The sequence below is a fragment of the Myxococcales bacterium genome (assembly GCA_022184915.1).
Classification (GTDB): Bacteria; Myxococcota_A; Polyangia; order Fen-1088; family Fen-1088; genus JAGTJU01.
The window spans coordinates 346,030-403,700 of record JAGTJU010000005.1; the positions used below are offsets into that span (position 1 = coordinate 346,030).

The 57,671-nt window shown below is 66.2% G+C and carries 48 protein-coding genes (1 of these 48 running past the window's edge); 15 read left to right on the forward strand and 33 right to left on the reverse strand.

Features of this window, described 5'->3' with window-relative positions:
• Positions 1–318, forward strand: partial view of a 5'-nucleotidase C-terminal domain-containing protein gene (locus KA712_19980; GenBank protein ID MCG5055248.1) — the 3' portion only. It extends 282 nt beyond the left edge of the window; only the last 318 of its 600 coding nucleotides appear in the window; its start codon lies beyond the left edge, outside the window; its stop codon occupies positions 316–318.
• 9 nt (positions 319–327) lie between these two features.
• On the opposite strand, the gene KA712_19985 is transcribed toward KA712_19980, so the two are convergent.
• Positions 328–2,412, reverse strand: a complete 2,085-nt coding sequence (locus KA712_19985) for a cation:proton antiporter (protein ID MCG5055249.1) — start codon at positions 2,410–2,412, stop codon at positions 328–330.
• Between the two features lie 177 nt (positions 2,413–2,589).
• On the opposite strand from KA712_19985, the gene pgi reads away from it, so the two are divergent.
• Positions 2,590–4,284 (forward strand): glucose-6-phosphate isomerase, encoded by a 1,695-nt coding sequence (gene pgi / locus KA712_19990; GenBank protein MCG5055250.1) that lies wholly within the window; start codon positions 2,590–2,592, stop codon positions 4,282–4,284.
• A gap of 62 nt (positions 4,285–4,346) precedes the next feature.
• On the opposite strand, the gene tal is transcribed toward pgi, so the two are convergent.
• Positions 4,347–5,309 carry a transaldolase gene (tal, locus tag KA712_19995; protein MCG5055251.1) on the reverse strand — a complete coding sequence of 321 codons (963 nt, stop codon included), beginning with the start codon at positions 5,307–5,309 and terminating at the stop codon, positions 4,347–4,349.
• A 119-nt stretch (positions 5,310–5,428) separates the two neighbouring features.
• Between tal and KA712_20000 the strand changes: the two genes are divergently transcribed.
• Both KA712_20000 and KA712_20005 read left to right on the forward strand, forming a co-directional pair.
• Positions 5,429–6,457 (forward strand): hypothetical protein, encoded by a 1,029-nt coding sequence (locus KA712_20000; protein ID MCG5055252.1) that lies wholly within the window; start codon positions 5,429–5,431, stop codon positions 6,455–6,457.
• Positions 6,457–7,437 carry an NAD(P)H-binding protein gene (locus KA712_20005; GenBank protein ID MCG5055253.1) on the forward strand — a complete coding sequence of 327 codons (981 nt, stop codon included), beginning with the start codon at positions 6,457–6,459 and terminating at the stop codon, positions 7,435–7,437. Before KA712_20000 ends, KA712_20005 begins: the two co-directional genes overlap by 1 nt.
• A gap of 42 nt (positions 7,438–7,479) precedes the next feature.
• On the opposite strand, the gene KA712_20010 is transcribed toward KA712_20005, so the two are convergent.
• From KA712_20010 to KA712_20040, 7 genes are all read right to left on the reverse strand, one after another.
• The gene (locus KA712_20010; protein ID MCG5055254.1) at positions 7,480–8,022 is read right to left on the reverse strand and encodes a hypothetical protein; all 543 of its coding nucleotides are present in this window, start codon (positions 8,020–8,022) and stop codon (positions 7,480–7,482) included.
• Between the two features lie 173 nt (positions 8,023–8,195).
• Positions 8,196–9,545: an argininosuccinate synthase gene (argG, locus tag KA712_20015; GenBank protein ID MCG5055255.1), complete on the reverse strand. Its 1,350-nt coding sequence runs from the start codon at positions 9,543–9,545 to the stop codon at positions 8,196–8,198.
• 137 nt (positions 9,546–9,682) lie between these two features.
• Positions 9,683–11,209, reverse strand: a complete 1,527-nt coding sequence (locus tag KA712_20020; protein ID MCG5055256.1) for a hypothetical protein — start codon at positions 11,207–11,209, stop codon at positions 9,683–9,685.
• 54 nt (positions 11,210–11,263) lie between these two features.
• Positions 11,264–11,623 (reverse strand): PilZ domain-containing protein, encoded by a 360-nt coding sequence (locus KA712_20025; protein ID MCG5055257.1) that lies wholly within the window; start codon positions 11,621–11,623, stop codon positions 11,264–11,266.
• Positions 11,624–11,705: 82 nt separating this feature from the next.
• Positions 11,706–12,710 carry a hypothetical protein gene (locus tag KA712_20030; protein MCG5055258.1) on the reverse strand — a complete coding sequence of 335 codons (1,005 nt, stop codon included), beginning with the start codon at positions 12,708–12,710 and terminating at the stop codon, positions 11,706–11,708.
• A gap of 18 nt (positions 12,711–12,728) precedes the next feature.
• Positions 12,729–14,558 carry a molecular chaperone DnaK gene (dnaK, locus tag KA712_20035; protein ID MCG5055259.1) on the reverse strand — a complete coding sequence of 610 codons (1,830 nt, stop codon included), beginning with the start codon at positions 14,556–14,558 and terminating at the stop codon, positions 12,729–12,731.
• A gap of 101 nt (positions 14,559–14,659) precedes the next feature.
• Positions 14,660–15,043 carry a DUF4388 domain-containing protein gene (locus KA712_20040; protein MCG5055260.1) on the reverse strand — a complete coding sequence of 128 codons (384 nt, stop codon included), beginning with the start codon at positions 15,041–15,043 and terminating at the stop codon, positions 14,660–14,662.
• Between the two features lie 145 nt (positions 15,044–15,188).
• Between KA712_20040 and KA712_20045 the strand changes: the two genes are divergently transcribed.
• Both KA712_20045 and KA712_20050 read left to right on the forward strand, forming a co-directional pair.
• A complete protein-coding gene (locus KA712_20045; GenBank protein MCG5055261.1) occupies positions 15,189–16,037 on the forward strand; it encodes an MBL fold metallo-hydrolase in 849 nt (282 codons plus the stop codon).
• Between the two features lie 129 nt (positions 16,038–16,166).
• The gene (locus tag KA712_20050) at positions 16,167–17,519 is read left to right on the forward strand and encodes a hypothetical protein (GenBank protein MCG5055262.1); all 1,353 of its coding nucleotides are present in this window, start codon (positions 16,167–16,169) and stop codon (positions 17,517–17,519) included.
• 5 nt (positions 17,520–17,524) lie between these two features.
• Here the strand turns inward: KA712_20050 and KA712_20055 are convergent, their stop codons facing one another.
• From KA712_20055 to KA712_20080, 6 genes are read right to left on the reverse strand one after another with little or no spacing between them, the layout of a single operon-like run.
• Positions 17,525–18,265 carry an SDR family NAD(P)-dependent oxidoreductase gene (locus tag KA712_20055; protein MCG5055263.1) on the reverse strand — a complete coding sequence of 247 codons (741 nt, stop codon included), beginning with the start codon at positions 18,263–18,265 and terminating at the stop codon, positions 17,525–17,527.
• 12 nt (positions 18,266–18,277) lie between these two features.
• On the reverse strand, positions 18,278–19,021 hold the full coding sequence (locus KA712_20060; protein MCG5055264.1) for an SDR family NAD(P)-dependent oxidoreductase: 744 nt from the start codon (positions 19,019–19,021) through the stop codon (positions 18,278–18,280).
• The gene (locus tag KA712_20065) at positions 19,018–20,352 is read right to left on the reverse strand and encodes an FAD-binding oxidoreductase (protein ID MCG5055265.1); all 1,335 of its coding nucleotides are present in this window, start codon (positions 20,350–20,352) and stop codon (positions 19,018–19,020) included. Before KA712_20065 ends, KA712_20060 begins: the two co-directional genes overlap by 4 nt.
• Positions 20,345–20,995 carry a J domain-containing protein gene (locus tag KA712_20070; GenBank protein ID MCG5055266.1) on the reverse strand — a complete coding sequence of 217 codons (651 nt, stop codon included), beginning with the start codon at positions 20,993–20,995 and terminating at the stop codon, positions 20,345–20,347. Before KA712_20070 ends, KA712_20065 begins: the two co-directional genes overlap by 8 nt.
• On the reverse strand, positions 20,992–21,957 hold the full coding sequence (argF, locus tag KA712_20075; GenBank protein MCG5055267.1) for an ornithine carbamoyltransferase: 966 nt from the start codon (positions 21,955–21,957) through the stop codon (positions 20,992–20,994). Before argF ends, KA712_20070 begins: the two co-directional genes overlap by 4 nt.
• A 10-nt stretch (positions 21,958–21,967) precedes the next feature.
• Positions 21,968–23,170 (reverse strand): acetylornithine transaminase, encoded by a 1,203-nt coding sequence (locus KA712_20080; protein ID MCG5055268.1) that lies wholly within the window; start codon positions 23,168–23,170, stop codon positions 21,968–21,970.
• A gap of 117 nt (positions 23,171–23,287) precedes the next feature.
• Here KA712_20080 and KA712_20085 point away from each other — a divergent pair, with 117 nt between their 5' ends.
• The 6 genes from KA712_20085 (at position 23,288) to KA712_20110 (ending at position 31,305) form a co-directional block, all read left to right on the forward strand.
• Entirely contained in the window at positions 23,288–23,881 is a 594-nt protein-coding gene (locus KA712_20085) for an RNA polymerase sigma factor (GenBank protein ID MCG5055269.1), read from the forward strand.
• 7 nt (positions 23,882–23,888) lie between these two features.
• Complete coding sequence (locus tag KA712_20090; protein ID MCG5055270.1) at positions 23,889–24,749, forward strand: DUF4384 domain-containing protein; 861 nt, start codon at positions 23,889–23,891, stop codon at positions 24,747–24,749.
• 91 nt (positions 24,750–24,840) lie between these two features.
• Entirely contained in the window at positions 24,841–26,448 is a 1,608-nt protein-coding gene (locus KA712_20095; protein MCG5055271.1) for a caspase family protein, read from the forward strand.
• 127 nt (positions 26,449–26,575) lie between these two features.
• Positions 26,576–28,420: an HDOD domain-containing protein gene (locus tag KA712_20100; GenBank protein ID MCG5055272.1), complete on the forward strand. Its 1,845-nt coding sequence runs from the start codon at positions 26,576–26,578 to the stop codon at positions 28,418–28,420.
• A gap of 214 nt (positions 28,421–28,634) precedes the next feature.
• Positions 28,635–29,306 carry a hypothetical protein gene (locus tag KA712_20105; protein MCG5055273.1) on the forward strand — a complete coding sequence of 224 codons (672 nt, stop codon included), beginning with the start codon at positions 28,635–28,637 and terminating at the stop codon, positions 29,304–29,306.
• 127 nt (positions 29,307–29,433) lie between these two features.
• Positions 29,434–31,305, forward strand: coding sequence for a hypothetical protein (locus KA712_20110; GenBank protein ID MCG5055274.1), 1,872 nt, complete (start codon positions 29,434–29,436; stop codon positions 31,303–31,305).
• Between the two features lie 15 nt (positions 31,306–31,320).
• Here KA712_20110 and KA712_20115 read toward each other — a convergent pair whose 3' ends face one another.
• Positions 31,321–32,388, reverse strand: coding sequence for a hypothetical protein (locus KA712_20115; GenBank protein MCG5055275.1), 1,068 nt, complete (start codon positions 32,386–32,388; stop codon positions 31,321–31,323).
• 486 nt (positions 32,389–32,874) lie between these two features.
• Here KA712_20115 and KA712_20120 point away from each other — a divergent pair, with 486 nt between their 5' ends.
• A complete protein-coding gene (locus KA712_20120; protein MCG5055276.1) occupies positions 32,875–36,537 on the forward strand; it encodes a CoA activase in 3,663 nt (1,220 codons plus the stop codon).
• A gap of 45 nt (positions 36,538–36,582) precedes the next feature.
• Complete coding sequence (locus KA712_20125; GenBank protein MCG5055277.1) at positions 36,583–38,523, forward strand: 2-hydroxyglutaryl-CoA dehydratase; 1,941 nt, start codon at positions 36,583–36,585, stop codon at positions 38,521–38,523.
• Positions 38,524–38,598: 75 nt separating this feature from the next.
• Here the strand turns inward: KA712_20125 and KA712_20130 are convergent, their stop codons facing one another.
• The 15 genes from KA712_20130 to KA712_20200 all read right to left on the reverse strand — a co-directional run bounded on the left by KA712_20130 (position 38,599) and on the right by KA712_20200 (position 54,371).
• Positions 38,599–39,768, reverse strand: coding sequence for a hypothetical protein (locus KA712_20130; protein ID MCG5055278.1), 1,170 nt, complete (start codon positions 39,766–39,768; stop codon positions 38,599–38,601).
• A gap of 196 nt (positions 39,769–39,964) precedes the next feature.
• A complete protein-coding gene (locus KA712_20135; GenBank protein ID MCG5055279.1) occupies positions 39,965–41,158 on the reverse strand; it encodes a hypothetical protein in 1,194 nt (397 codons plus the stop codon).
• A 64-nt stretch (positions 41,159–41,222) separates the two neighbouring features.
• Positions 41,223–41,768, reverse strand: a complete 546-nt coding sequence (locus KA712_20140; protein ID MCG5055280.1) for a DUF4142 domain-containing protein — start codon at positions 41,766–41,768, stop codon at positions 41,223–41,225.
• Complete coding sequence (locus tag KA712_20145; protein ID MCG5055281.1) at positions 41,765–43,042, reverse strand: hypothetical protein; 1,278 nt, start codon at positions 43,040–43,042, stop codon at positions 41,765–41,767. Before KA712_20145 ends, KA712_20140 begins: the two co-directional genes overlap by 4 nt.
• A gap of 88 nt (positions 43,043–43,130) precedes the next feature.
• Complete coding sequence (locus tag KA712_20150; GenBank protein ID MCG5055282.1) at positions 43,131–44,003, reverse strand: class I SAM-dependent methyltransferase; 873 nt, start codon at positions 44,001–44,003, stop codon at positions 43,131–43,133.
• Between the two features lie 319 nt (positions 44,004–44,322).
• The gene (locus KA712_20155) at positions 44,323–44,592 is read right to left on the reverse strand and encodes a DUF2277 domain-containing protein (protein ID MCG5055283.1); all 270 of its coding nucleotides are present in this window, start codon (positions 44,590–44,592) and stop codon (positions 44,323–44,325) included.
• Between the two features lie 79 nt (positions 44,593–44,671).
• Positions 44,672–45,583 carry a hypothetical protein gene (locus KA712_20160; protein ID MCG5055284.1) on the reverse strand — a complete coding sequence of 304 codons (912 nt, stop codon included), beginning with the start codon at positions 45,581–45,583 and terminating at the stop codon, positions 44,672–44,674.
• Positions 45,584–45,663: 80 nt separating this feature from the next.
• Entirely contained in the window at positions 45,664–46,776 is a 1,113-nt protein-coding gene (locus KA712_20165) for a hypothetical protein (protein ID MCG5055285.1), read from the reverse strand.
• 47 nt (positions 46,777–46,823) lie between these two features.
• The gene (locus KA712_20170; GenBank protein ID MCG5055286.1) at positions 46,824–47,849 is read right to left on the reverse strand and encodes a hypothetical protein; all 1,026 of its coding nucleotides are present in this window, start codon (positions 47,847–47,849) and stop codon (positions 46,824–46,826) included.
• A gap of 57 nt (positions 47,850–47,906) precedes the next feature.
• Positions 47,907–48,899, reverse strand: coding sequence for a PEP/pyruvate-binding domain-containing protein (locus KA712_20175; protein ID MCG5055287.1), 993 nt, complete (start codon positions 48,897–48,899; stop codon positions 47,907–47,909).
• 1,103 nt (positions 48,900–50,002) lie between these two features.
• Positions 50,003–50,677 (reverse strand): DUF2490 domain-containing protein, encoded by a 675-nt coding sequence (locus tag KA712_20180; protein MCG5055288.1) that lies wholly within the window; start codon positions 50,675–50,677, stop codon positions 50,003–50,005.
• Between the two features lie 7 nt (positions 50,678–50,684).
• A complete protein-coding gene (locus KA712_20185; protein MCG5055289.1) occupies positions 50,685–51,287 on the reverse strand; it encodes a DUF4956 domain-containing protein in 603 nt (200 codons plus the stop codon).
• Complete coding sequence (locus tag KA712_20190) at positions 51,280–52,062, reverse strand: polyphosphate polymerase domain-containing protein (GenBank protein MCG5055290.1); 783 nt, start codon at positions 52,060–52,062, stop codon at positions 51,280–51,282. Before KA712_20190 ends, KA712_20185 begins: the two co-directional genes overlap by 8 nt.
• Positions 52,063–52,194: 132 nt before the next feature.
• Positions 52,195–53,301 carry an alkaline phosphatase gene (locus tag KA712_20195; GenBank protein MCG5055291.1) on the reverse strand — a complete coding sequence of 369 codons (1,107 nt, stop codon included), beginning with the start codon at positions 53,299–53,301 and terminating at the stop codon, positions 52,195–52,197.
• A gap of 104 nt (positions 53,302–53,405) precedes the next feature.
• Complete coding sequence (locus KA712_20200; protein ID MCG5055292.1) at positions 53,406–54,371, reverse strand: VWA domain-containing protein; 966 nt, start codon at positions 54,369–54,371, stop codon at positions 53,406–53,408.
• Between the two features lie 248 nt (positions 54,372–54,619).
• Between KA712_20200 and KA712_20205 the strand changes: the two genes are divergently transcribed.
• The gene (locus KA712_20205) at positions 54,620–56,236 is read left to right on the forward strand and encodes a CotH kinase family protein (GenBank protein ID MCG5055293.1); all 1,617 of its coding nucleotides are present in this window, start codon (positions 54,620–54,622) and stop codon (positions 56,234–56,236) included.
• Between the two features lie 12 nt (positions 56,237–56,248).
• On the opposite strand, the gene KA712_20210 is transcribed toward KA712_20205, so the two are convergent.
• Together KA712_20210 and KA712_20215 are read right to left on the reverse strand one after the other, a co-directional pair.
• The gene (locus tag KA712_20210; GenBank protein ID MCG5055294.1) at positions 56,249–56,956 is read right to left on the reverse strand and encodes a hypothetical protein; all 708 of its coding nucleotides are present in this window, start codon (positions 56,954–56,956) and stop codon (positions 56,249–56,251) included.
• 147 nt (positions 56,957–57,103) lie between these two features.
• Positions 57,104–57,631, reverse strand: coding sequence for a hypothetical protein (locus KA712_20215; GenBank protein MCG5055295.1), 528 nt, complete (start codon positions 57,629–57,631; stop codon positions 57,104–57,106).
• Positions 57,632–57,671 lie beyond the last annotated feature (40 nt).

Sequence of the window (57,671 nt, forward strand, 5' to 3'; positions counted from 1 at the left end):
CGCGGCTTCTTGTCGGTCTCCGGCGTGAGCGTCGAGGCTCGCTGCGAGGGGAGGAAGGTGTCCGTGAAGCTTCTGCAGCAGGACGGCACACCCCTTCCGGACGAGCGCGAGCTCAGCGTCGTCACGAACGACTTCCTCGCGACCGGCGGTGATGGCTCGTTCGGAGGTACCCCCTTCGTCATCGAGCCAAGCCCCACCATTCGCGACGAGATGGCCCGCATCCTGCGCGGGCGGGCAGAGCCGCTTCATCCCGCCGATCTCTACGATCCCGCGCATCCCCGGACCCGCCTTCCTCGCACGACCGGGTGCCTCGATTGACGGCGCGACTCACGAAGCGGGCACGTGCAAGAGCATGCCGGCGGCTTCGAGCGCCGCCTTCGTGCCCGTGATCGCCAGAACATCGCCCTCCGCCAACGCCTCTTGACCCGTGGGGATCACGATGGCGCCTCCGGGGCGGGTGATGGCCAGCACCGTGGCGCCCGTGAGCCCGCGGAGATTGAGCTCGGTGAGGGTCTTGCCTACCGCCTGGCTGCCCGGCTCGATTCGTAGCGGGACGGGTGCGCCCAAGCCCGGTAGCGACTGCTCGACGATGCTGAGATCCTCGGTGTTGCGACGGGTCCGCTTGTCCTCTTTGTCGGCCCCCTGGGCGGCGAGCACCTCCACGATGACCTGGGCGCCTGCGCGCACGTGGCCCTGAAGATTCGTGGCGCTTCGCCAGAACGCCACGGTGAGGACGGCAAGGACGATGAGCAGCACGGCGGCCCCCTGAAACGCGGGTAAAAAAGGCTGTGTGATGGCGATCAGCGGTGCCCCAACGGCCAGCACCACGGCCAGCTGCAGCGTGACCACGAAGGCGCGGCGAGGCGCGGCGGCCAGGTCCAGTTGCCCCTGACCCGCGCGCGGCAAGGCCATCTCAGCCAGGTCCAACCCCAAGTTGCGGGCCTGCCTTACGAGGCCCAGGCAGAACGGAACCCCAAGGACGACGGCGCCCGCGATCACCACCACCCTTGGCATGAATGCGTGTCCCCCGAAGAGGCCCTTGAGCCTGAGGGCCAAGGGTTCGAGCGCCAACGAGGTGCCGATCACCAGCGCTCCCAAGGCGACGGCATCGATGATGAGAAAGCCCACGCGCCGCCGCAAGCGACGCCCCCGCGTTTGAGGACGCGAAGGCGAAGCCAGGCGCTCGAACCAGGTGCCGTAAAGCGAACAGAAGGTTTGCAACGGGGGCGGCAGCCGTTCGTAAAACCGGGCAGAGGCGGGCCCCGAGGCCCGAACGAGCATGGGCGTTAGCAATGTGGTGACCACCGAGACGGCCACGATGACGGGGAAGAGAAAGGGGCGCACCACACCCAGGGTGAGTCCAAGGCCCACGAGAATGAACGAGAACTCCCCGATCTGCGCCATGCTCATCCCCGACTGCACCGACGTCCGCACCCCGTTGCCGGCCAGGAACGCCGCAAGCGAAACGGCCACGAGCTTGCCCACGAGGACAACCCCGGTGAGCACCAATACCCCTCCCCAGTTGGTCACCACCAGCTTGGGATCGATGAGCATGCCCACCGAAACGAAGAAGATGGCCGCGAACATGTCCCGCACGGGTTTGACCAGCCGTTCGACCCGGTGGCCAGCGCCGCTCTCGGAGACCAGCGACCCGGCCAAAAACGCCCCCAGCGCCACCGAATACCCGAAGCTTTGCACGAGCAGCGCCATGGCGAAGCAAAGCCCCACGCTGGCCACGAGGGTGGTCTCGGCGCGGCCCAGGCGGACGACAAAACGCATGAAGCGGGGCACGACCAGCATGCCCACGATCAGCACGACGAGGAGGAAGCCCACGAGCCGACCGGTGGTGAACGCCAAAGTGCCCATGGTGTCGTCCATCGAGCGCGCCTGCCCGGAGACCACGGCGGGCAAGGTGGCAAGCAGCAGAATCGCGATGAGATCCTCGAAGATGAGCACGCCGAACACCACGTCGCGAATGCGCTCGTCCACCTTCTGCTCTTCGAAGGCTTTCGCGATGATGGTCGTGCTGGAGATGGAAACGGCGGCTGCTGTCAGCAAGGCTTCGGGCGCCGACCAGCCGAAGAGCCTGGCCGCGACGAAGCCAAGCCACATCATAACGCTCACCTCGATGCCCGCCACGGCCGCGATGCCCAGCCCCTTGCGGAGGAGCCGCCTGACACTGAACTCGAGGCCGAGAGAGAACATCACCAGGATCACCCCCAGCTCGGAGAGGGTCTCGATGATGCCTTTGTCGGCAAAGAGGGGCATGGGGAAATGCGGCCCCACGACCAGGCCCGCCATGATGTACCCGAGCACCACGGGCTGTCTGAGGCGCTGAAACACCACGGTGGTCACGGCGGCCACGCACAAAACGAGGGCCAAGTTGGTCAGAAAAACGTGGGGACCGTGCACGGGCCGAGTATCGGGTCACGCCCCGGGACCGTCCAGATCCCGACCACACGGCGTGTGTTCGGACAAACGGCGCGACGCGCCAACAAGAGCCTTCACGGAGGCGAAGGGGGTTTGCTAACGTGCGTCTGCCGGCAACGCCCCGACCGTGCCTTGACCCTGAACACCCGGAGGCCCTCCGTGTCCATTCGCCAAAACGCAATCTGGAAAGCGCTCGAAGCCCACAAGTCACAACTGGCCGATACCCACCTGCGGGGGCTCTTCGCCGCCGATCCAGATCGCTTCGCCCGCTTGAGCCTGCGTTGCCAGGACCTGCTGTTGGATGTTTCCAAGAACCTGGTCACCGACGAGACGCTTCGGCTCTTGCGCGTATTGGCCGAGGAGGCCGAGGTCACGTCCCTGCGCGACCAGATGTTCGCAGGGGAGAAGATCAACCTGACAGAGAACCGCGCCGTGCTGCACATCGCCCTGCGGAACCAGAGCGAGCGCCCGATCCTGGTCGATGGGGAAGACATCATGCCGGCCGTGCGTGCCGCCCGTGACAAGCTCTGTGCTTTCGCTGAAGAGGTGCGCGCGGGCGCCTGGCGCGGCTACACCGGAAAGCCGATTCGGCACGTGGTGAACATCGGCATCGGGGGCTCGGATCTTGGCCCTGTGATGGTGACCGAGGCGCTCAGGCCTTACGCCAAGCGGGACCTCGAGGTCAGCTTCGTCTCGAATGTCGACGGCGCCCACATCCTCGAGACGCTCACCCGCGTGGATCCCGAGACCACCTTGTTCATCGTGGCCTCGAAGACCTTCACCACCCAGGAGACCATGCGCAATGCGCACACGGCGCGTCGGTGGTTCTTGGAGCACGCGCGCGACGAAGCCCAGGTGGCCAAGCACTTCGTGGCGCTGTCGACCAACGCGAAGGAGGTCACGAAGTTCGGCATCGCCGAGGAGAACATGTTCGTGTTCTGGGACTGGGTGGGTGGGCGGTATTCGCTCTGGTCCTCGATTGGCCTCTCGATCGCGCTTGCCGTGGGGGCGGAGAACTTTCGGCGGCTGCTCGAGGGTGCCTTCGCCATGGACGAGCACTTCCGAACCACGCCCCTCGAGCGTAACCTCCCGGTGACCTTGGCGCTGCTCGGGGTTTGGTACAACAACTTCTACAGCGCCGAGAGCCATGCGGTCTTGCCTTACGACCAGTATCTGCACCGGCTGCCGGCCTACCTCCAGCAAGGTGACATGGAGAGCAACGGCAAGCGCGTCACCCGACAAGGCGAGGTGGTGGACTATGAAACCGGGCCGATCATCTGGGGCGAACCCGGAACCAATGGTCAGCACGCCTTCTACCAGCTGATTCATCAGGGCACGAAGCTCATCCCCTGCGACTTCCTCGCGTCCATCGAGCCGCCCCATACCCGCGGCGGCCTTCCCGAAAGCCTGGCAGCGCTCGCGCCCGACCTCACGGACCACCACGAGAAGCTTCTGGCCAACTGCCTCGCGCAGTCAGAAGCGCTCATGTGCGGAAAAACGGAAGCCGAGGCCAAAGCGGAGCTCGACGCCGAGGTGGCTGCCGGCAAGCTCAGCCCCGAGGAGCGGGACGCGCTGCTTCCCCACAAGGTCTTTCCGGGCAACCGCCCGAGCAACACCCTCATCTACCCGCGCCTCGATCCCCACACCCTGGGCATGATCATCGCTCTCTACGAGCACAAGATCTTCGTCCAGGGCGCGCTATGGAACGTCAACTCGTACGATCAGTGGGGCGTCGAGCTCGGCAAACAGCTCGCCAAGGGCATCCTGGCCGACCTCACCACGGCAGGTGCCACCACGAACCACGACGCCTCCACCAACGGACTCCTGGCGGAGATCAAGCGGGCCAAACACTGACGATCAAAAAAGGCCCGCGGCGACATGCGCCTGCGGGCCTTCGACGACAGGCGACGAGCGGCTTAGGTCGTCACCAGCTTTTCGGCGTACTGCTCGAGCTTGCGGGCATCGGCGTAAAAGCGGCGAATCCCATCGGACAGCTTGTCGACGGCCATCGGGTCCTCGTTGTGCATGAACCGATAGGTCTTCTCGTCGAGGTGAAGCTTCGGCACGTCCACCGCCTTCGCGGCGGCTGGGTCGAGGCGCCGCTCCAACTGGCCTTCTTTTTCGCTCAACGTGGCCAGGATGTCCGGGCTGATCGTGAGGAGGTCACAGCCGCAAAGACGCGTGACTTGCTCGACCTTACGGAAACTCGCCCCCATGACCTCGGTCTTGTAGCCGTACTTCTTGTAGTAGGTGTAGATGCGCTCGACGGACGCAACACCAGGATCCTCTTCGGGGGCGATGTCTTTGCCGCCGCGTTCCTTGACGAAGTAGTCGTAGATGCGTCCCACGAAGGGCGAGATCAACGTGACGCCCGCCTCGGCACAGGCCACCGCCTGGGCAAAGCTGAAGAGCAGCGTCAGGTTGCAGTGAATGCCTTCCTTCTCGAGGCGTTCAGCGGCGCGGATCCCTTCCCAGGTGCTGCCCACCTTGATGAGGATGCGCTTGCGATCGATTCCGGCCTTGTCGTAAAGGCCGATGAACTCGTGGGCCTTGGCCACGGTGCCCTCGACGTCGAAGCTGTAGGAAGCGTCCACCTCGGTGGACACACGGCCAGGGATGATCTTGAGGATTTCGCAGCCGAAGTTCACCGCCAGCTTGTCCATGAACGCGGCCGCGCGGACGGTTTTGTCGCCGTTTCGTGCGTCGGCGTGTTTGAGAGCCTCCTCGACCAGCGCGCGGTACTGCGGCATCTGCGCTGCCTTGAGCAACAGCGACGGATTGGTGGTGGCGTCCTGCGGCTTGAGACGAGCGATGGCTTCGATGTCGCCCGTGTCGGCGACGACGACCGTGTGTTGTTTCAACGATTCGAGCAGCGTCATGGGTGATCTCCTGGCGGCAGGCACGCCGCGGGGTGTGGAACGATGAGAAACCGCGATTTTCGGCCAACTTTAGCGGACCCGGCTTGGCTTCGGTAGCATGGAGACGGATTTTGCCCCGGATGACCGCCCCCCTTGCACCCTACCCAACGCCCGAGGCCCGCGACGCGCTCGTGCGGACGCATGCCGACACGTTACGCGCTGACGTGCTCGTCTACGGGCAGAGCGCCGAGGGCAGGCCTTTACTGGCAGTGCGGGTTCCCGCCAAGGCTGAACATGCGCGGCGGGTGCTCGTGACCGGCAACATTCACGGGCTCGAGTTCGTCTCCTGTCTCGTGGCTTTGGGCGTTCTCGAGGCCCTACCTCACGACCCGGCCCTCGAGCGGCTGCGCACGCGCGCTGAACTGTGGGTGGTGCCGTGCGCGAACCCTGATGGCTACGCGCGGACGTTCGCGGCGGGTGGCACAGGGCGGCTGGCAGAGCTGCGCCCGAACGCACGCGGGGTGGACCTCAACCGCAACTTTCCCCTGCCGGCCGGGCACGAGCGGCGCCGTTACCCGGGCGCGGGCTCTCACCGGCCGGGGGCTGCCACATACGTGGGGCCAGCGCCGCTCTCCGAGCCCGAGACGTGGCATCTCGATGTCCTGATGCGCGACCACCCATTTTGCGCCGCCATCAATGGACACAGCTTCATGGGAAAGGTGATTCCCGCGCGGGTGCTCACGCGGACCGACTACCGCACCTACGCACGCTTGTGCGCCGCCGCGAGCGCCGCCCAGCCCCTCGTCCGCTACGGCCGGCTCGCCAGTCCCATTCTCGATGCCTTCACGGGCGAGATCGAAGACCATCAGCACCACGGCCACGGCATGTGGGCGGCCTGCCTCGAGACCTTCTCGCTTGGCGCGAGTCTGCGCCAGCACCTGCGCGCCCCGAACCTGTTTTGGCGGTTCAACCCGCGCGATCCGGGCCCGTGGGTTCAAAACGACGTGCCGGCACTCACCGCCTTTCTTGCCGCCGCCCTGGACCAGCCGCGCCCGAGTTCGGCCCCCCACGCGCGCGCAGCGCAAGGACGGTCAGCACGAAGCGCCCTGCCCTCGGTCACAGCTGCCACGGATCTTGCATCCAAACGGGTGCGAATGGCGACGGCGTGATGAAGATCGTGGTCACAGGTGCGACGGGCTTTCTTGGCCGCCACCTGGTGCCGGCCCTCGAACGTGCCGGCCATCAGGTCGTTTCGGCCACCCGGAGACCTCCGGCGCCTGGGGGACAGCCCGAGACCGGGTGCGCCCGCTGGGTCGAGTTCGACCTCGAGCGTCCCCACACGGTGCAAGCAGCGCTGGCGGGTGCCGATGCAGCGTACTACCTGGTCCACCACATGGACGGCCGCCCCGGGTATGCGGCCCGCGAGGCCGATTCGGCGCGCCTGTTCGCGCGGGAGGCCGAGGCGGCCGCGGTGAAACGAATCATCTACCTGGGTGGCATGCGTCCGAGACGTGGCACGCCCTCGGCTCACCTGGAGAGCCGCCTGCACACGGGTGTGCTGTTGCGCCAGGGCCGGGTGCCGGTGTTCGAGCTGCGCGCGGGGATGATTGTCGGAGCGGGCAGCCAAAGCTGGCAGATCGTACGCGATCTGAGTGCCCGCCTCCCGTTCATGGTTCTGCCCCGCTGGTTGCAAGCCAAGAGCGCGCCCGCGGCGCTGTCGGATGTGCTCGACGCCCTGGCCCACGCTGCGGGCCTTCCGGTGGCTTGCGCTGGCGTCTACGGGTTGCCGGGACCCGCGGCCCTCAGCGGCACCGAAATGCTGCGCCAAACGTCACGCCTCCTGGGGCTTGCGCCCGTGATGCTGAAAGTGCCCTTCCTCTCGCCGAAGCTGTCGAGCTTGTGGCTGCGGCTCGTGACCCGCGCGGACGTCTCCGTGGCGCGCGAGCTGGTGCGAGGTGTGGCGGGGGACCTGGAAGCAGGCGCCCCCGACTTTTGGTCTCAGATGCCCGGCGTCTTCTCGCCAAAGCCGTTTCGCACGGCGGCCGCGGAGGCCCTGGCGGCGGACCCACGTCCCTTCGGCACCACGGGAGACCTCTGGGAGGCCATGACCCTGCGTCTCGTGGGGCGCTCGGCCCGGGCCCCGGCGTAAACCGCAGCGACCCGGGCTCCGTGGGCCGTCCGCGGCCCCCCCTCAGGGCTCGGCCGCCTGGCAGAGGCCGTCTTTGCAGCTGCTGCTGCAGCACTCCCGCGCGCTCTTGCACACGATCCCCACCGCGCTGCACAGCGGCTCGTCGCCGAACTCGAAGCTGACGTCGAGGCGCCCGTTCCGCCGCATGGTGAAGCTGACCCGGGTCTTGGTCCCCTCGACCACCGAGACCTCGACGGGATCACTCACCCACGAGGCAACGGTGCGGGCTGTGACGGCCCCACACGCCTCTGCGAAGGCCTCGGCCACGAACTCGACTTTTCCGAGCGGAAAGCCCGCGAGACTTTGCGCCATCGGGGGGCCCGCCACGACGGGCAGCGCCACCTGTTTTTCGCGGTAGGGGCCACGGGCGGTGACCCGCAGACACGTCACGTCGGGAGGCACCGTTTCCAGCGCCAATTCGATGAGCCCCACGTCCTCCGTGTCGGCCTGGCTGACCTCTCCCGGCCCTCCGGCCTCGGGCGCCTCGGGCCCCTCGAGACCACACGCTGCACAGAGCACCAGCGCTCCCAGACCGACAAGCTTCACAACTTGCCTCGATACGAACTCATTCATGGTTTCCTCCGGTCATTTGGCCGCGAAGCGACTTCGCTCCGCCTCGGAGGTGCTTTTCGGGAACGAGCTGGGGAAGTTGCGAAAAAAAGGGGCGAGACCCGCGCGCCTCGACGGCGGGACTCGCCCTCTTCTCCGCGCCGGGAGCCTCAGTCGTTGGGCTCGTCGACGCCCAACAGCGCGGCCACCGCCCTGTCCTGCGAGCCCGCCAGCTGGCCCATCGTGGACAGCTGATGAATCAGCAGGTTGCGCCCATCGAAGACCGAAAGGTTCTGAAGCTCGAGCGCGCCCATGCGATCTTCAGGGGTAAACGCCGACTCGACCTTCTCCATCGAGAGTTTGTGGGGATCGTAGGCCATGTAGTCGGCCGAGGTGTCGACAATCGTGTAGTCGTCTCCCCGGCGCAGTTCCAACGTGACGGTGCCCGAGATCGGGTGTGCCACCCAGCGCGTGAGCGCGTCCTTGATCAGCATGGCCTCGGTGTCGTACCACTTGCCTTCGTAAAGGATCCGGCCGAGGCGGCGCCCCAGGGAGGCATAGAGATCGAGCGTGTTCTCGTTGTGCACGGCCGAGAGCAGACGCTCGTAAGCGATGTGCAGCAGCGCCATACCAGGAGCTTCGTAGATGCCGCGGCTTTTGGCTTCGATCACGCGGTTTTCGATCTGGTCGGACACGCCCAAGCCATGCCGGCCACCGATCCGGTTCGCCTCGAGCAAGAGGTCCATGTCTCCGCCGAAGGCCTTGCCGTTGAGCTTCGTGGGCCAGCCCTGCTCGAAGGTGATCGAGACCCGCTCAGCCTTGATCTCGGTCTCGGACTTCCAGTGCGCCACACCCATGATGGGGTTGACGATGTCGAGGCCTTTATCGAGGAATTCGAGATCTTTGGCCTCGTGCGTGGCGCCGAGCGCGTTGGCGTCGGTGCTGTACGCCTTCTCCACGCCCATGCGGTAGGGAAGGTCGAGACCGTTCAAGTACTCGCTCATCTCCTTGCGGCCGCCGAAGCGCTCCACGAAGACAGGATCCAGCCAGGGCTTATAGATCGTGAGCTCGGGGTTCGTGAGCAAGCCGTAGCGATAGAAGCGCTGAATGTCGTTGCCCTTGTGCGTGCTGCCATCGGACAAGATGTTCACGCCATCGGCCTGCATGGCGCGGATGATGGCCGTGGTGGTGACCGCGCGCCCAAGCGGCGTGGTGTTGTAATACTTGCGTCCCGCCGTGGCGAGGTGGAAGGCGCCACATTGGATGGCGATGAAGCCTTCGCGGGCAAGTGCTTCTTTGCAGTCGACGAGGCGGGCCGCCTTGGCGCCGTGAGAGAGGGCCACCGGGGGAATGTCGTCGCAGCTCTTTTCATCGGGCTGCGCCAGATCCGCGGTGTACGAGTAAACGTCGAGCCCCTCGCGCGCGAACCAGGCCACCGCGCAGCGGGTGTCCAGGCCTCCGGAGAAAGCCACTCCAATTTTCGTGCCTTGCGCAGGCAGCTTGCGATGAATGCGAGCCATGACGCGGCTTCGTTTATCACGGAAGGCCGAGGCCCGGTAGACCGTTGCCAGGGAAGTTGCAGCGCTGCCACTGCCGCACCCAGGCAATCTGACCGAGAGCGACAGCGCGGAAGCCGCCGGCAGGCGCTCTTCACCCTTCAGGGGGCCTCGGCGTCGACCGTCCGCCACTCACAATCCCGTGGAGGGGCGAGGCGCGGGGCGGGCACGACCCTCACGGGCACCCGCCAGGTCGCGACCGCCGCCGGGTCGCCCACGATCTGATGCGCGGGCAGCTCGGACCACAGCGCGGCGGGCAGCTCCATCTGGTAACGCCCGTGCACGAACCCGGGGTGCCACGGTAACGTGAACAGGCAGGCTTCGGGGTGGGCCCGCCGCAGCCGGCGCACGTAGACGAACCAGGGTTCGTGGCCCGGACCTGCGTAGCCAGCAGGCTGCGTTTCGGGAAGACGCGCCCGGTGTGTCCGTGCCTGGGCCACGGCCAGGAGCACCTCGGCGGCCACCATCGCCACGAGCCCGAGCGCGAACCTCCTGAGGGTCCGCGTTCCCTTGCACCGGGCGGTGAACGCAGCGCCCAGCAGCGCCCCGAACAACGGGACGAACTCGTAGCGTTTGTACTTGTCGAGGGGCAGATCGACGTAGAGCGCCGTGGCGCAGGCAATGGCGAAGCCCGTGACGCTCAGGAAGGCAAGCGGACGGGCCTCGGCGTCGGTCTTAGCGCGCAGACACATCCGCAGAGTCCCCGCGGCGGCCAGGACCACAGCGGCCCCGCCGAGCAGGGGCAGCCAGAGCGCCTCGGGAGAGGGGGCCTCGACCGCTCCGGGTCGGCCGGCCACCTCGAACCACAGCCCCAAGCCCACGTGAGCCAGCACGCGCCCGGGGGCGCCCAGGATGTCGCGCAAGGCCGCTCCGCTGGTGGGAAAAAAGCTGGGGGAGGGCGGCGAGAACAAGATCGCGAACAACGCGCCGAGCCGCGGCCCCGGCACGGTGAGCCCGTAGGCGACGACCCAGGCGCACAGGGTGCCGAAAAAACTGGCCAGCACGACCAGCATGTGGAGCGCCCGCACGCGGGGACGGGAGGGCTCGAAACCCACGATGGCCGCGAGAGGAACGAAGAGGTAAAGGCCCGCCTGCCAGGACATGAGCGCACCCGCGGCCGCGAGCCCACCGGCCACGAGGCCGTCACGCCCCCGCCACCGCCCGAGCCGCCCCAGGCTATACGCCAGGCTGCCCGTGGCCATCGGTAGGTACAGCACGTTGTCCTCGAGGGTCATCACGAGCTGCGCCACACCCCACGCGAAGACGTACAGCAACGCCCAGAGCGCCCCTACGCCTCCTGCGAGGCGTTGGGTGGCGCGCGCCAGGGCGTACCCCGCGGCCCCCAGAGCCAGCGCGTTGGCCAGCCTCACGCCATCGATGAACGTGCCCCCGAAAGCCCCCGCCAGCGCGTGGCCCGCCAGATAAACCTGCCCCACGGCGTAGTGAGCGCCCCAGGGCGGGCTCGACCATCCCTGCAGGCCACTTGCATAAAACGCGACGTAGCTGGCGGTGTCCCAGTTGATCCCCATCACGAGACGCGACGAGGTGGCCACCAGCGCCCAAGCGAACCCCACGAGGCCCACGCCCAAGGCGCTGCGCGCTTCGTGGCAAGGCCACCGGAACAGCATCCGGATGCTTTTATCGCGAACGGACGGCGCTGGCGACCCTGACGCTACCGCAGCTCACGCGGCGCGCGGGGCCCCGCCTTCGAGACTCTCGACGAACTGGGCAAAGGCTTCGTTGGCGCGGTCTAACCGCACCGCGAACCCTCCCGGATCCACCCGCACCACCCGCGCCGCCGCCACACAGGACACGGGGCCGGGCAGGACGAAACCAAACGCCACGGATTGCCCGACGGCCACCGCTGAAGGCGTGCCCACGAAGCGCCCCCCTCCGTGCGACACGTCCGCGAGCTCGATGTCGGCCGAGCGACGGCCACCCTCGAAGTGAACGCGAATCGGCAGTCCCAGGTAGTGCCGCGCATGCTGCCGGCGCTCGGCGCCCGACGTCAAAGATTGCGAGTTCGCTTCCACCCTATCCATGAGAGGCATCTCCTGCGGTTTTTCTTCACCGCAAAAACGCTTCGGCAGATTCAGAAGGGTCTTGACAGATCCAAGCACACGATCAGTCGATCTTGATGATCTTGCGCCGCAAAAGCCGGGAGAGCGTGCGAAGCGCCTCGAAGCGGCCCATGCCCGAGATGTCCATCAAGGTGTCGACCGGAAGCGTTCCGTCGATGCAAGAAAGGAGAAAGCCGGTTCGGTGGTCGAAGTTGCTCGCGTTCACCGTGGCATCGTCCACCGCCATCGTGGGCACGCTGCTTGGGCGACCCAGGTGGGCAACGAACGCTTGTTCGAGCAAAGCACGCGCAGGCTCAATCACCTCGGCGATCCCGGGGGCAGGCGCCTTTTCGGACTCCTCCAGGGCCTCTTCGGCTGCGGCTGCCGCGGCGGAGGCCTTTGCCGCCGTGAGCGCTTCGCGACACTGGCGCACGAGGCGCTGCCCTCGCTCACGGGCCTGAACCAGCGCGACGTCGAGAGGCGTTTGGGCCCGAGTGAGTACGTGCAGGTTCCGCGGCGTGGGCTGATCGCCGCCCACGGGCCGCGTGGCCACGTCGGCCGCGGGCCTTTCGGGTACGCCGCCTGAGGGCGTGCCGGGCCGAGGGATGTGTGCGGGCACCGCAGGAAGGCCTGCGGCCGTGCGGCGCAGATCCTCGGGCAAGGTGCTCGGCGCCAGCAGTTCCGGCAAGGTGGACACGAGCGTGGGGCGGCGCTTGCGATCCGTACCGTCGCGCCCAACCGCCTCCTTCGCAGCCACCTCTGCGCGCAGCAGGCGCGCGGCCGTCTGGGCATCGGACTCTGGGGATGTGCCTTCGTTCGCAGCCCAGACGCTTTCGTCGTCGAGGGGGGGCAGCGGCGAAGGTTCCCGCGTCCCGGGAGCCGGTGGCACGGGCGTTTGGGCGCCCATGCGCTCTTCGACGAAGGCCACGAGTTTGCGGGCCTCGGGGTTGCCGGGATCGATCCGTAAAGCCTCTCGCCACTGCCCCAACGCCTCCTGCAGATCGCCCTGCCCGTAACACGCCAGGCCCCGTTCGATGAAGCTGCGTGCGTTTTGTGCTCCGGCGGCCACGATGAAGGGTTCCCGAAGCTATGTCTCGGCGTCTTTGGCCAGAGTCTTGAACATCTGAAGGGTGCGCCCCATCGCCGCCTTGACGCGCGCGAGCTCCTCCGCGTCTTTGAGCGCGAGCGCCGCACGGGCCTGCTCCAAGGTCGAACGGGCCGCCTCGAGCCCCTGTCCGCCCAGCGCCGAGCCCGCGAGCGCCGCCTCCACGGACGGCAGCAACGCGGTGGCCTCGTCGACCAGCTTCTCGACGGCCTGCCGTTCCCGCTCGACGATCTCGTCTGCCCTCACGGCCACCATGTATTCCGCCTGCTCGGAGGCCATGCGCAGGATTTCGGATTCCGTGAGGCCACTCGTGGCGGTGACCGTGATGGACTGGTGCTGCCCCGTTTCGAGGTCGCGCGCGGACACGCTCACGATCCCATCAGCCGAGATCTCGAAGGTCACCTCCACCTCCACCTCGCCCCGCAGTGCCTTGCGCAGACCCGTGAGCACGAACTCTCCCAAGAGCTCGTTTTCCTCCGCGCGATCGTTTTCCCCCTGCATGACGAGGATCTTCACGGACGTTTGATCATCTCGCGTGGTGGTGAAGATATGGCTCTTGGCCGTGGGGATGGTGGTGTTCCGTTCGATGAGCCGGTGGAAGTACCCGCCCATCACCATGATGCCCAGGCTGTGAGGCGTCACGTCGAGCAGGAGCATGTCGGCGGTGTTCTCGACGAGCGAGGCCCCCTGGATGGCGGCGCCCATGGCCACCACCTCGTCGGGGTGCACACCCTTGCAGGGCTCCTTCCCGAAAAATTCGGCGACCATTTCCTGCACCTTGGGCATGCGGGTCATGCCGCCCACGAGGATCACCTCGAGGATGTCTGAGCGCTCCACGCCCGCATCCTCGAGCGCGCCCCGACAAATGCGCAGGGTGCGCTCGACCAGATCGTGCGTGAGTTCTTCCAGCTTGTGCCGTGACAAGGGCCGCTGCAAATGCAGCGCCTGGTTGCGGCCTGTGGAGATCAGGAAGGGCAAGTTGATCTCGGTCTCCCGGACGGACGACAAATCACACTTGGCCTTCTCGGACGCGTCCTTCAGACGCTGCAAGGCCATCATGTCTGTGCGCAGATCGATGTTGTGCTCTTTGCGAAAGCCGCCCACGAGCCAATCGATGATGCGTTTGTCGAAGTCCTCACCCCCCAGGAACGTATCGCCCGCCGTCGAGATCACCTCGAACACGCCGTTCGAGATCTCGAGGATGGAGATGTCGAACGTGCCTCCCCCGAGATCGTAGATCGCGATGCGGCCCTCCACGTCCTTGCCAAAACCGTAGGCGAGCGCCGCCGCCGTGGGCTCGTTGATGATGCGGATGACATCGAGGCCTGCGATGCGGCCCGCGTCCTTCGTGGCTTGGCGTTGGCCGTCGTTGAAGTACGCGGGTACGGTGACCACGGCCTTACGTACGTCTTCTCCGAGGTGATCGTCAGCGACACGCTTCATCTCCTGAAGCACGAACGCGGAGATCTCCGGGAGCGAGAACACCTGATCCCGCACCTCCACGCGTACGTCCTGGTGGGGGCCCTCCACGATCCGATAGGGCACCATCTCCCGGATGGCCTTCACCGCAGGCGATCCCCAGCTGCGGCCGATGAGGCGCTTGACTGCGTACGCGGTGTTCTCTGCGTTCGTCACCGCCTGCCGCTTGGCGATGTGCCCCACCAGCCGACGTCCACTTTCCGAGATCGCCACGACCGACGGCGTGGTTTTGTACCCGCCTCGGTTGGGTACCACCACGGGGGCGCCGTCCTCCACCACCGCCACGCACGAGTTCGTCGTACCTAAATCGATTCCAATAACTCGATCGGTCATGAGGCGTCCCCTCTCGTAACACAGCGCATGCGAGCAGCCACGTTTACGCCATCGGCAACTCCGCAAGATCTTTTAGGTCGCGGGGGGTGCGACCGTGCGAATCAGGCGTTGCCGGCGATGGCGCTCAGCGAGCCCGCCGTGAGGGCGGCTTCGCGGGCCTCGTCGTGGCGGCGGGCAGCTTCCATCAGAAGGAACGTGGTGCTGCGCTGAATCTCGTCGGGGCCGAGAACGTCGGCTTGCCATAGCTCGAACACCCCGCGTCCCCATCCGAAGAGCTGCACGACGGCGTCGATGCCCGAAACGCGGTCATCACCTTCGAGCTGTGCCCGGATGACGTGTCCGTCGCGCACGAAGAGACGGCCAAGCTCGTTGCCCTTTTGCAGGACCAGCACCCCGCCGCGCTTTTCCATGTCGAGGATGGTCAACAACGTCGGCAGGCCGATTTTGTCGAGGTCACCTCGGAGGATGGATCGGGCGGGACTCATGGAGCGGCTTTCCTTTGGATGCGCGATTGGGGCCATGTTGGCGAAATTTGGGAGCCAAGGGCAAGAAATCGCACAAAAAATCGTCCGGGCACCCGAAACCAGCCGGCAATGAAAGCGTGGGGTTGCGGTTTGCTATTCTGCGCGGATGTTCACCACCGTCTCGGCAGGGCCTTACACGATTCGAGGCGTGTCCCTGGGTGGCCTTTACACGTCACTTCACGTGCCCGAGCTGGATGCGGTCTTCGATGTGGGCCTGGCGCCTCGCCAGTTCGCCGCCGCCCGCAACATCTTCCTGAGCCACGGCCACGCCGACCACATCGGTGCGCTTTGTACGCTGCTCGGCATCCGCGGCCTGCACCGCATGCCGCCCCCGCAGCTCTTCGTGCCCGCCGCGATCTCAGACGAGGTCGACGCCATGCTGGCGGCTTTCGGCCGGCTGCAGCGGTTTGCGCTGCCGGTGGTGCTTCGACCGATGGAGCCAGGCGACGAGGTGGCGCTCAAGGGCGGGATCTTCGTGCGGGCGTTCAAGACCCACCACCCGGTGCCTTCGCTCGGCTACCAGTTCGTGCGAAGAACTCAGAAGCTCAAGCCCGCGTACATCGATCTGCCCGGGCCCGAGATTGGGCGACGCAGGGCCCAAGGAGACGACCTTTTCTATACGCAGGAGACCCCCGAGCTGGCCTACGCCACCGACACGCTCTTGCGCGTCATCGACACCCACCCGTCGCTGCTGGACACCCGCGTCCTCATCCTCGAGTGCTCCTTCCTCGACGACAGGAAGTCACTCGCCGACAGCCGGGCCGGTTGCCACGTTCACCTCGACGAGCTCGTCCCGCGCGCGCCCGAGTTTCAAAACGAAGCGCTGGTCTTGATGCACTTCTCGCAGCTCTACGAGCCCGCCGAGGTGCGCGAGATCCTGGCCCGCCGCTGCCCTGCGGCGCTGCGCGCGCGCCTCGTTCCCTTGCTGCCCGAGGGGGCAGTGTGGAACGTCTGAGCCCTGCCGACGCACCGGGCCTTCGGTTTTCTCTGCGTGATGCGGGCCCGCAAGAGTAGACTCGCGGCTTCCCTGCGGCGCCTCGGCGTCGGGGTGCCTCCGAGGGCGAGGACGGAAAGGCAAGAGGCCATGTATCCGCGGTACGAGCAGTTTGGGTACACGCAACAGAGTGGTCATGGGCGGCATCGGTCGCAAACCTGGGCGCCCCCGGTCACGGGGGGTGGCGCGGCGCCCGTCCGGAGAGCGCCGGGAGGTCACCCGGGCCCGATCGAGCCCTTACCAACCCTGGTCTGGCCTCCTACGGCCCCGGCGCTGGCCGGCTATCCCGAGCCTGGGGCGCCCGCCCACCTGGCCCCGCTGCGGCCCAGGCGTTGGCGGCGCACGGTTGCGCTCGTCGGTCTCAGTTTCGTCGGCGGCGCCTTCGCGCGGCCGCTGGTGGAAGATTCGCTGGTCGACTACTTGCGGAGCCTGCCCTTCGAGGTCCGCGTGGGGCGATCCCAACTCGTAGGTGCGCCGCCGGCCGAACTCGAGCCCCCGGCCCCCGCCGCGCGGACACCCGCATCGAACCCCACCGCGGCGCGCGCCATCGTGACGACGCCGCTGCCCACGCCCCGCCCGCTCCCCCCCAAGCCCGCCGAGGGCGTGGCGCCGGCAAGCGAAGCGCCCCCCGCGCCCACGCGGGCGCACTCAGCGCTGGCCCAGGCAGAGGCGGAGGCGGCGGCCCTCGCCGCCCGCCCGCCGGAGGTCCGCTCGCGCCCGCGCCACCAAGACGAGCGCGCCAACCGCCGTACGCCCGACGCGCGCCCTGTGCGGCTCGCGGTGGCCGAGGCAGACGTCCCGGCGCCTGTTCCCTCCTCACCGGCCGCAGAGCCCCGTCCGGTCAGATCCAACGACCCGCTCGGCAGCTTGATGGACCGGGCCCTCGAGGCGCCCACCGAGGCTCCCGCGCCCCGGGCACCCGCCGCGGCGCGTGGCCCGCTGTCGCATCCACAAATCACGGGGGTCATGCACGGGCTGGGCACCGCCCTCAACGCGTGCGGAGCGGGCCTTCCGCGCGCGGCGAACGCCGACCTGACCGTGACCGTGGCGCCCGACGGCAGCGTGGGAGCGGTGAAGCTTGCGGGGCCACTTTTCGCCACGCTCACCGCGGGGTGCGTGGTGCGCGTGGTGAGAGATGCACGCTTTCCCCCGTCCCGGGGCCTGACCTTCCCCTACCGTGTGACGATCCGCCCGGTCCGCAGCGCCGGCTCGTACGCTGACCTGCGCCCCGAGCGGATCGAACGGCCGGCGCCTCAGGGGCCTGCGGCCCGCACCACGCCCTCGAGCCCTGGGGCTGAGGCCCGGGCGCTGCCGAAGCTGCCGCCCCGGGTGTCGGTGAGCGACAACCCGCTCGCGGGGCTCGGCGAGCCCACGGCCCCTCGCGCGATCGAGGGCAAGCGCACGGTGAAACCCAAACCGCCGCGGCGCGGGCGCCGGCGCTGAGCCCCTCACCGCCCCGAAAGCGCCGAGAGCTTCTGGAAGAGCGCTTCGGGCACGTTCCGCACGATCGCCATGAGGGGCCACCAGAACCACGGGACGTAGGCCTCGGGCACCCGCCGGTCGGCCGCGCGCACGATGTCGCGGGCCACACGCGGGGCAGTGGCAAAGAGCAGGTTCTTCGGGTGCCCCACCGTCATCGGGGTGTCCACCGGGCCGAGCTTGATGGTGGTCACGGCGACCCCGTGGGGGTGCAGGCGGCTGCGCAGGCCCTGAAGATAGGTCGTCACGGCGCGCTTGGCGGCGCCGTAGGTAAAGTTGCGAGGCCGTCCCCTTTCCCCGGCAACGGACGAGATCACGACGAGCCGCCCGGCCCGCTGCGCCTCGAAGTGATTCGCGAGCGGAATCAGCAGGGACACCACCGAGGTGAAGTTCGCGGCGATGACGCGTTCGGCTTCGGCGGGGTCCTTTTCGGACAGGAGCTGATCCCCGAGATCGCCGTGCGCGATCAGCGCCGTGTCGATGCGGCCCAGGACCTCGCGCGCACGCGCCACCAGCTGGGCGTTCACCTGGCCATCGACAAAGCCGCTGGCCACGTGTCCCGCCACGGCCGGCCCGAGCGCCTCCACCACGGCCGCGAGCTTGTCCGGGTTGCGGCCCACCAGGAAGAGCCGGTCGCCCCGGGCGGCCCAGACCTTGGAGACCTCGCAGGCGATGGCGCTCGTGGCACCGAACACGACAACGTTGGCCATGGCGCGTTCCTTTCAAAAACCAATTCGCCGCATCACGAAGCGGGGCAGACACCGGATGACCCACATCACCCAGCGCCACGCGGAGGGCGTGTAGATGAGCGGTTTGCGCTTTTCGATGGCCGTGAGCACGGCGGCGGCCACCGCCTCGGGCGTGCCGGCGAACGGAGGCGGCGACAAACCGGCGGTCATACCTGTCTTCACGAACCCCGGCTTCACGCACACCGTGACGAGGCCTTCGCCCCGGAACTTGTGGTCGAGGCTCTCGAGGTAGTGCGAAAGCCCAGCTTTGCTCGCGCCGTAGATCGCCACCGGCTTGCGCCCTCGATCGCCGGCCACTGACGAAAACACACACAAGGTGCCCCCCCCGCGGGACAACAAGCGCTTGCGGGCCGCTTCACAGAACACCACCGTGTTGGCAAAGTTCACCGTCAAGACCCGACGGGCCAGCTCGGCGTCGGCTTCCAGCCTCGCCTGAACCGCGAACAGCCCCGCGGTGACGATGACCGTGTCGAACCCACCGAGCGCCGTATCGGCCGCGTCGAGGGCCCCCGTGAAGGTCTCGGGATCTTCGAGGTCGCAGGGGGCGCTGCCCACCTGACTGGCCCCCTCGGCCCCGCGGACCGAGAGGTCGGCCACGCTGCGTGCCAGATCCTCCTCGTGACGCCCCAGCAAAAAGACGTGATGACCACCTTCGACGAGCCGGCGCGCCAGCGCACGGCCCATGCCCTTCGTGCCTCCCAGAATCACCGCTTTCATGCGCCGAACATCCTCACAGATTGTGCGCTTTTGAGGCGCCCCTCGGGATCCCACGCCTTGCGGACGGCCTCGAACGCCGGCAACCGGGGCTCCATGGCGCGGAAATGTTCGGGACGGGTGAAGCCGTCCTTGGTGAGGTAAATGCGCCCGCCCTTGTCGATCACGAACGCGTTGAGCGCGTCCACCACCGCCTGCGTGTTGTCCCGGATCGGAAGATCGACGGCGATCGACGTGCCCGGAAGCGGAAACGAAAGCAGCCCGCGCCCCTCGGCGCCGCAGTCCTTGATCACGCAGAGGGGAGAAGCCCCTCCAAGGCGGGTCAACAGCTCCAAAAACAGGCGAGGCGCCTCGAGCCCCGCTTCGTCCGGCAACACGCATTGATACTGCGTGAAGCCCCGGCGTCCGTAGCCGCGGTTCCAGTCGTGGATCGCGTCGAGAGGGTAGAAAAAGGAGTCAGGGTGCACGATCCCCGTGCGCACCTTGCGGGGGTGACGACGGTAATAGAGTTCGTTGAACGCCCGCACGGTCAAGGGGTTGATCGCGAAGGAAGGAAGATCGAAGGGCAGCCGCAGCTTGCGCTTTTCGGCGGGGGGATCTCGCGGCGCCTCTTCGGGCGTGGCCCAGCGACCGGCCATCAAGATACCGCGGCCCAGCTTCTTGCCGCGCGATACACAATCGATCCAGCCCATCGTCATGGGCCAATGTGGACCTGCGTCTTTCAAGCCGCGAATGTAGGCATCGATGTCCGGCACGCGACGGCTCTCCATCCAAATCCAGGGAGAGGGGATCCGCTCCATCCGGAACTCGACCTCGAGGATGTGCCCCGTCAGCCCCATGCCTCCGACGGTGGCGTCGAAGAGGTCCGTGTTCACGTGCGGCGAACAGGTGACGATGCGATCGTCGGCCGTACGCAACTTCATCCACGTCACGTGCGCGCCAAAGCAGCCGCTGCGGTGATGGTTCTTGCCGTGCACGTCCGAAGCCACCATGCCCCCCAGCGTGACGAACTTCGTTCCCGGCGTGACGGGCGGAAACCAGCCCCGCCGCAGGAAGAGGCGGTTGAGCTCGACCAGGGAGAACCCCGCCTCGGCCCTTAGCAGCCCCGAGACCGGATCGAAGGCAAGGATGCGATCGGACAGCGGTGTCTGTACGATCTTGTCACCAGGCCGCGCCGGCAATGAGGAATCACCATAGGACCGTCCCAGCCCGCGGCTGAGCGCCGCCCCCTGGCTGTCGGCCTCGAGGTTTTCGGAAGACACGACCTGCCCCACGCCCGCAAGACGGCCCCAGCTCACCACCTTCTCACCGTTCCGTACGCCAGGTTCAGCCATGTTTCTTCTCCAGGGTCTCGAAGGCCTCCGAGATCGCCCGAAACAGGCGCTCGAGCAGTGACCGGAACGTGCCCAGATTCTTGCCGAAAAAGCGATCCGGATGCAGCTCCTTGCTCGCGGCAAAATACGCTTTTTTGAGCGTTTTGGCGTCGGCGTCGGCCGGCACGCCCAGGAGCTCGTGCGGCGCCAAGGAGGGCAGGCGCCGGGATACGCGCAGGAGGCGCATCTTCACCAGCTCGTCGAGGTCGGGCCCCTCTTCGAGAGCCACGGGATCCACGGGCGAGCCGTCGTCGAGCCGCGCCAACACGGAGTCGGGGGGCGCCGTGGGCTTGCGGCCCCGCGCGGGGGGCTCCGGGGCTGGCGGTGGCGGTGCGGGAGCCGGGATGGGCGAGGGGACGATGGGCACCTCCCCCGGGTTGAAGATCACCCCCACCGCCTTGAGCTTCTTCAGGATGTCGAGGGTGGCGGGCGCGCCCAGACCCGTGAGGTTGCAGATGTCGCCGTAGCTCGTGTACCCATCCACGCGGGACAGGACGAAGCCCTCCGTGGGCGACAAGCGCAACGTGCGTAGATCCGCGGCGGTGTTCAGCTGCGGCTTGGTCGTTTTGGGGCCGAGGCCCGCGATGTGTTCGTGGGCGCTCACGACGGCGGCAGTAGGAACTCCAGCAGCGCCTTTTGGGCGTGCAGGCGGTTTTCGGCCTGACGCCACACGAGACTCTGCGGCCCCTCGAAGACGGCCTCCGCGATCTCCTCGCCCCGGTGCGCGGGCAGGCAATGCAGCACGATCGCCTCGGGGCTGGCGAGCCGCATGAGGTCTTCGTCCACGCAGAAGCCCTTGAAGGCACGGAGGCGCTCGGCCGCTTCCGCTTCCTGGCCCATCGACGCGAAGACGTCGGTGGACACCACGTGGCGGCCCGCCACGGCTTCCTTCGGATCCCGCACGATGGTCACGCGGCCGCGCCCCCGCTTTTGCACGGTCTCGAGCAGCCGCGGGTCGGGGTCGTAGCCCTCGGGACAGGCAATCGCCAGATCGAGGCCCAGCGTTCCGGCCGCCTCGATCCAGGAGTTCGCCATGTTGTTGCCGTCGCCCACCCACGCGTACGTGCGCGCGGCCAGCACGGCACCTGCATCGACAGGCCCCGCGCCCACCTTGCGCGGTCCGCCGAAGTGAGCGAGCACGGTCTGCAGGTCGGCCAACAGCTGGCAGGGGTGCAGCAGGTCCGTGAGGCCATTGATCACCGGCACCGACGCGTAAGCCGCCAGCTCCTGTGCCACCTCGTGGCCGAACGTTCGGATCATGATGGCGTGGCAGTAACCCGAGAGCACCCGGGCCGTGTCCTTGATGGGCTCGCCACGCCCCAGCTGTGAATCGTGGCGCCCCAGCACCAGAGCATGGCCTCCGAGCTCCTTCACCCCGATCTCGAAGCTGGCGCGCGTGCGCGTGCTGGCCTTCTCGAACACCAGCGCCACCACGCTGCCCTGGCGGGTGGCGTGCGGCGTACGGGTGCCGCGCAAAAACCGCAGCTCCTCGGCCCTCAGCAGCAGAGCCTCGAGCTCACCCGGCCGCAGATCGTCGAAGCCCAAAAAATCTCGTTTCTGCGCCATGGCGTTGCTCCTAGGGGGCGGCGACCAGCACGTCGTCGAGAATGCTGATGGCCTCGTCGATTTCTTCCTTGGTCACCACCAACGCAGGCACGAAGCGGACCACGTGGCCACCGGCGACCGACAACAACAAGCCTCGATCCCGGGCCTTGGCCACGAGCGCCGCGGCGTCGCCCTCGAGCACCAGCCCCTGCAGCAAACCGCGACCCCGCGCGCCCTTGGTCTTCGGGCGCCGCCGCTCGGCAAGCCGGGACAGGGCCGCACCCAGGTACGCGCCCATCTCCTGGCAGTGTTCGAGCAGCCCGAGCTCGTCGATGGCCTGTTGCAGGTAAAGCGCGGCCGCGCTGGCAAGAGGGTTGCCTCCGAACGTGGAGGCGTGGGTGCCCGGCTCGAAGGCGCGTGCCACCTCCTCCGAGGCCAGCATCACGCCCATGGGCACACCTCCGGCGATTCCCTTGGCCAGCGTGACGACGTCGGGCACCACGCCTTCCTTCTCGAAAGCGTAGAAGGTGCCCGTGCGCCCGACCCCCGTCTGCACTTCGTCGAAGAGCAAAAGCGCGCCCCGGGCGGTACACAGCTTGCGCAGCTCCTGCAAATAGCCGGGCGGGGGCACCAAAATGCCGCCCTCGGCCGCGATCGGCTCGATGATCACGGCGCACGTGCGCGGGCCCACCGCGGCCCGAATCGCTTCCACATCGCCGTAGGGAACGAACGTGACATCGGGGAGCAGGGGGCCGAAGCCTTCCCGATACTTCGGCTGTCCGGTCACCGACAGCGCCCCGACGGTCCGGCCGTGGAAGCTGCCCTCGAAGGCGATGATCTGGGTGCGGTGGGGCTCGGCCTTCACCGTTACCTGATAGCGACGCGCGATCTTGAGCGCAGCTTCGTTCGCCTCGGCCCCCGAGTTGCAAAAAAACATGCGCCCCTTGAAAGCCCGTTTGCCGAGCGCCTCGGCGAACCGGAGCTGGGTCTCAACAAAGTAGAGATTCGATGTGTGAATCAGCGTGGCCGCTTGGGCCGCCACGGCGTCGGCGAGCCCCTTGTGCCCATGGCCGAGAGCGCATACGGCGATCCCCGCCGTCATGTCGAGGTAGCGCCGGCCCTCGGCGTCCCACAGCGCGCACCCCTGCCCGCGGCTCATCACGAGGGGAGCCTGCCGGTAGTTTTTCAGGAGCAGCTTTTCGGCTGCCGCCATCAGGTCGGTCGAGGTCGACATGGAGCCTGGCAAAATACCAGAAACCGCGCGGAGCGGCAGCTTTGCGTTGCGGGCGGGCTCCGCGCCGCGGCGGTCGATCAGCCAGGCGGCCGAGATGAGGCTGCTAGACTTGCCCGGGTGGCCGCATCGCTGAACAGAAAGGAGGTCGAGGCGCTGTTCCGCACCTACGGACCCCTGGTGCGGCGAAGGGCCCGCAGCATCTTGGGCGACGACGCCGAGGCCGACGACGCCACGCAGGAGGTCTTCGTGAAGGTGCTCGCGTCCCTCGAGGCTTTCCGGGGAGAAAGCCTGCCCTCGACCTGGCTTTATCGCATCACGACCAACCTCTGCCTGAACCGCATTCGGGACACCCGACGCCACCGGGGGCGGCTCGACGAGCTCACGGTGTCTCGACAAGCCCACGTGGCCTCGGAGCGGCCGACCGCAGGCGCCGGTCCCGAAGGCCGGCTGGCGCTGCAAACCGTTTTGGACACGGTGCCCCCCGAGCTTGCGGAGGTGGCGGTTTATTACCACGTGGACGGCATGGAGCAGGAGGAGATCTCGGTGCTGATGGGCGTAGCGCGGCGCACGGTGGGCTACCGACTCGAACGGTTTCGGGAAGAGGCGCGAAAACTGCTGGGCATGCCCCCCTTGGCCTCGAAAGATTCGCCACAATCGCCACCGCGGGTTGCCGATGAGGCCGCGGTCGTGGGTCGAAACGGACGGGAGTGAAACCGGGATGGAGACCGAAACAACAGGTGAGATGAAGCTTGCCGAGGCGTACGCGTCCCGGCGGCTCGGGCGGGAGTGTCTTTCGGATCTACAGCTCGACCAGCTCGCGCTCGGAGAACTTGGTGGGGTGGAAGGCGACCGGGCCCGGCTTCACGTCACGCAGTGCCCGGTCTGCGAGGCCGCCCACAACCGGCTCGAGGAGGAGCGGCGGCGGTTCTCTCGGGAGGTGGACGTGTCCCAGGTGGCCGCGGCGATCCTTCAGGCTAGCCACCGCGTGGACGAGGGTGTGCTTCGTCGGGGGCTGCGCAGCTGGATCCTGCCGAGCGCCGTCACGGCTGCGGCCTTCGGGGGCCTGCTGCTTCTGGCCCGGCCCGTGGCCCGGCCCGTGGATCCCAGGCCCGCTGCCGAGGCAGGGGCCGAAGCGGTGCGCGCCAAGGGCGGAGGCTTTGCCCTTGCCACCTACGTGCTTTACGCCGGGCAAGAGCAACCGGGGACCCTGCACCTCGGCGAGGCGCTGCGCGCGGGCGATCGGGTGCAGTTCCGCGTGACCGCCCCCCGGGACAGCTACCTGGCTGTGCTCTCGGTCGATCCGCAGGGGGAGGTTTCCGTGTTCCATCCTCCGGGTCCCGAGGCCGCCTTCGTTCCGGCGGGGCGCGACCTGCCGCTCGGCACCGCCGTGGAGCTCGATGCAGGTCCGGGACCCGAGACCGTCGTGGCCCTCTTCTGCGACGAGCCCCGCCTCGTGGCGGACCTGGTGCAGGCCCTAGCGCCGGGCGCGCCCTCCGGCTCTGCCGAGGGCCCCCACGTGGGCCGGCTGCCGTGCACGGAAGTCCGCACCCGCCTGCCCAAAGCGCCCTCCCCGCCTTGAGGCGCACCCGCCTTTTGCACGCCCCCCTTCTCGGTAACGCCCCCTTCCCTCAGTGCTAACCTTGCGGGTCGCTCCCGCGGCCAGACTGAAGATGTTCTCCCGTCGTTCCGCCCGCCACGCCCTGGCGCTGTCGTTGTCGTGCGTCGCCCTGTGCGCGTCGCAAGACGTGTGGGCCGCGGTTGAGCGCTACGCCCTGCTCGTGGGCGTCAACCACGGACACGCACGGGACGTACCCCTGCAATACGCCGAATCGGACGTCGACGCCGTGGCCGAAACGCTGGAGGCCGTGGGCGGCTACCGCAGCGACAGGATCGTCCGTCTCAAAAACGCCAACGCCACCGAGGTGCGCAACGCCCTCATGGACCTGAACCTCGCGATGCAAAGGGACATGAGGGCCGGCGGGGAGGGCATTTTGTTCGTGTACTACTCGGGCCACGGCTCCGGGGGCGAGCTGCACATGAACGGCACGAGCCTGGGCACCGACGAATTCTCGAAGCTCGTGCGCCTCTCGCCGGCCAAGCTGAAGCTGCTGATGCTCGACGCCTGCCGTGCGGGTGCGCTCACGCGGGTCAAGGGGGGGCGGCAGGTCGAGCCGTTTCAGATCGGCCTGTCCGAGGAGCTGCGCAACGAAGGCTTCGCCGTCATCACGTCGTCGGCGGCGGGGGAAGACGCGCAGGAATCGGACGCCCTGCGCTCGTCCGTGTTCAGCCACCACTTCCTGGCGGCGCTGCGGGGCTTGGGCGATGCGAACCGGGATCAACTCGTCACGCTGAGTGAAGCCTATGCCTACGCGTACGCCCAGTCCCTGCGCACCTCGATGACGACGGTGGTGGGCATGCAGCACGCCACCTTCGACTACGACCTGCGGGGGCGTGCCGACCCGGTCCTCGCCGATCTGCAGCAGCCCTCGGTGCAAGGGGAGCTGACCTTCGTGGACGTGGGCGAGTACCTGATGGTCCCGGTGGGCGGCCCGGGCCCGCTCGTCGAGGCGCACGTCAGGGAACCGCGCACGCGGCTCCGGCTCGCCGCCGGCACCTATACGGTGCGCATGCGCACGCCCCGGCGCATCCTGGAAGCCGAAGTGGCTCTGACGAGCGGTAGCCGCCTCGATCTGGCGAGCGACGACATGCGCCCCTTGCCGCCCGCGTTGGCCGTGCGCAAGGGCGAGGTGGCCGCCACGCTGGTTCATGGTCCGTCTGTGGCGGGGGCCCTGCACGGCCCGGTGGCCCCGGGCTTTTCCCCCACCTTGGGCGCTCAGTTTGGCTGGGCCCTGGAGTTCGCGCACATCACCCTGGTGCCGCGTCTTTCGTTCGGTCGGGCCGAGCCGCTCCGTGTGCCGGATCAGGTGCTGTCGCACCGCCTGACCGAGTTCGGCTTCGACCTGGCCGCCCTGTATGTGTTCGATCTGGGCCCCGTCTCCGTGGCGCCGCTCGCGGCCCTGGGCACCACGCTCTTTTCTCAAACGGTCGAACGCACCGACGGGACCCGGGTGGCGCGGCCGCTGGCGCTGGTGAGCAGCGTGGGGGTGTGGGCCAGCTGGCCGCTGGGGTTGGGTGTTTCGCTGGAGACGTCGGCAGAGCTGACCGCGTTTTTTCTGCGGCGGCAGCCGGACGCGCAGGACCTGGCCCCGGTGGCCTCCCAGCCGGAGTCAGGGGTGCCCACCTACCGTCTGTCGCTGGGGCTCGGGTACCGATACTGACCGGGGCGGACGCCCGGCGGCGACACACGCCGCCGTAGGCGAATGTCATACCTGGCCCGAGCTCCCGTATGCGGTCCTCCCGTGGCATTGGCGTCGCAGGCCATTCGGGGAGATGATGAAGGGAGCCGTGGCAGACAAGCCGTTGATTGGTGCGCACGTGGGCGGTTACCGCCTGGTGACGGAACTCGGCAGCGGGGGCATGGGCACCGTGTACTTCGCCGAGCACTTGCTCATCGGCCGGCGCGCCGCGATCAAGCTTCTCAACGCCGACTGCGCCGCCGATGAAGACCTGGTCGCCCGCTTTTTGACGGAAGCCCGCGCGGTCAACGACATCCGCCATCCCAACGTCGTCGAGATCACCGACCTTGGCCAGCTCGACAACCGGCCCTTCATCGTCATGGAGTTGCTGGAAGGGGAGACGCTCGGCGAGCGCCTCGAGCGGGAGGGGTCGCTGTCGGAGACGACGGTTGTGCGCATGGCCCGCCAGATGTGTTCGGCGCTGGGTACGGCGCACGAGCGCGGCGTCATCCACCGCGACCTCAAGCCCGAAAACATCTTCCTCACGAACCACCCCGACTATCCCGACTACGTGAAGCTCCTGGACTTCGGCGTCGCGAAACTCGTGGGCCCTCACCGTGCGGGCAAGTTGACGAAGGCCGGGATGCTGCTGGGAACGCCCGCGTACATGTCCCCCGAGCAGTGCATGGGAGAGGAAGCGATCGGGCCTGCGAGCGACATCTACGCGCTCGGCGTGGTGCTCTACGAGTGCGTTTGTGGCCGGCCGCCCTTCATGGCCGAGACGCTGAACCAACTCATCATCGCCCACGCCACGCAGCCACCTGTGCCCCCGATCGAACGCAACGAAGCGCTCGCCCCCTGGCTGGACGCGCTCATCCTGCAGATGCTCGCGAAGGCGCCTGCGGACCGCCCCCGGAGCATGCACGAGGTTCGGCTGAGGCTGGACCCCGAGGCGCAGAAGAGGCCCGTGGCGGCACCCGCAACCGCCCGCCCGGCGCTGTCGCTCGAGGAGATCGAGCGCCGCGAGGCCATCGAGGCGCAGTTCGTCGTCGACAAGCTGAGCCAGCTTCTCTTGAAGCGGCTCGACGACGACCGTCTGGCTTTGCCCAGCATGCCCGGCATCGCCGCCGAGTGCCTGCAAGTGCTCCGGGATCCCATCCAGACCTTTGCTTCCGTGGCCCAGGTCGTCAGCCGGGATCCGCACCTCGCTTCTCGCGTGCTCAAGCTGGCCAACAGCGCCGCCTTTCAGCGGCGGCTTGCCGCGGTCACCATCGAGCAAGCGATCAGCCGCATCGGTACCGAAGGGCTCACGGCCGCTTTGGTGGAGTTTTCCCTGCACGAGGTCTTCGTGTCCCGCAACCAGCAGATCCGCTCGGCGTTCCGGGGCATGTGGGAACATGCGCTCGCGGTGGCGCTGCTGTCGAAGGACCTTGCCGCCGTGCACGCCAAGGGCCAGGTGGATCCCAACACCGCTTATCTCGGCGGCCTGCTCCACGACGTCGGCAAACCCGTGGTGGCGTCCTTCCTGCTCGAGGCCGAAAAGATGATGGATCCCGACACGGCCAAAACCGAGTGGCTGACCGAATCGGTCTGGAAGCGGGTGATCGATGGCTCTCATCGCACGGTGGGGCAGGCCCTTGCCCGCAAGTGGGAGCTGGCCAACGAGGTTGCGGAAGCGGTGGGCTCCTCGCATGCCTACGATGTGACACGCCCCCGCACCTGCGCGAACCTCGTCAGGCTGGCGAACGCGCTCGCGAAACGGGAGGGCATCTACGTGGGCAACCCCTCGCCCGCCGAGATTCACGACGCCATCGGCGGGGGGCGCACGCTCTTGGCCCTCGACGACGCCGCCCTCGCCCGTGTGTGCAACAACCTGTACGGACGGGTCGGCACCCTCGTGGATGGCGATCGCGGCAAGGCCAGCGCCGACAAGCACACCGTCGCGACGAAGTGAGGCCCGCGCGTGCGCCCTGCACCGCGACGCGCCGGGGTGCGAACGCCGCCGAGGCGTTTGTGTTGCCCCCGACCCTCTTCACGCCTAAACTCAGCTGGTTTTGCGTTCGGCTGGCTGTTTCCGCCGTGGCGTCGTCCGCCCTTTGGACCCGGGCCCCCCTCGGTGGGACCGCACCGGGGGCCAGCGAGCATGCCGTGCCCTGGCGCTCGCGCTCGTGACGGGGCTCGTCGCGGGTTGTGGCGAGCCGCTGCTGCCAGCCGACTACGCCGGTCCGCCGGCCGCCGCGGTCGGGGGCAGCGTCATCCGGAGCGAAAATGTGCTCTACACGGAAGCCAGGGCACCCCGCCTGAGCGTGGTCTGGCTCGTCACGCTCGAGCCTGAGGGAGGTGTCGGTGCGCTCGTCGGCCAGTCCCTGTCGTACCGACGCTCCCAACACCTTCAAAAAGACTGGGACATCGGGCTCGACGTGCCCCAGAGCGCGGCGCGCCTGCGGATGAACATGGGCACGACGAACGCACACATGGCGATCGGCAAGGTGGTTTACTTCGACGATCACGACGGGGACGGGCTGCTCGATTGGAGCTGCAGCCAGAGGGACTGCGATCAGGTCAAGGCAATCAGCAGCGAGTACGTCGTCTACGTCAACGGTCCCGTCACCTGCGAGACCCGCACGGCCAACGGCCTCGAGTTGACGGCGCGGCTGTCCGCGGGTTTTCACTACTTCGAGCTTCAAGAGCCTGGGCCAATCGAGCGCCCCCGGGGCGCCGATCTGCGCTTCGTCATCGAGGACCGGCCCGCCGCCGCGGCAGATCCCACGCCGGGCTTGCAGAGCTTCACCCGCGCGCTCGAACGCACCTACCGGTTAGGCGCCCTGGGTGGGTGCTGAGTCGCCGTTGCGCGTGGGAGGAAAGAACCACAGCTTGCCGCCCCGCGCCGCGGTGGGCCCGCGCCGCGCGCAAAGAATTCCCAGAGGTGTCGCTTGCGGCCAGGGGCGTGTATGGTTCGCCGGTTCGATGATGTTGAATGCCAAGCAAGTTCTGGTCACGGTCGGTACGCCCTGCACCATGTCGGCCGTGGGAAGCACGGAAACACACCGCGCCCTCGTGAGCGGAGATCCCCGGGCCATCGCGTTTGCCGCGGTGGACGCAGGCCTCGTCACGATCGATCCGCAAAGCCCCGCGGCAGAGCCCCGCTTTCGGGAGAACACGCCCGAGGCCGCCGAGCTCCCCATCGCCGACATCGAGGCCCGCTTTGGAGCACGGCTGCGGGCCGAGATGGGCATCCGACAGATCCCCCGGGCCCGCATGGCCGAACACGTGCCCACCGACATCGCCGCCCCGCTGCCGCACGATCTCGAAGCGGGGCGCCTTCGGCAGCTGGCCGGCATCCGCTTCGACGACATCCGGGGCTCATCGCTCAAGGACATGTTCGGACTTTTCGACGACGATCCCCGCATCGGCCCGTCGCTACAGACCCAGCTCTTTCTCTACAGCGGCCTCGGCGCGCTGGCGGCGTTACCGGTCCCCCTGGCGGAGGTGGTGCCCCAGCCCCACCGCTTCCGCGTCGCTGCAGCTTGCGCGTTTCATGGCGTGGAGTCGGTGGCGCACTGGCAGCTCGGCATGCAGCCGCGCGCTGAACGGGTGGCCGACAAGGTGAGCGACAAGTTCGCGTTCCGCCTGGCAGGCGCGCTGGCCTCGCATGGCCCTGGCCTCATCAACGCCATGCTGTCCCCTGCCTTCAACCTGAGCCGCGTGATGCGCAACCCAGCCCTGCTCGAAGAGCTCAGGCAAGAAGGCACGCCCCTGCGACGCGTGCCCCAGACCCCGCTCACCACGATGGGCGCCTGTGCGAGCGCCACGATCGGCCTGTGCGAGATCGCTCCCCAGATGCTGCTCGACTACCCGGGACACGTGCGCCCCCAGATGGTGCTGTGGACCGCCGCCGATGCCGTGTTGATGCCCGATTTTTCGGTGCTCGAGGCTTTCGGAGTGGGCGCCATGATGAGCCGCGAGAAACTGGACGCGGCGAACGCTGGGCGCCCCGAAGCAGAGCGCCGCAAGATCTCCGAGTCGCTTGCGCCCTTCGACGTGGACGCCCAGGGCACGGTCGTGGGCAACGCCGGCTCGGGCGTGCTCTTGACCACGCTCGACTTTGCGTTGCGCAACTTCCTGGACATCACGTCGATCATCGTCGGCTGGGGACAAAGCGGGGAGACTGGCGGCAAGGGACATTTTGCCGGGGTGGGCTTCGGAGGCGAAAACGCCCTCATCACGGCGCTTCAGATGGCGCAGGCTGGACATGGCTACGGGGTCACGGACTTCGGGCATTTGGTGGCCCATGCCACGGGCACCCGCACCAACTCGAAGACGGACCTGTCCACCACCCACAACGCGCGCCTCGCGGCGGCGGAGGCCCAGGGATACACCGGTCGCCTTCCCCTCATGACGGTGGGCGCGCCCAAGGCCATCGGCGACGGCCACTCGATGGGAGAGACCGGGCTCAAGGCGGCCGGCGAAGCGATCCACTACCTGCTGGGACACACGAGCGTGGGCATCCCCACGCTGCGCCGCCCCGACCCCGATCTCGGGGATCCCGCGGCTTTTTTCCAACTTCAGGCCCACCCGGTCACCGGCAACGCCGATGGCGGTGTCGTCTCGGCCACGCAAGGCTTCGGGGGCTACGACGGGGCCGTGGCCTTTCGCGCCGCCCACGCCGAATCGCTGCGCCGCTACGTGCACGACGAGCCACGGCTGCTCGAGGCCTACCTCGAACGCTGGCCGGCGCTGCGCAAAGAGCGCACCGAGCGCGAGGCGCGCACGCGCCGCACCCCGGGCTTTCCCCGCCTGCTCGCCGAGCAGCACCGCTGGCCGGGCGTCCAGAGCTGAAGCGCCCTGGGCGGTTCAGGCCTTCGGGACCTTGACCTTCGCGATGACGGCGGGGGGGTAGTAGGGCGGGTATTCGTCGCGCGCCGGCAAAGCGTCGAGCGCGCGGAAAAGGGCTTCCATCTTGGCAGGCTCGACGGGACTGATCCGGGGCGCGCGCTCATCCGGGCGGCGCTCGTCGGTCACGATCACGCCGTAGGGACAGTTGCCCCGCACCTGATTCTGGGTGGACATCATCTGATCGAAGGCCTGCTTGTGCAGGCCAAGGATCTCGTCGATGGCCTCCGGCGCGGCGCCTCCAAAGGCCGCCTGCACCACCTCGGCAGAAGGCTGCCCCGAAGACACCCCCTCGACGATGGGCATCATCATCTGCCGGTGGGCACCTCCGTCAGCGTGCATGATGTAGTCGATGAGCAGGTAGCCCGTGGATTGAAACCACCCGCGCCGCTCGGGTGCAGCGTAGTCATTGAAGTCCACGTCCCAGAGGCTGGACACCGGCAACAGCGATTCGGGCGGCTGAGGATACCCAAAGCACGCGAAGGTACGTTGTCCATCCGAGCGAATCTCCGACGTGCGCACGTAGGCGGCGAACCCCTCGTGAAACCACAGCGGCGCTTGCGGCATGGCCCGCTCCACGAAAAGGTGGGTCATCATCTCCTTGGCAGCGAGCCCCGCGCGGTTGAGCGCAGCCCCGGGGCCGGCCGAGGGCACCTCGCCCAAGGTGGTTTCCTGCGAAACCGCCTGGAGGGTCGCGGCGTGAGGACGCAACACGAGCAGACCCTTTTTGCCAATCTCGCCGTCGCCAGGCACGGCGGCCAGGGCCGCGCCGTTGCGGAAATTGCCGAAGTAGCCGATGAACTCGGGGTCGTCGAGGAAAAGCACCTCCACCTTGCCCACGTCCTTGCCCCGAAAAAACGAGGACGAGAGGCTGGCGTGTGCGTTTTCCAGCTGACGCAAGGTCTCTTTATAGAGAAGGTCGGTGCTCGTATAGAGCGTCACGTGTTCGGTTTCGACGCGGTTCCAGCTTTGGGCGCAACCGCCCACGAGGGCCGCGGCCACGAGAGAAAACGCTAGCGCTCGGTTCATTCCGTCTCCTTGGTGCGGTGATGCAGGGGGGGGTTCCGATCGCGTATCCCCCACCCCACCTCGATCGTCAAGTTTGGGCGTGCGATGCGAACCTCTCGTGTCCAATCCCACGCGAGAGCCTCGCGGCCGTCGATCGACGGGCCACGCGCAGCCGTCAAGCGGACGCAGGCAACGGCCAAAATGGCGAAACCTGACGACAACCCGCTTGCGCGGCCCTGAGCACTGAACACCCTTTCCCCCTTTCCTCGTTCCTTGCGGAACCCTACCGTTATGCCTGCCATGGATCTCACGATCGCCTGCTGGCGCCCGCCAATCGGCCCGTTGGCCGTTGACCGAATCTATCCTAAAAAGTAGAGTTTCGTTCGTTTCGGCTTGGCTGCGCGTGGGAGGGACCCGCGGACACCCCGGTCGTTCTAGAGAACATGCTGGTCGTGAGCGTCGAGGAAGTTGGTCATCGTGAGTGTTAAACAACCAAGCAGCTTCGAGATGACGGAACCCAACCTGCGAACCGAACCCGTTTGCATCGGCATCGACGTCGGGTCCACCACGGTGAAAGCGACGGTGGTCGATCCCGTCACTCACGAGATCCTCTGGGCCGACTACCAGCGACACCAGACCAAGCAAGCCGAAAAAGTGCTGGAGATGCTGATCGAGATCGGCAACACCTTCCCGGCGCTGCGCAAAGAAGACATACGCACCTTCATCACCGGGTCGGGTTCATCCCCGCTCGTCGAGCCCCTGGGCTCGAAGTTCGTGCAGGAGGTCAACTCGGTGACCTTGGCGGTGGAAAAGCTCCACCCTGCCGTGGGCTCCGTCATCGAGCTTGGCGGGCAAGACGCCAAAATCATCATCTTCAAAGAAGCCAAGGACGAAGACGGCAATCCCACCGGGAAAACAGCCATCGCGTCCATGAACGACAAGTGTGCGAGCGGCACGGGCGCCACCATCGACAAGTGCTTCATCAAGGTGGGCATGCCCTCCGCCGACGCGGCGGTGCTGCGCTTCGACGACTCGAAGCTGCACCACGTGGCTGCGAAATGCGGTGTTTTCGCAGAGACCGACATCGTGAACCTGGTGAAAGCCTCGATCCCCTCGAAGGAGATCATGTGCTCGCTGGCCGATGCGATCGTGCTGCAAAACCTCTCGGTCCTCACACGCGGCAACACGCTTCGGCACAAGGTTCTTTTGCTCGGCGGCCCCAACACCTACCTGCCCTTTTTGCAGGACTGTTGGCGCAAGCGCATCCCCGAAACCTGGGACGCCCGCGGCTATGCCTACCCGAAGGATGTTCCCCTCGAGGAGCTCATCATCGTTCCCGAAAACGCCCAGTACTATGCGGCGTTTGGCGCGGTGATGTACGGGCTTCACGAAGCGGCCGAGGTCGGTCGCTACCGAGGGCTCGAGCCCCTCAAGGAGTTCATCGCCTCGGGGCGCAAATCGAAGCTGGGCGCCACCGCCGGCCCCCCCCTCGCGCGGGAGACCCGCGAGCTCGAGGCCTTCCGCGAGCAGTACAAAATCCCCAAGTTCAGCCCCGCCGAACTCATCCCGGGCACCCGGGTGCGCGCGGTGATCGGCATGGACGGCGGCAGCACCTCGTCCAAGGCGGTGCTGGTCGACGAGAACCGGAACATCCTGAAAAAGGAGTACCAGCTCTCGAAGGGCAACCCCATTCAGGACACGAAGGAGATCCTGGCGCGCCTCAGGCAGTGGGTGGAAGACCAGGGTTGCACGCTCGAGGTGCTGGGCTTCGGCGCCACAGGCTATGCCGCCGACGTGCTCGAGCAGACTGTGAAGTCCGACGTGAACATCGTCGAGACGGTGGCGCACATGATGTCCGCCACGACCTACTTCGGCGACATCGACGTGGTCTGCGACATCGGCGGACAGGACATCAAGGTCCTGTTCATGCAAAACGGTGACATCAAGAGCTTTCGCTTGTCGAACCAGTGTTCTGCAGGCAATGGCATGCTTTTGCAGGCGATGGCCGATCAGTTCGGCATCAAGGTCACGGACTACGCCGAGACGGCGTTCCAGGCAGAGCTCTCCCCGAAGTTCAGCTACGGCTGCGCCGTGTTCCTCGACTCCGACCGGGTGAACTTCCAAAAAGAGGGCTACAGCAAAGAGGAGCTACTCGCCGGGCTCGCGCAGGTGCTGCCGAAGAACGTGTGGCAGTACGTGGTGCAGATCCCGCGCATGGCTTCGCTTGGGCGCAAGTTCGTGCTCCAAGGCGGCACTCAGTACAACCTGGCCGCCGTCAAAGCCCAGGTTGATTACATCAAAGAACGCGTGCCCGAAGCCGAGGTTTACGTGCATCCGCACTGCGGCGAGGCGGGCGCCATAGGCGCGGCCTTCGAAACCCTGCGCGTGGTGAAGCGGCGCGGGTACTCCACCTTCGTCGGTCTCGACAGCGCGATCGGCATCGAGTGGAGCAGCACGAACGACGAGAGCACGCGCTGCCACTTCTGCCCGAACAACTGCGCTCGCACGTTCATCGACACGGTCACCCCGAAAGGCGACACCGCCCGGTACATCAGCGGGTTTTCCTGTGAAAAGGGCACGGTAGAATCGAAAGAGGCGATGCTGGCGCTCACCGCCGATCGCAAGAAGTTGAAGAAGCAGTTCCCCAACATGGTGGACTACGAATCCAAGCTTCTCTTTCGGCACTTTTACGATCAGGCCCCCGTACCCGAACACGGTGCCAAGAAGCTGGATGTGGAGGTACGCCGCACCATCACGGGAGTGCGGCGCGTGCAGGTGGAGCGTCCCTTCCAGCGCAGCAGCCCCGAGAGCTGGGAGCGCAGGCGCCGCCTGCGCGTGGGGATCCCCCGGATCTTGAACATCTGGTCCACCGCGCCGTTCTGGCGCACCTACTTCGAGACCATCGGAATTCCGAAGCAAAACGTGGTCTTCTCAGACGAAACCACCGAAGAAAACTGGGTAGAGGGGGGCAAGTACGGCTCGGTGGATCCCTGCTATCCATCGAAGGTGGGCCAGGCCCACGTGCATAATCTGCTTTTCCATCACCACAAGGACGAGCGGCCCCTCGATTTCATCTTCAACCCTTCACTCACGCACGTTCCTTCGTTCATCGAAGGCGCCCTGGACCATGCGGCGTGCCCCATCGTGGCCGGCACCCCCAACGTGCTGAAGTCTGCCTTCACCAAGGAAATGGACTTCTTCGCGCAACGCGGGATCACGTACCTGGATCCCGCCTGCACCATGATCGAAAAGCATTTGCTGAGAAAGCAGCTCTTCGAGGCGTTGCGCGAACCCTTCGGCATCACGGAAGATGAATCTGACTTCGCGGTGGACGAAGCCTTCAAGGCTCTCGCCAAGCTGGACGAGGAAATGCAGGCCCGCGGCCGCGAAATCCTGGACCAAGTCGAACGCGAGAACCGCATCGCCATCTTGATGGTGGGGCGCCCCTACCACCTGGACCCAGGCCTCAACCATGGCGTGATGGAAGAGTTCCAGGTCCTGGGCTTTCCGGTTCTCTCCATTCGAAGCATTCCCAAAGACAAGGACTACCTCGCGCGCTTCTTTGCTGACGATCTCGCGAGGGGGGCCATTGGGTCACCGCTCGAAATTCAGGACGTGTGGCCCGAGAACTACTCGGCCAACAGCAGCCAAAAAGTTTGGGCGGTCAAGTTTGCCGCCCGCCATCCGAACGTGGCGGTGTTGGATCTTTCTTCCTTCAAGTGCGGCCACGACGCGCCGACCTACGGAATCATCGACGGCATCATCTCGGCAGCGGGTACGCCCTACTCGGCTCTGCATGACATCGACGCCAACAAACCCGGGGGCTCGATCAAGATCAGGGTTAAAACCTACACCCATAGCCTGGGAATGCAGATGGAGCGCCTCGATGACCTGAAAACGGCCAAGGAGGAACTGCGGCAGCGCATCGAGGAAAAGCGCCTGCAGCTGCTCCAACTCAAGCGTCAGCAGCTGGCGGACCGCCGGCTCCGCGACGAGGCCATCGAGAAGCAGATCGCGGAACTTTCGGAGCGCGTGCGCGCCTATGCGGACGCACGCGCCGCCAAGACCGAGGCGGAGAAGGCCGCCGAGGCAGCAGAGGCGGCTCAAAAAGCCGGCATTATCAAACTGGGCATCAAACGACCGGGGTCGGACGGCATAGCCCGCATCTGAGGGACGAGCTCCGACCTAGCGAGTGCGGGAATGTGGAGATCTGACATGAGCACCGAGACCAGCCAAGCCGAAGTCGTAGAGAACAAGTTCAAGCTGCCGATCGTCAACGCAGCTGACGCAGACCTCTTGCCGGGTCCCGCAGACCTCGACATCGAGGCCGAGCTGGCTCGCTTCGAGGCCGAGGAGGCAGCGAAGCTGGGGCTCAAGATCGATACGGACCACTGGTACGACAAGATGGTGGACCCGCAGTTCACGAAAACCCAGCGGGAGAACACCACGCTCCTCGTATCCGGACTGACCGCGGCGCATGACTACCTGGTCAAGGCGGCCCTGCGCGGGGTGGGCTACAAGGTCGAGGTGGTGGACGTGCCCGACAACGAGGCGCTCCGCTACGGCAAAGAGTTCGGCAACCGCGGCCAGTGTAACCCCACCTATTTCACGGTGGGAAATCTGGTGAAATATCTGACGGAAGCCGCCGAGCGCGAGCAGATCAGCAAACAAGACGTCGTCAACAAGTACGTCTTCCTGACCGCAGGCGCCTGCGGACCGTGCCGGTTCGGCATGTACGCCACCGAGTACCGCAAGGCCTTGCGCGACGCCGGCTTCGATGGCTTCCGCGTGCTCTTGTTTCAACAAAAAGGTGGGCTCAAGCAAGCCACGGGCGACGAGGCGGGCCTCGAGATGAACCCGAAGTTCTTCATCGGCATCTTGCGGGCGCTGATGGCCGGCGACGTGATCAACGGCATGGGGTACCGTTTGCGTCCCTTCGAGCTCGAGCCGGGTGCCACAGATGCCGCCATCGCGAAGGCGAAGCTGTTGTGTCACGAGGCGCTCGAAACCAACAAGTCGGTCCTGGTAGCGCTGTGGAAGGCGCGCAAAGAGTTCGGCAAGGTAAAGCTCGATTGGACGCGGGTCAAGCCGCGGGTATCGATCATCGGCGAGTTCTGGGCCATGACCACGGAGGGAGACGGCAACTACCAGCTCCAGCGCTTCCTCGAGAGCGAGGGCGCGGAGTGCGACATCCAGTTCGTGACGAACTGGCTGCTTTACATGCTGTGGGAGGGTCGCTACGACACGAAGCTGCGCGGCGAACTCCGGGGCCTGGATGATGCCCGCAAGAGCCTCAAAGACTCGAAGATCGGCAAAAAGCTCTTCACGCTCTTCATCGCCGACGGGGCCATCCGCGCGATGTTCCACATCTTCGGCGCAGCCGTGGGCTTCCGTGGCTACCACCTGCCAGACATGGACGTCATCGCCGAGACCGCGCACCAGTACTACAACAACCAACTGCGCGGCGGCGAGGGTCATATGGAGGTGGGCAAGTTCATCCTGAACGTGCTGCACAACAAGCACCACATGACCTTGTCGGTCAAGCCCTTCGGCTGCATGCCTTCCTCTGGGGTGTCCGACGGCGTGCAAAGCACGATCACGTCCAAGTTCCCGCAAAGCATCTTCTGTGCGATCGAGACGTCAGGAGACGGCAAGGTCAACGTCTATAGCCGCGTGCAAATGTTCCTGTTCAAGGCACGTCTGGCGGCGCAAAAAGAGTACGACGAGCTCCTGGCTAAGCTTGGTGTGACCAAGGAAGAGGTCGAGGCCTTCTTCGCGAAGCACCCCCAGTACGCCTCGGGCCTGCACCGCTCCCCCCATGCGGCGGCGGGCACGGCGGCAGACCGCTTGGCGGAGTTTGCTCCCTACATCAACAAGCCCGCCTGGCAGATTCCTCTTTTGCGGGTGAAGGACAAGGCCGCACAGGCCCTGGAAGCCGCGAAACTGGCCCCGAGCTGGATCGCGAAGACACGCAAAAAGTTGCTGGAGAAGTCGCCCGTGCTGTTGGCACAGGCAAAAGAAGAGTGGGAAGAGGTTCGCCCCCTGCTCAAGCAGAAGATGAAGGACACCACGCGCGCAGGGGTGGATGCCACGCTGGCGAAGCTTGGCTTTGCCTCATCCGAGCGCACCGAGGCCCCTACGGCCGCGGCCGCTTGACCGGACGGGAGGGGCTCTCGACGTTTCGCCCGAGAGCCCCGCAAAAAACGGGTGCCGTACACCCGAGCGTGTGGCTCAGAGCAGGTTCTCTGGTTTGTCCACGGGGCGCAGGCTGCCGCAAGGCTTACTGAACACGCCGTTATCGTCGTTGCCAACGACCTTCACGCCCAGCAAACTCGCACTGATTCCGTGCGGCCAAAAGACCTCCAGGGAAGGATGGTTGCGGAAGGCGTCAGTGATGTCCCCGCTCGAGAGGCTGCCACCCGACTTTTTGAGATGAAGGCACTTCAGCTTCGGGAGGGCGGAGGCGACCTCCTTGAGTTGCGCACCCGAGATGCTGGTTCTGTGAATCTCGAGTCCCACGATCGTCGGGTTTTGCTTCAGGAATTGCACGCCCTCGGACTGAGCCGTCTTGTTGTCGAGCACCACGTACTCGAGCTTGGGGAACACCCCCAGTTTGTGTACCGAGGTTCCCTCCTGCGAGAAGAGATGCTTCAGGCTCAACACCTTCAACCGATCGCGATGAGCCGTGGCCACCAGCATGAAGTCTGGGTCGAGCATCTCGTTGGTGTTGGCCGAGTATTGAAAGCCCAAAAACTCGATGGCAGGAAGCCGCCGGATGACCTGCGCGCCTTCCTTCGTCATGTTCGGGTGATGGATCTCGAGGCGGCGGAGCTTGTTGAAGCCCAACAGCTTCGCAAGGAGCTCGTTTGTCATACGTGAGGCCGGTGCATCCGCGCCGATGGGCTCCCACAGCGCCAACTCCACGATGTGACCGTTTTCGCGGCGTCCCGCGACCCGCTCGAGCTTGCTTTTCCACAACGCAACGGCAGCGTCTTCTTCCTGGGACGACAAGGCAGGCCCCGGTTCGTCCCCCCCACCTGGCTGGCCGCCTCCGGCCATGGCGCCGCCCTGACCTGGGCTTCCGCCCTGACCCCCACCACCGCCACTTCCCCCGGCGCTTACCACCGCGCCCCCGTTGCCTCCAGCGTCTTGTCCCCCTTGGCCGGCCAGTGACCCCGCCGTGCCCCCCGCGTCACCGACGCCCGCGCCAGCGCTTCCGCCTTTCCCTCCCGCACCCGCCGAGCCAGCTTGGCCGCCCGGTTTCGTGTTTCCGCCGCTTCCGCCTCTTCCCCCCGTGGCCGCGGGTTCTTCGCCCCCCGCTCCGCCGCTATCGCCGTCATTCCCCTCGTCGGGTGGCGATCCCGCACAGCCCAGCCAAGCGAGAGCCAGGCTCAGTCCCACAGCAGCCCTCACAACGCATGTGACACTCATCGTACTCCCTCGGTGTAACGCAGCGCAAAGGCACTGCTAGCACTAGACCGTAGTCAGTATGACCGAGCGATTGTGCTGACACCTGTCAACATGCAAATGTCAGTTTGCGGCAACGGACTCGGCACCAGAGACCGGCTGGAGCGTCCGCCAGAGTCAGCGCTTGGCGTTACTCGGCCGCTGGCAATGCCGGGCGGCCCCTGGTCGTGGTCCCGGTCCGGGGCGGGATCCGAAACAACTGCGGAAGAAACGTGGCCAGCGCCCGGCGCCACACGAGCCAATCGTGTGCGCCGTCGGTTTCGACCCACGCGGGGGCAAGCCCGCGCCCGCGGAGCTGGGACACCGTGGCCAGCGCGCCTTCGTAGACAAAGTCGTCGCGACCACAGGTCAGCCAGAGCAAGCGGTTGTGGCGCGTGATCTCGCCGACATTCAGCGCTGCGATGGAATCCGTCCCCACCCGCAGGGGCCCCCAGGAGAACGCCCCCACCCAAGGAAACTCACGCGGTCGTTCCAGGCCCACCACCAGCGCCTGCGCTCCGCCCATGGAGAGCCCCGCCACGGCCCGGTGTTGAGCGCCTGCCTTGGTTCGGTAGGTGGACGCGACGAAGGGGATGAGGTCCGAGAGGAAGTCTGCCACGAAGCGCGTGGTGTTTTCGTCACGGCGCGCGCGGAAGGTGTGAGGTGGCAGCGTGTGCCCGTTCGGCATCACGATGATCAGGGGAACGGCGCTGCCCTCGGCGATCCGGTTGTCGGCGATACGGTGGGCAAGCCCGATGTGAGTCCATCCCGTAGGCACCTCGCCCGACCCGTGCAGCAAATAGAGCACCGGGTAACGCTGACGACCGCGCTCGTAGCCGGGCGGGGTGTACACCACCACGTCCCGCCAGCCTTCGAGCGTCTTCGACCAGTAGGTGTGGTGACGAACGGTGCCGTGCGGTACCTGGCGCAGCGCAAAGGGCATACCGGGGTCGGTGGCGATCTCAAAGAGGCTCTGATGACCGAAGACCACCCCATCCTTGATCCAGGGGTTGAGCGGGTCGACAGTCTGCACCCCATCGATGACGAGCGCGTACTGGTGAATGCCTGCCGCCAAGCCGCGGAACGTATGCCGCCAAATTCCCTCGGCGTCGCGGGCCAAGGGCTGCCGCGCGTCGGCGACCCAGTCGCCTTTGACCTCCAGGGTCTTTGCCTCCGGTGCGAAGACCTGGATCGTCACCTCGCCGGGCGCACCGAAGAGCGGCGAGGCCAACGCGGGCTTATCGGCTGCGGCCGCCGGGGCGTAGGCAAGGGACAGTGCGGCGGCGGCAGCCGAAGCGAACAGCAGGGGCACCAGGCCGGCCCTCGGAGCAAGCGGGATCCACATGCTCCTCTGTCTATCACGCCCGGTGTCAGTTGTGCCTCGCCGCCACCGCCCCCGCACGCCGCGCTCAGTGAGCCAGCTCCTTGCGGAGCGCTTGTACGTGTCGTCCGTGACGTCTCACCACAGGCAAGATCGCGGCGGCCAGCGAGCGCAGCTGCGGGTTGTCACCCTTGTCCTCGTAACCCGCCAGCAGTGTCTCGGTCTCTTCGTGCGCCAGCACTTGCTGATCGAGATACGACGTATCGAACTGGTCTTTCGGAGCCGCTTCGAGGTGCTCGATCATCTTTCGATGCCGCTTGTCGAGCTCCTGGGGGGGCGCACGCACACCCCGCGTCTCGTTCATCTCCAGAGCTGCCGACAAATGGCGCGCGCTCGCCCCGTGATCCTCGATCATCTGCTGCGCGATCGCATGTACCTCGAGTGAGCCCGAGCGACGAAGGGCCACGTTGGCAGCTTCGAGCTCGTAAAGGTCACCCATCGAGGCGTTCTCCACGAACGCGTCGGCCGTTCTCACGGTGGCGGCGCTCATGCGCCCCACCAGTCCCCCCGCCATGTCCTGCGCCCTGTCAGCCGCATGCCGGAGCTTCCCGTGTTCTCGTCGTTCGTCGCTCATGCTCCCACTCCCGTTTCGTTGTGGCTAATGGCTTGCGCGTAGGCGAAGCGCTCGCCCGGCCCTGCGTCGCGCAGAGAATCGAGCGGGTGCTCCCCCTCCGTGGCAAAACGGTAGTCGCTGCCGAAGGCCGTGCGATGCTCGTCGATCACTTGTTCGCTGGGCACCCCGCCGGCGTTTACCCGCTTTTGGTATGCAAAGTAACGGTGGCGAGGTGGCAGCGACTCCACGGGCACGAACTGAGCGTCGTAAGAGGTCCAGTTGCTCGTATTGACGAGCAGATCTCGCACGTACGCCTTATTGGGCTCGAAGGTCAGCGGCTCGGGCATGCCCGCCTCGGGTAAAAACTCCGCCGCGTCACGCCCCTCCACCGACGCGAGCGCTTGCACGGCCACGCGCAGATGCTCGATCTCCATGCCCAGATGCAGCTCCCAGATCTGCTTGACACGTGGGTCTGTCTCCGTCTGCAAGCATGACCAATAGAGCCAACACTCGTTGTACTCGTGCAGAACCAAGTTCGTGAGCCAACTCAGCGACGGATCCAGGATGCTCTCATAGTGGGACACGTGCTGCTCTTCGATCTGGGCGATCTCGAGGTAAAGACCACGCGCCAGAGGCTGTTCGGGCCGGTTGCCTACGTTCATGTAGTAGTTCATCGTTTGCTGCTCTGCCGACACGATCGTCAGCGCATTACATACGGATTGAATGTCGGCAGCTTTGAGGGTCATGGGCCGGCGCAAGTCGTCCCGGGGGTCGCGGTGCTCGAAGATGGTCGGGCGCCCTGGGAGGATCTCCGTGAGGTCGCCCGTAATCTCCTGGGCTTTGCGCGTCTCGCCCATGAGATCCATCAGATTCGCGTAGCGGTAGAGGTGATCGTAGTCCTCGAGCAACCCGAAGTCGTACACCTTCTTCAGGTAGGGGTCTGGTTCATGCCGCGCCAACCAGGCGGTAAGATCCACCGCCACTTGTTCGTATCCGATGGTAACGGCCACCGTGCTCTCGTCGCCGGGAATGAGCCAGTTCACCGCCTTGTGCTGCTGCTGCTCGATGCGCCGGACCATGGCCAGCTGCTGCTTGATGCCCGCGTCGACCGTATGACGCGCCATCTGGTGCGAGTTGATGATCGCCTCGACCTCGATGCCGCTCATTGCAATGACTCGGCAACGCGTATAGGGATGCACGTCTTGGGTTCGATAGGGCGTTACGTTCAGCTCGGACCAGCTGCGTAGCTGCCGGTCAAGCGGGATGCCCCGCTCGTGAAGTGGATTGAAGCTCATCGTCGTCTCCTTGCCTGCATGGGTTCAGGCATTTGGCGGTGCACAGGCCATACCAGCTCTGCTTCGCCTCCAGGAGCGGAGCCCGCGGTCAGCGCTCGGCTGCCTTATGCGCTTCGGCCAGTCCGGCGAACCCAAGGGTCGGAAGATGTCCTGGCCGCGTGTCGCCCCACGCGCGGGCCTCATGGTTCAAGCCGAGAACGAACCCGGCCGCGTCCACGAACGCATCCACCTGGCCAGGCGAAAGACCGAACACGTAGGGCTCCCCCCGGCGCGCCACGACGTCGAGGTTCCTTTGTGCCCCTGGAAACGAGCCGGGCGTTTCCAAAGCCCGGCGATCCAGATAGTCGAACGCCACCGAGATCAGGTCGGCCACACCGGCCAGTTCACGGAACGTGCGCGCCACGCAGGCACTTTCGAGATACATCGTGGCGCCTTCCCAGATGACGAACGTGGTGACCTTCCGCTCGAGGCCTGCCGCGTGAAGGCAATCACCCAACGCGTCCACGCGGAGGTCACAGGCGACGTAGCGCACCGCCGGGTGTGCATGGGGGCCGCCGGCCAGGCGCGCCACCCGTGCCCGCTTCCAGGCGCTGGTCTGCGGGTGGTCCACCTCGAACACCGTCGCCCCCGCAAGGATTCGACGAAGGCGATGGGCCCGGGTGTCCAGGCCTGCGCACAGCAACACCACTTGCTGCGCGCCCGCACCGAGGGCGTGCGCCAACCGCTCATCGAAGAAGCGGGTGCGCGCAAGGTGATAACCGGGCATGCCCGGAGCGATCCTGTCCACCAGGCGCAGCGCCCCACGCCGGGTCCACCCCGCCCGAAGCACGAGCCGCGCGAAAGCTGGCAGCAGACTCTCGAGCGCCTCATCGGGCGCGCCGATGTGCCGTAGCCCTGCCGCGCGGGCAAACGCGGCACCTTCGGCCGTCAGGCTACGACGCCTGTCGAGTCTTCGTGCCATGGGCGACGAGACTACCACGGTCGCCGAGGCCCCCTCGCGCCTGTGCTGAGGCGGAACGAGGCCCTGGCCCCCCAGCAGAAACTTCTCGCTCCTCGCATTGATGCTTTATGCTGAGGCTACGGACACTTCGTCCGCACACGACCTACAAACCAGGTGGAATGAACATGGCCAAGGGGCAAGCAAAGCAGGCGACGAACAACAAACCCAAGCTGAGCACCAAAGAGAAACAGGCCAAAAAGGCCGAAAAGCTCGCGAAGAAGTAGGCCCTGCGTGCAGGCGCGCGTGGCGCACGCCTCGCTCGCAGCGCCACGCCTGCTCCTCAGCGGCCGAAGCGCAGGAGTGAGCGCTCCTTCGCCTTGACCGCCTCGAACGCGCGATCCCGCGGCGGGGAGGTGGTCTCCAATGAATCGACGAGGCGCCGGGCCGCGCTGAAGACCTCCTCGACCGCGGCCTCGAACGCCTCTTCGTTCGCCTTGGAGGGCTTGGGAAATCCACTCAACTTGCGGACGAACTGAAGCGAAGCGGCGCGGACCTCTTGGTCGGTCGCGGGGGGCTCGAAGTTGAAGAGTGTCTTGATGCTACGGCACATGGCACGAAAGTTTGCCACGACCGCGGCTCCGAACGCATCCGCGCCCCGCCCGTGAGAGATCAGAGGGAGACGCGGCGCTTTACTGCGGCCGCTCCACCTCGAAGGAGGCCGAAAAGACGGGGGCACCCACGTGCTTACCCACCACAAGTCGATCGGCCCCCACCCAGAACACGTGCAGACCCTTGGTATCGAGCGTGGCAGGCAGCTCCCACGTGGTGTCCCCCGTAGGGTTGTCGAGGTCGGCCACCAACACCAACCGAGGGGCGGCGCTGCTTGGCTTTTCGAGAAAGGCGAGCGCCAAGCCGTCGCCAGACCAGGCGGGAGCGCTTGCGACCTCGGTCGTTCCCTTGCGCGGGTAGATGCGCCGCTCGTCGACGAACACGGACAGCGCGGCGGGATGCGCTCCTTTGAGGTACGCAAGCCGCGTCCGCGCCGGGGGAAGGGTAAACTCTAGCCCTTCGCAGCGTAGAGGCTTCGCCCGCCGCCGCAAGGGTTGGATCACGAACACGCGCGGCGCGGGAGCTCCGGGGACCGCAGGGCTCCCGGCTTGGGGCCTGCCCCTGCGGCGCCGCGTCTGAGGCGGCGGCACGTCGACCGGAGCGGGGGCTGGGCTTGCCAGCTCATAGACCACGCGGTCGTTTCCCAAGAAGCCCAGGTCCTTGGGAGGCTCGGCGCTGCCACGCGTCTTGAGCGGCGTGAACGCGGCCAGAAGGTTTCCCCCGGGATCCGTCACCACCAGGCGGTGCATGGGCTTCGCGGGCCGCCGCCGGGCACGAGGCTCCGTGGTCTTGACGAACACCGCCCGCCGACGATCCGGAGAGAACTGGACGCGATCCGGGGTGACCTCGTGGCGCCCCGCGATGCGAGCCGCCTTTTCTGAAAGCCACACCCGCTCGTCGACCTGCTCGAGCTCCATGCCTTTGGCGGGCGGCCCCCCCGAAGCGCCCGCCGCCAGCAAAAGTACAAACACAACCTCAGCGCCGAGCCACATGGCGAAAAAGCGTATCCCAACCCGTCATGCACTCATGCACCGAAGGGGCGTTCCCCATTCCGGCGCCCCCATCCAGCGATTCACATGCCCGTGACCGCAAAACAATAAAACCCACCGTACCCACCGCCCGCACCCACGGTCTTCGTGCCATTCGTGGCCTTGAGCTCGGTGTCGATCCCCTTGCCGCAGCCTCCCGCGCGGTGATCGCTGATCCAGTTTCTGCCGTTCGAGTTGGTTCGTGGCCACGCATGACCGATCATGGGGGCCGGCAGGCTCTCGGACGTGCTCGTCCAGTCGTTGCAGGTGCTCCCCCCATCGTAACGCCCCATCGTGTTCGAGCCGGTAAGCATGTCGTGGTTGTCGACGGACAATTCGGGGCGGATCGGATCGCCGTTTTCGTCCGTGAACATCACGGCCAACGCTGGGTCTCCCCCCTGCGGTCGTCCGCCCGTACGGCCTTCCGCCGGGAGGAGATCCTCTACGGTTTTGGCCAGGACTCTGCCGCGAAAGTCGTGCCAGGGCCCTTTGCCAATGCGTTCGATCGCGTGGACCGGCCCCGCTTGGGTGCTGAGGAAGGCCCGCCAGGTTTTTTGGTCGCCCGGATTGCTCCGCCGCGCCAGGGTGGTGCAAATGTTGTCGGCTCCCGCGAGCCCCCCCAGATCGCCCCCGAGCCCGTTGACCTTGTCAGAGGCGAAGGTGAGAAGTCCAGCCTGGCTCACGGTAAAGAAAGAGAACAAGGGCCGCTTGTCCTCACCCGTGCCGCTGGCGGCGCCTCCGCTGCCACCCGCACCCGGAGCCCCTCCCGCGTTCGAAGGGGCGCCTCCCGAGCCGCCCGGCGTCGTTCCTCCGGCCCCCGCAGCCCCTCCGCTCGTACCGCCGGACGCTCCGGTGGATCCTCCGGACGCGCCTCCGGACGCGCTTCCCCCTGCGCCCATGCCTCGGCCCCCTTCACCCGAGCCGTTGACCCCGCCGCCGCTCGCGCCTCCTTTGGGACCAGTGCCCCCCCGCCCGCCAGCCGCCGTACCGCCTCCTTTGCCCCCGTTCTGTTCCCCGTCCTGGTCCCCGAACTCGTCGCCCTCCCCCACGTCGCCCACCTGTCCGCCACAATGGACCGTGAGCAGGGCAAGGGCCACCACCCCTCCGATGCGGCCCACAACGGGCAATCCAGACGCAACTCCAAGCATTTTGGTCATGAACGTGCCTCGCGGTCCTTTGCTCTTGTCGGGGTGTCTACGGCGCTCTACTGGCAGATTTTTTCCGGCGTGATGCAGGTCTTTCCGGGACAGTCTTCTGGCCCAGTGCACGAGGTGATGCCCTCGAGTTGGAGCTCCAACACCTCTTGTGCGAAGACATTGAACTCGACGCACCCCGGCCCTACCGTCTTCGACTCCACCGCTCGCCTTCTCATCGTGAGGGAAGGGAACCCCGACACGCCGAGATCCCAAAGGGCACTGACGAGCACTTCGGGAATGTCGAGTGAACCGGTATCGGGAGCGTCGCACTCGATCTGCTGCTTGGTTTTACCGTGGTTATCCAGGCTGACGATGATGTGGAGCCGTGCCCCCGTCGTCACGGAGGTCGGCTCCCACGAGAGCCTCAACGGCGCACCTTTTCTGACCGTCTCGGTGGGAGGCGTCACCGTCAAGGGGGCCACGCCTTTCACGGCCAACGAAAAGGCCGGGATTTCGCCGCCCGCCGCCGTCAATCCGATCGTGGCCCCCGCGTCGAAACCCGGATACGCGATGGACTCGGTACTCAGGTAATAGTTCGTCTTATCTGAGGGCAACACGGTCAAGCCCATCCCCACCCCCGAGACCGTAATCGGGCCCGCGTTCTTCTGGGAGGGAACATCCACGCAGGTCAGGGCGGGGCTACACACTTTGCCGTTCGTGCAGCTCTGCGGGCACTGCCGCACCTTTGCGGCCAGAAGCCGACAAACCCCCGAGACCCGCTTTTGCTCGAGATCGTCGAGTGGATTGGGGCCGCCTTTGACACTCCCCTGAAAGTTCGTGAAACGAATGCCGCTGCTGCTCTGAAGAGCGACGCCGAAATCACCCACTTTTTCCGCGCGCCCGCAGGGGCGGTAGTTGGTTTCCTGGGGCAACGTCTCCATGGGCGCTTGCCCCGTGCCCCCACCCGCGTCAGAACCGTCGTTAGTCGTCGAGGTGCTTTCGCCCCCACACGCCCCTACCCAGGCCACGAGCAGGAACGCAATGAAAGTCGACCGGGGCGATGGACGAGACGCAGCGAGCTTGATGATCTTCACGGTACGAGGGGTTTGTGCCTCAGGCTTCCTTCGTGCTTCACGAATTTTTCAAAGTTGTCACGGCGTGGGACTTTGGCCCCGACCGGGATGAGGCCGCGCTTGCTTGACCCAGATGCTGGGGGGCTTGCCCGTGCCCAAGTCGTCGAGCTTGAATTCGACGTCCATCGCGTAAAATCCACCCTGCGTGCCGTAGGCAGAGCGGTAGTACTGGTGGATGCTGTCGAGCGCCGTTCCGAGCTCGAAGAGCTGCTCGCGCGAAAGCACCGACTGGCCGCGCTTGACCAAGGACGAATGCCCGAGATACACGGCCGGCTGCCCGGGCGCGTAGTAGTGGTAGATGAGCTCATCGCTCTTCACGGAACCGTCGGGTAAAACCACGGACGTTTCGCCCTTTTGCACGTTCACGTAAAACGCCGGCTCTGCCCCGGAGACATCGAAGGGATTGGCGGTCAGCGCGACCCCGTTGGCCTCTTCGTCGGTGAATGACGGGTTGCACAGCACCGACATGCCCACCGCCGTGTGGTCGATGCTGCGGTATGCGCGTTCCTCGAAGGCGCGCAGCAGCCACACGCTGGCCCACGTGGACTTGAGGGCACGCAACACCGGGCGATCCGGGTCTTCCACCTGCCCGGGGAACGATTCGTAAAGCCCAGCGCCGGTGAAGCCATCGAGATCTTCTGCGTTCGTGCTCGAGCGGAACCTCATGCGGGTCCGCGGAAAGTCAGCCTTCAACTTGGCGATGAGCGCGGCCTCGAAAGCGGGGTCGACCTTGCCGTCCACGATGGCGCGCCGAAGCTGCGCCAACTGCGCGTCGCGCACGACCGGGTCGCTCTTGAAGGCAGGGTCTTGCAGCATCGAAGCGATGCGCGCCGACAGGCCGTTTTGGTCCAGGAACTGCTGATAGAAGAACACCGGGATCCCGAAGGCGCGGGGCACCGCCACACCCGGAACCCTTCTTAGCGCGGCATAGTGCGCCGTCTTGCCCCCGAACGCAGGGACAGCGGCCTTGATCGCGTCGCGGAGGGGCACCGTGCCCTCGGGCGCCAGCATGGCATCCACGTCGGTCAGCGCCGCGATGGAGACGTCCATACGCGGAACGGCCACCGCAGCGGGCTTGTTGGCCTCCCACCACGCATCGGCGTCCGCCACCGAGACCTCGGTAATTTCGTAGGAGAAGGCCCCCACGTCGAGACGCACCCACTTGCCCTCGAGCGACCGCAGCCCCGGGTTGCTCATGGCGTTCCTCAAGCTCATGTTCGGTGTGCCCCGATTCTGCGAGAGAACGTTGATGTGAGACAAGGGCGTCTGGAAGTCTTGGGTGACGATCCCCAGAACCGCGCTGATGTCGTTCGGCACGCGATCGAGCACCACGATCTCGCGGAAGGAAAGATAGCTCCTGGCAAGGTCAGCCGCCTTGACGAACCGGAGCCGTCCGTAGGCCGTGGCGAGATTCAGGGGCTGGTAGTCGATCCCCGAAAAAAGCAGTTCACTTCGTAGGTACGGCACGTCCTTCGGCAGGGATCGCGCGTTGTCCTCTGCGGCGTCCGATGTCGGGTGAACGACGAGGTCAGGCCCGAAGTACGCCGCCGCCTGCACTGCCCGGAACAGCTTGGCCTGCATCTCACCATCGGCCGTGTCGTAGGGTGCGAACTCGAGCGTCCACACCTTGGGCTGCTCATAGAAGGTCACCGCCGCCAGGATGAAGCGACGGTCGGGAGCGTAGTATTCCGTTTGGTTGAAGTTGGCGAGTGACGGTACCACCGGCTTTCCGTTGCCTGAGAGGTTTGCCGACACGAAGGCGTAATGGACCGCGTAGGTGTTGGTGTTTTGAAAGTAAAGCTTGTCTCCATCGGCCTGGTCCATGACCACCTTCATCGAGCGTGCCCCCGGAATGGTCGCGTCGAGGGGCGCCGCCGAAACCCCGAGGAAGTCAGCCAAACATCCGATGCGGGAAAGAAAAGGCGGAGAAGGGGGCGCAGCCACCTCGCAGGCTTGTTCGGGCGCTGTGGCTGAGGGTAGAGTTTGAAGTCCCCCGGGGTCTTCCGCACCCTCGTCGCAGGCGAGAAGGCTCAGGCACACGAGAACTCCCACCCCTCCCCCCAGCGGCCTTGGCCTCGGCAAACAGTCGTTACGCGTCATCAAGCGCCCCTCGGTTAGATATCGAACCGGAAAGAGAAGACGAACAGGTTACGCGACACGTCGTTTGCATCGAGAACCTCGTTTTCGAAACGGTACTCGACTTGAACCTCGTGGCTTCCGATCGTGTACTCAACGCCAGCCTCCAACCGATACTGCTGAAAGCCGCGGCCATCCGCGCCGCGAAAGTTGTAGAACAACTCGACGCCCGCGTAGGGCCCGAGGTCGTCGTTGACCTTGTATCCCAAGAGCAGCTCGTCACGCAGCGAGGTCCTGTCTTGCGCGGAGAAATCCGAGCTGGCCTCGTTCTGCAGTCTCAGGCGGTTGGTGACCCTGAAGTCACCCAGCTTGAACTTCCCCCGCGCGTCCGCGTACAGCCGGTGCCAGGTCACGAAGCGGTCGAAGGGATTGCGCCGCTCTACGTAGCGGTACCCAGCGCTGAAGCGCAGGCGCTTCCAAGCTTCGTAGCTCACGGACAGATCGGGAGCCACGTACGCTGTTTGCCAAGGCGACAGAGCGAATCTCACGTTCTGATCCAGATCGACATGCAGCCGTTTGGTCGCGTGATATCGAACGCTGGCCCGCAGCCACAACTCCTCGTCGGCCGCGTGAGCGAGCCCCGGAGCGAGCAAGGCAAGGACCAAAACGCCTGGGGCTATGTTCCGACAGATGCCGCGAAGGGTAAGGGCCACGCGCAAGCTAGCTCCTGAAGAAAACGGTGATGTTGGCCGTGTCGCGAAGCAGGTCGATCTGCCCCACCTCGACGCGCCGCACGTTCAGCCCCGTACGCTTCGTCAAATCGGCCACCAGCTCTTCCCGCCTCTCCGGTGCCAAGAGGTCGATGCGATCGTAAAGAACGATTTGCTCGTCCTCTCCCCCCATACGCGATCTCTCGAGGAGAAAGATCGTAGCGGCGGTGACGATGTTGACGAGGAACAGCTCAGAGACGCTGATCTTCTTGTTCGACAAGCCATTCCAAATGGCTACCCCGATGACCACGAAGAGGTACGTCAGCTCACGGCTGCGCATCGCCTCGGTTCGATACCGGAGGATCCCGAAAACGGCGAAGAGCCCCAGCGCGAACCCCAGCTCGATCGGCACCTTCCTCAGCAGCACACAGATGAACAGAGTGACGATGTTGAGGAGGTAGAAGACAAAGACGTATTCTTTTCGTCGGTACTTCCTGTAGTAGATCAGCTTGACGATGAAAGTCGTCACCAGCAGGTCGAGGACCAGCCGAACGAGCAGTTTTCCGAAGTCGTCAGGATCCCAAAACTTGTCTGCGTTGAAGAGCTCAGCCATGTGCGAGTTTTCCGATGAGGCGCAAAGAGGCCCGAAGATGGTGGACGAGGTCAGCGCCGCCAGCCATGGCGACCCCCACGGCGTACTTGCTGAAGCGACTCTGACGCGCATCGCCCGCGCGGAGCGACTGCAAAAATGGCGTACTCATGCGCCCCTCACATTGTTTGACCTCGGCCACGACCAAGCTGGGCAGGGTGTGGCTCTCGCCGCCGCGGGAAAACGAGATGCCTTGATCGCACGTGACGCGCTCGCCGAGCCCCGGCTCGACCAAGGTGATGCGCAGGAAGTGAGTGGAGAGGCTCGCTTGCAGAGACTTCACGTCGACAGGGCAGTGCTCTCGCACGAAGGCTTTGCCGGCCTCTTCCAGTTGATCCTGCCCGAAAGGCAGCTCCAGCCGTGACTTGCGCGTCTCGCCGCGGTTCGTTTTCTGCTTGATCTCGAGGAAAGAGCAACGCCGCTCGAGGTAGTGCCGGATGCGCACCTTGAAGCGCGGCTTTTTGCCCCTGACGTGGTCGCGAAAGAGCCTAAGGTCGGGCGTGTCGAAGTAGGTGGTACGGTAGGTGGCGATCTCGCTGCCCCGGCTGGCCACGATCTTGTACTGCGGGCCCAGGCATGACAGCACATCGGACAGGCGCGCGCGGGGAATGAGGAACTTGCGGTCGTAGCGCCGGAGCAACGACGTGTTGGCAAGGTCTCCCTCCGTGGCTTGCGCAAAGCGTCCCAGCAGGACAGGAGAACGAAGAGCCGCATCCGACGCCGAAGGAGCCGATGCCACCTCGTCCCTCTCAGCGTCAATCCGGTGACAACCGTGCAACATCATCTTCAGTGTTCCAGTATGTGTTCGCTCCAAGGCAATCCCTGCAAGAAAAGAAAAGAATCCTTCTCCGCCGGGCGCCTGGCGGCTCACTTAGGGTGCCAACCAGTTAAAAAGCTCGTGGTTTTGGACCAACTGAGGCAGTTCTTCGGCCCCCGGGCCAAACGCGAACACCGGCACGTGATCGCTCGTGTGTCCAAATGTGGAGAAGGAGTGTTGGGGAAGCTGCCCTGCCCGCGCCGTGCCGGGATCAATGGCAACGCCCCCGGTCTCGTGGTCGGCGGTCACCAAAACCAGCGTGTCCTGCCGCGCCTGGGCGAAAGCCAGGCCTCGGGCCACGGCCCGGTCGAAGGTGAGGACTGCCTCGACGATGTGCGCGAGGTCGTTGGCATGGCCGGCCGTGTCGGTCCCTTCGTTTTCGACCATCAGGAAAAACCCTCCCTCGTGGCGGGATAAAAACGCCAGGGCGGTGGACGTGAGTTCATCGAGCGGCGGGGCATGGCGATCCTCGTAGAGCCAGGCCACGCGATGAAGCCCCGGTTGAGCGATGGAGACGAACCCCAAGGGGTCGGCGCCCGCCAGGGTGAAATACCCCGCCTCCAAGGCCGCGGTCACGTCGGCGAAGGGGGCGGCGACGCCCGCCACGAAATCAGGCCGCGTGACGCGGAGGATCTGGTGGGCAATCTCAGCCGCATCGTAACGACTCGGACGATGCGCCGCAAAGGCAGCCGGTGTGGCATCGACGATGGGGGTCTCGCGCGTGATGAGCCCCGTGACGGCGCCCGAGGCCTGGCGCAGTTCGAGGGCGGAGGCCAGCGGTCGGCCATCGCCGGGAAGGGCAAGGCTCAGCACGGCGTTGCTGACCTTGCGCCCGGTGGCGAAGGCCGTGGCCCCTGCGGCCGAGTCCGTGATCTGGCCCAGCGCATTGCGGGTGTCCATGCGCCGTTGCACCGGCAGCGTCTCCATGATGAGCGGCGCCGTGTTCCCGTTCGCAAACGAACGCGCGGCATCGAGATGCCCAAAGCCCATCCCGTCGCCGATGAAGAGAACGACATTGCGCGCACGAACAAGGGGGCCCCGCAGCGTGGACTGGGTGTCGCCCTCGCCTGCGTCGAGGACGGCCTGCGGGACCAGTCCCTCCGGCGAGGCTTTGTCGCTGGACGCACAACTGGTCAGGGCGGCCACGAAGGCGACCACCAAAACCGATAGCCCCCTCGGTTCCGGGACCTTTTCGGAAGCGGGGGGGACCAGGCGGCGATGGGACGCGGGCGTGGCGAAGGGCGCTGGCTCTTGCGGTCCTACCGTCACAGGACGACGGGCGTGAACTGCTCACACGCCTGGTTGATGACCGTCATCGCCTTGGTCAGGCCGTCCTCGAGACGACCGGTGCACAGATCCCAGAACACGCCCCGGTTGGCCGCCTCGAAGCGACCCGTAAGTTCCTTGAGGGTCTCGGCCTCGTCAGCCGAGCCATAGACGCCCCGACAGTCGGTGGCGCCGCCAATCCCCAAAAAGACCATGCGTGAGACGTCATTGCCTTTGAGCGCTTTCATGCGGTTGAAGAGTTCCTCGACGGAGGCGCGAGGCGCCGGCTGCTCGTCTTCGTCCGTGATGGCTACGATGACGAGGAGCGCGTCCTTGCGTACGAAGCCAACGTTTCCCTTCCCGGTCAGGGACGCTTCGACGATGGCCGTTGCCGCCGAAGCGGGCTGCTCGTCGTCGTTGTTCCCCGAACATTGTACGTCGCTCGAATCGATCGCGCCCACGCACGCAAACTCCTGGTCCAGCTTGGGCGAGCTCGATTGCATCCAGACCTGGCCCCCGTCGAAGTTGCAGGCGCCGCCCGTGCCCTTGACGTGAAGGCTCGCAGGTGAAGGGCAGGCGTCCGCGACACCCACACGGTAGTCCTCGAGGCCCCCGCCGACGTTCTTGAGGGCCTTCGCGAACGCAGGAAACACGTCCCGCGCGAGCGCCTCCCGCTCTTCGGTCATGCTGCTCGAGTTATCGACGGTGAACACCAGATCGACTTTTTTGCAACCAGACCCGAACTCGGACCCGCTGCCGCCGGGCCCCGGACGGCCTCCCCCGCCGTTGGGGGTCGGGTTGAGGTTGTCCACGAAATCGGGCTGGAACGAACCAGGATCGGTTCCGCCCCCGTTACTGCCACCTCCCGAGCCGGGGTCGTTGCTGGCCCCGCAGGAAGCGAGCGCCGAGATGGAGGCTGCTGCGAGACACGCTTGAAACCACGGAACGCGCCACTCTTTTGCCACGATGAGGTCCTTTCACGAGATGCCCGACCGGGGTTCAGGTTCCCCGTCTGATATGAGGGCCGTTCAGCATCGCCCACCGTCAAAAAAAAGTGCACGCTTTTTTCCGCGCTGTGGGCGTCCCGACACCTCGCGGTAACTCCCACATGCCGACCGGGATGATGGCCCCTCTCCCGGTTAGTGGTTGCCCAGGGAAAAACGAGCTCACGAAATGCTTGCGTACCCCAGGCTCGCCCCACCACCATGGATTCGTGGGTCCCTCGTGCTTCCTCGCGCTTGCCCTCAGCGCCGCGCTCGCCCTCGGCAGCTGCGCCGCGCCCTCGAACGACGCCTGCTCACCCACCGACAGACCTGCCGCCTGCCCCGGGCGAGGCCTCTACGACGGCCCCGTGACGGTCACCCTGAAGGCCCGGGATCCGGGCCGCCTCGTGTACACCCTCGACGGCAGCACGCCCTCCGCCGCCAATGGCCGTCCCTACAGCGAGCCCCTCCAGATCACGGGCGCGGAGGGGCGGGGCACTGTGGTACTGCGCGTCGCCGAGGTGGGAGGTCCCGTGGCCACACACACCTACGTTTTTCCCAAGTACGTTTTGTCGCAACCCACCCGGCCCGCTGGCTTCCCGACGGTCTGGGGCGCGCGTGACACCCGGGAGTCCGACTATGCCCTTGACGCCCGAGCGCTACCCGCTGCGGCGGCAGCGACCGCTGCGCTGGCCGCGCTGCCCACGGTCTCTTTGGTGTTTGCGCTCCCGGACCTGTTCGGAGACCAGGGTATCTACATGAATCCCTCCGAGGCGGGGGTCACCTGGGAAAGGCCGGTATCGGTCGAGATGTTCGCGGGCGGCGTGGACGACTGGCAAGAAAATGCCGGCGCCCGCATCCAGGGCAACTCCAGCACCCAGAACTGGAAGTCGCCCAAGCTCTCGATACGGATTCTGTGGAAGAGCCTCTACGGCCCAAGTGATCTCGAGCAAGCGCTGTTCACGGGGAGCCGCGTGAACCGGTTCGATACCCTCGTGCTCGATGCCGGGTTGAACTACACGTGGGTGCATCCGGAGCACGAGCAGAGAATCAAGGCTCAATTCGTGCGCGATCAGTTCGTGGCCGATCTGCAAAACGCCCTCGGCGGCTTGGCGCCCCACGGGCGCTTCGTTCATCTGTACCTGAACGGGCTTTACTGGGGCATGTACAATCTTCACGAGCGCCCCGATGCCTCCTTTGCGGCACAGCACCTCGGCGGACAACGCGGCGAATACGATGCCCTTCGACATGACGGCGCGAACGTGGTGGATGGTGACGCCACCGCGTGGAACACGCTCATGAACCGCGTGCGACGAGGGGTGCGCGACGACGCCGCCTTCGAGGACGTGGCCCGCCTTGTCGATGTGGACGGGTTCATCGACTACATGATCCTGAACTTCTTCGTGGGGAACACGGACTGGCCACAGCACAATTGGTACGCCACCCGCAAACGCACGGACGGCGGACGCTTTCGCTTCCACAGTTGGGATGCCGAACGAACCTTGAGCGAAGTGGAGATCGACCGAACGCAGGTCGATGCGGCCAACGGGCCGGGCGAGCTTTATCAGGCGCTGCGCGCCCACGCCGGCTTCCGCGACAAAGTGCGCGCCCGTGCCGCGGCGTTGCTGGGCCCCTCCGGCTTGCTGGGTGGGGGCCGGCCGGCCGAGCTTTACAGGAAACGCGCCGCGGAGATCGAGAGCGCCGTGTGGCTGGAGGCGGCGCGCTGGGGCGACAGCGCCCGCAGCCAGCCCTACACCCGCGACGACTGGCTCCGCGAGCGCGACTGGCTCCTGGACGGCTACTTTCCTCGGCGAGCGGCGATCGTCAGGTCTCAGCTTGCCAATTGAGGGCCGAGCGCCTCAGGACAGCTTCGGCTTGACGTGCCAAACGGCCTTCTTCCGCCCCTTCCGCGGCGGTGTCAGCAGAGAAGGGTCATCGAGGAGCGCTTGCAGCGCTTCACGCGGGTCGCCATCAGCAGCCTTGCGCATGTCTCCGCCTTCGTCGCGCGCGATCTCGATCAGCAAGCGGTCGCTGACCACCGAACGGGGGAAAAGTGCGGTCACATCTTGTTCGCTCACCCAGCCGTCCCGGTGTTTGATGAGCAGCCAGTCCTTGCCGGGAGGAGCACTTTTGGCGCCGGTACGGACCAACACCCACGAGCCCCGAAGCCTCTGCCCTTCGAGCGTGAACTTGAGATCGCCTTTGGCGAGGGCCGCGTCGACATCCTCCGATTCGGGGACCCAGAGGCCGTGGTCCCAGATCATTACGGTGCCCCCCCCGTATTCCCCCGCCGGAATGATGCCCTCGAAGGTGTTGTACTCCTTCGGGTGATCTTCCACCTGCCGGGCCATGCGCCTCACCTTGGGGTCGTAGCAGGGGCCTTTGGGCACGGCCCAGGACAGCATCACCCCATTCCACTCGAGCCGGAGATCGTAGTGGAGCAGCGTGGCGCGGTGCTTTTGCACCACGAAGGACAGCTTCTTTGGTCGGCGCGCCCGCACCGGTTTACCCTCGGGCTCGCGGGTGACGTCGAACTTCCGCTTGCGGCGGTACTCGTCGAGGGGCATGCCCCGAAAACCATAGCGGCTGGGCGGCCGGCGCCACCATCCGGAAACGCCGGTCCTGTTCACCGCTTCGCCCATCGAGCCGTAAACGGCCGTGGGGCCGCGGCCTGGTCCATCGACCAAGCGCGGCCCCAGGTTCCCTGCTCTGACTCAGCTGGACGAGCGCGCCCGTACCGACTCGATGGTTTTGCCCGAGCTTGGGTAGCTTTCGCCTACCGACACGTTCGTTTCGACGAGCCCCTTCTGCGAACCTGCCTTCCGGGCCTGGGTCTCGGCCTCTTGTACGAGCCCCACTTTGTGGGCAATGCCCCCCATGCGGCGCAGGCGCTCGACGCGGGCCTCGTGCCCCGCCGCTTCGGGCGAGGTCGTGGGCGTGGCCTTCACCACGCCCGCCTCCTCATCGACCAACCTCTGGTAGCGGGCCACCTCGCGTTGGGCACGCTCCACGAGGCCCGACTTGACGGCCGGGCTGCCCATGCGCCGGTACGTGGCCAGCTTGTCTTGCCACGTCCGCAGCGCCTCGGCCGGGCTTTGCGCCCCTGTGTAGGTCGCCGCTTCAACGGGGTAAGCGCGCTCCCGTACGTCGGTTTCGTTGACGTCGTCGGCAAAGGCCGACGAGGCCGGCAAGGAGAGGGAGAGAGCCAACACCGAACCCGAAATAACCTTGGATGCCTTCATGACACACGTATCCTTTCTGAACTGCTTGTCTTGCGTTCCG

Excerpts from the sequence above, each read along its gene's own strand:
- KA712_20050 (MCG5055262.1), top strand. The coding sequence starts at position 16,167 with ATGTATCCGCGGTACGAGCAGTTTGGGTACACGCAACAGAGTGGTCAT.
- KA712_20080 (MCG5055268.1), bottom strand. The coding sequence starts at position 23,170 with ATGTCGACCTCGACCGACCTGATGGCGGCAGCCGAAAAGCTGCTCCTG.
- KA712_20065 (MCG5055265.1), bottom strand. The coding sequence starts at position 20,352 with ATGGCTGAACCTGGCGTACGGAACGGTGAGAAGGTGGTGAGCTGGGGC.
- KA712_20110 (MCG5055274.1), top strand. The coding sequence starts at position 29,434 with ATGATGTTGAATGCCAAGCAAGTTCTGGTCACGGTCGGTACGCCCTGC.
- KA712_20000 (MCG5055252.1), top strand. The coding sequence starts at position 5,429 with ATGACCGCCCCCCTTGCACCCTACCCAACGCCCGAGGCCCGCGACGCG.
- KA712_20175 (MCG5055287.1), bottom strand. The coding sequence starts at position 48,899 with ATGCTGGCGCCCGAGGGCACGGTGCCCCTCCGCGACGCGATCAAGGCC.
- KA712_20025 (MCG5055257.1), bottom strand. The coding sequence starts at position 11,623 with ATGGATAGGGTGGAAGCGAACTCGCAATCTTTGACGTCGGGCGCCGAG.
- KA712_20055 (MCG5055263.1), bottom strand. The coding sequence starts at position 18,265 with ATGGCCAACGTTGTCGTGTTCGGTGCCACGAGCGCCATCGCCTGCGAG.
- KA712_20120 (MCG5055276.1), top strand. The coding sequence starts at position 32,875 with ATGACGGAACCCAACCTGCGAACCGAACCCGTTTGCATCGGCATCGAC.
- KA712_20045 (MCG5055261.1), top strand. The coding sequence starts at position 15,189 with ATGTTCACCACCGTCTCGGCAGGGCCTTACACGATTCGAGGCGTGTCC.
- tal (MCG5055251.1), bottom strand. The coding sequence starts at position 5,309 with ATGACGCTGCTCGAATCGTTGAAACAACACACGGTCGTCGTCGCCGAC.
- KA712_20145 (MCG5055281.1), bottom strand. The coding sequence starts at position 43,042 with ATGAGCTTCAATCCACTTCACGAGCGGGGCATCCCGCTTGACCGGCAG.
- KA712_20040 (MCG5055260.1), bottom strand. The coding sequence starts at position 15,043 with ATGAGTCCCGCCCGATCCATCCTCCGAGGTGACCTCGACAAAATCGGC.
- KA712_20215 (MCG5055295.1), bottom strand. The coding sequence starts at position 57,631 with ATGAAGGCATCCAAGGTTATTTCGGGTTCGGTGTTGGCTCTCTCCCTC.
- KA712_20165 (MCG5055285.1), bottom strand. The coding sequence starts at position 46,776 with ATGACCAAAATGCTTGGAGTTGCGTCTGGATTGCCCGTTGTGGGCCGC.
- argF (MCG5055267.1), bottom strand. The coding sequence starts at position 21,957 with ATGGCGCAGAAACGAGATTTTTTGGGCTTCGACGATCTGCGGCCGGGT.
- KA712_20155 (MCG5055283.1), bottom strand. The coding sequence starts at position 44,592 with ATGTGCCGTAGCATCAAGACACTCTTCAACTTCGAGCCCCCCGCGACC.
- KA712_20125 (MCG5055277.1), top strand. The coding sequence starts at position 36,583 with ATGAGCACCGAGACCAGCCAAGCCGAAGTCGTAGAGAACAAGTTCAAG.
- KA712_20185 (MCG5055289.1), bottom strand. The coding sequence starts at position 51,287 with ATGGCTGAGCTCTTCAACGCAGACAAGTTTTGGGATCCTGACGACTTC.
- KA712_20115 (MCG5055275.1), bottom strand. The coding sequence starts at position 32,388 with ATGAACCGAGCGCTAGCGTTTTCTCTCGTGGCCGCGGCCCTCGTGGGC.
- KA712_20060 (MCG5055264.1), bottom strand. The coding sequence starts at position 19,021 with ATGAAAGCGGTGATTCTGGGAGGCACGAAGGGCATGGGCCGTGCGCTG.
- KA712_20210 (MCG5055294.1), bottom strand. The coding sequence starts at position 56,956 with ATGCCCCTCGACGAGTACCGCCGCAAGCGGAAGTTCGACGTCACCCGC.
- dnaK (MCG5055259.1), bottom strand. The coding sequence starts at position 14,558 with ATGACCGATCGAGTTATTGGAATCGATTTAGGTACGACGAACTCGTGC.
- KA712_20005 (MCG5055253.1), top strand. The coding sequence starts at position 6,457 with ATGAAGATCGTGGTCACAGGTGCGACGGGCTTTCTTGGCCGCCACCTG.
- argG (MCG5055255.1), bottom strand. The coding sequence starts at position 9,545 with ATGGCTCGCATTCATCGCAAGCTGCCTGCGCAAGGCACGAAAATTGGA.
- KA712_20095 (MCG5055271.1), top strand. The coding sequence starts at position 24,841 with ATGTTCTCCCGTCGTTCCGCCCGCCACGCCCTGGCGCTGTCGTTGTCG.
- KA712_20150 (MCG5055282.1), bottom strand. The coding sequence starts at position 44,003 with ATGGCACGAAGACTCGACAGGCGTCGTAGCCTGACGGCCGAAGGTGCC.
- KA712_20140 (MCG5055280.1), bottom strand. The coding sequence starts at position 41,768 with ATGAGCGACGAACGACGAGAACACGGGAAGCTCCGGCATGCGGCTGAC.
- KA712_20090 (MCG5055270.1), top strand. The coding sequence starts at position 23,889 with ATGGAGACCGAAACAACAGGTGAGATGAAGCTTGCCGAGGCGTACGCG.
- KA712_20160 (MCG5055284.1), bottom strand. The coding sequence starts at position 45,583 with ATGTGGCTCGGCGCTGAGGTTGTGTTTGTACTTTTGCTGGCGGCGGGC.
- KA712_20020 (MCG5055256.1), bottom strand. The coding sequence starts at position 11,209 with ATGCTGTTCCGGTGGCCTTGCCACGAAGCGCGCAGCGCCTTGGGCGTG.
- KA712_20135 (MCG5055279.1), bottom strand. The coding sequence starts at position 41,158 with ATGTGGATCCCGCTTGCTCCGAGGGCCGGCCTGGTGCCCCTGCTGTTC.